This window comes from Vibrio vulnificus CMCP6 (assembly GCF_000039765.1).
Lineage (GTDB): Bacteria > Pseudomonadota > Gammaproteobacteria > Enterobacterales > Vibrionaceae > Vibrio > Vibrio vulnificus_B.
Window position 1 is genome coordinate 2,190,559 of sequence record NC_004459.3, and the last position, 57,671, is coordinate 2,248,229.

The 57,671-nt window shown below is 46.9% G+C and carries 46 protein-coding genes (2 of these 46 only partly in view); 29 read left to right on the plus strand and 17 right to left on the minus strand.

All coding sequences use genetic code 11. The features are described from left to right. The 3 genes in view from VV1_RS10295 to VV1_RS10305 are tightly spaced (at most 42 nt apart) and all read left to right on the plus strand, a layout consistent with a single transcriptional unit that may run on beyond the window. On the plus strand, positions 1-67 hold the end of the coding sequence (locus VV1_RS10295; protein WP_011080061.1) for a hypothetical protein. Its footprint begins 572 nt before the window's first position; the window shows 67 of its 639 coding nt (coding positions 573-639); the start codon falls outside the window, past its left edge; its stop codon occupies positions 65-67. 42 nt (positions 68-109) lie between these two features. Then, positions 110-1,366: a hypothetical protein gene (locus tag VV1_RS10300; protein WP_250698499.1), complete on the plus strand. Its 1,257-nt coding sequence runs from the start codon at positions 110-112 to the stop codon at positions 1,364-1,366. Next, a complete protein-coding gene (locus VV1_RS10305) occupies positions 1,363-2,256 on the plus strand; it encodes a DUF7281 domain-containing protein (RefSeq protein ID WP_011080063.1) in 894 nt (297 codons plus the stop codon). The genes VV1_RS10300 and VV1_RS10305 overlap by 4 nt, the downstream gene beginning before the upstream one ends. A gap of 228 nt (positions 2,257-2,484) precedes the next feature. Here the strand turns inward: VV1_RS10305 and VV1_RS10310 are convergent, their stop codons facing one another. From VV1_RS10310 to VV1_RS10325, 4 genes are all read right to left on the minus strand, one after another. Continuing rightward, on the minus strand, positions 2,485-5,391 hold the full coding sequence (locus tag VV1_RS10310) for a DEAD/DEAH box helicase family protein (RefSeq protein ID WP_011080064.1): 2,907 nt from the start codon (positions 5,389-5,391) through the stop codon (positions 2,485-2,487). A 14-nt stretch (positions 5,392-5,405) separates the two neighbouring features. Then, positions 5,406-5,987: a class I SAM-dependent methyltransferase gene (locus VV1_RS10315; RefSeq protein ID WP_175546401.1), complete on the minus strand. Its 582-nt coding sequence runs from the start codon at positions 5,985-5,987 to the stop codon at positions 5,406-5,408. Between the two features lie 375 nt (positions 5,988-6,362). Then, on the minus strand, positions 6,363-7,694 hold the full coding sequence (locus VV1_RS10320) for a type II toxin-antitoxin system HipA family toxin (RefSeq protein WP_011080066.1): 1,332 nt from the start codon (positions 7,692-7,694) through the stop codon (positions 6,363-6,365). Then, positions 7,688-8,011, minus strand: a complete 324-nt coding sequence (locus VV1_RS10325) for a helix-turn-helix transcriptional regulator (RefSeq protein WP_011080067.1) — start codon at positions 8,009-8,011, stop codon at positions 7,688-7,690. The genes VV1_RS10320 and VV1_RS10325 overlap by 7 nt, the downstream gene beginning before the upstream one ends. Before the next feature lie 637 nt (positions 8,012-8,648). Here VV1_RS10325 and VV1_RS10330 point away from each other — a divergent pair. From VV1_RS10330 to VV1_RS10360, 7 genes are all read left to right on the plus strand, one after another. Continuing rightward, positions 8,649-9,020 carry a zf-TFIIB domain-containing protein gene (locus VV1_RS10330; RefSeq protein ID WP_011080068.1) on the plus strand — a complete coding sequence of 124 codons (372 nt, stop codon included), beginning with the start codon at positions 8,649-8,651 and terminating at the stop codon, positions 9,018-9,020. A gap of 148 nt (positions 9,021-9,168) precedes the next feature. Then, complete coding sequence (locus VV1_RS10335; RefSeq protein WP_013571435.1) at positions 9,169-9,687, plus strand: GNAT family N-acetyltransferase; 519 nt, start codon at positions 9,169-9,171, stop codon at positions 9,685-9,687. Positions 9,688-9,735: 48 nt separating this feature from the next. Continuing rightward, positions 9,736-10,275, plus strand: a complete 540-nt coding sequence (locus VV1_RS10340; RefSeq protein WP_011080070.1) for an AAA family ATPase — start codon at positions 9,736-9,738, stop codon at positions 10,273-10,275. A 27-nt stretch (positions 10,276-10,302) separates the two neighbouring features. Next, the gene (locus VV1_RS10345) at positions 10,303-10,773 is read left to right on the plus strand and encodes a GrpB family protein (protein ID WP_011080071.1); all 471 of its coding nucleotides are present in this window, start codon (positions 10,303-10,305) and stop codon (positions 10,771-10,773) included. A gap of 17 nt (positions 10,774-10,790) precedes the next feature. Further along, positions 10,791-11,321 carry a nucleotidyltransferase family protein gene (locus tag VV1_RS10350; RefSeq protein WP_043920965.1) on the plus strand — a complete coding sequence of 177 codons (531 nt, stop codon included), beginning with the start codon at positions 10,791-10,793 and terminating at the stop codon, positions 11,319-11,321. Positions 11,322-11,418: 97 nt separating this feature from the next. Then, positions 11,419-11,808 carry a nuclear transport factor 2 family protein gene (locus VV1_RS10355; RefSeq protein ID WP_011080073.1) on the plus strand — a complete coding sequence of 130 codons (390 nt, stop codon included), beginning with the start codon at positions 11,419-11,421 and terminating at the stop codon, positions 11,806-11,808. Between the two features lie 58 nt (positions 11,809-11,866). Beyond that, positions 11,867-12,502, plus strand: coding sequence for an HAD family hydrolase (locus tag VV1_RS10360; protein WP_043920966.1), 636 nt, complete (start codon positions 11,867-11,869; stop codon positions 12,500-12,502). Positions 12,503-12,633: 131 nt separating this feature from the next. Here the strand turns inward: VV1_RS10360 and VV1_RS10365 are convergent, their stop codons facing one another. After that, positions 12,634-14,274 carry a methyl-accepting chemotaxis protein gene (locus VV1_RS10365; protein ID WP_011080075.1) on the minus strand — a complete coding sequence of 547 codons (1,641 nt, stop codon included), beginning with the start codon at positions 14,272-14,274 and terminating at the stop codon, positions 12,634-12,636. 648 nt (positions 14,275-14,922) lie between these two features. On the opposite strand from VV1_RS10365, the gene VV1_RS10370 reads away from it, so the two are divergent. Both VV1_RS10370 and VV1_RS10375 read left to right on the plus strand, forming a co-directional pair. Beyond that, a complete protein-coding gene (locus VV1_RS10370; protein ID WP_011080076.1) occupies positions 14,923-15,918 on the plus strand; it encodes a 2-hydroxyacid dehydrogenase in 996 nt (331 codons plus the stop codon). A 221-nt stretch (positions 15,919-16,139) separates the two neighbouring features. Further along, positions 16,140-16,910 carry a TerC family protein gene (locus VV1_RS10375; RefSeq protein WP_011080077.1) on the plus strand — a complete coding sequence of 257 codons (771 nt, stop codon included), beginning with the start codon at positions 16,140-16,142 and terminating at the stop codon, positions 16,908-16,910. A 1,163-nt stretch (positions 16,911-18,073) separates the two neighbouring features. Here the strand turns inward: VV1_RS10375 and VV1_RS10380 are convergent. Beyond that, a complete protein-coding gene (locus tag VV1_RS10380; RefSeq protein WP_193387262.1) occupies positions 18,074-19,843 on the minus strand; it encodes an SgrR family transcriptional regulator in 1,770 nt (589 codons plus the stop codon). 232 nt (positions 19,844-20,075) lie between these two features. On the opposite strand from VV1_RS10380, the gene VV1_RS24910 reads away from it, so the two are divergent. Then, positions 20,076-20,237, plus strand: coding sequence for a hypothetical protein (locus VV1_RS24910; protein WP_011150681.1), 162 nt, complete (start codon positions 20,076-20,078; stop codon positions 20,235-20,237). Positions 20,238-20,380: 143 nt separating this feature from the next. On the opposite strand, the gene VV1_RS10385 is transcribed toward VV1_RS24910, so the two are convergent. Continuing rightward, positions 20,381-20,914, minus strand: coding sequence for a carboxymuconolactone decarboxylase family protein (locus VV1_RS10385; protein WP_011080081.1), 534 nt, complete (start codon positions 20,912-20,914; stop codon positions 20,381-20,383). 104 nt (positions 20,915-21,018) lie between these two features. Between VV1_RS10385 and VV1_RS10390 the strand changes: the two genes are divergently transcribed. After that, positions 21,019-21,858 (plus strand): cupin domain-containing protein, encoded by an 840-nt coding sequence (locus VV1_RS10390; protein WP_011080082.1) that lies wholly within the window; start codon positions 21,019-21,021, stop codon positions 21,856-21,858. Positions 21,859-21,896: 38 nt separating this feature from the next. Here VV1_RS10390 and VV1_RS10395 read toward each other — a convergent pair whose 3' ends face one another. Together VV1_RS10395 and VV1_RS10400 are read right to left on the minus strand one after the other, a co-directional pair. Next, the gene (locus VV1_RS10395; RefSeq protein ID WP_011080083.1) at positions 21,897-23,660 is read right to left on the minus strand and encodes a SulP family inorganic anion transporter; all 1,764 of its coding nucleotides are present in this window, start codon (positions 23,658-23,660) and stop codon (positions 21,897-21,899) included. A gap of 67 nt (positions 23,661-23,727) precedes the next feature. Next, positions 23,728-24,657: a pyridoxal-phosphate dependent enzyme gene (locus tag VV1_RS10400; protein WP_011080084.1), complete on the minus strand. Its 930-nt coding sequence runs from the start codon at positions 24,655-24,657 to the stop codon at positions 23,728-23,730. A 169-nt stretch (positions 24,658-24,826) separates the two neighbouring features. On the opposite strand from VV1_RS10400, the gene VV1_RS10405 reads away from it, so the two are divergent. Continuing rightward, positions 24,827-27,322, plus strand: coding sequence for a bifunctional diguanylate cyclase/phosphodiesterase (locus tag VV1_RS10405; RefSeq protein WP_133295516.1), 2,496 nt, complete (start codon positions 24,827-24,829; stop codon positions 27,320-27,322). A gap of 98 nt (positions 27,323-27,420) precedes the next feature. Here VV1_RS10405 and VV1_RS10410 read toward each other — a convergent pair whose 3' ends face one another. Further along, entirely contained in the window at positions 27,421-29,727 is a 2,307-nt protein-coding gene (locus VV1_RS10410) for a YgiQ family radical SAM protein (RefSeq protein ID WP_011080086.1), read from the minus strand. A gap of 209 nt (positions 29,728-29,936) precedes the next feature. Between VV1_RS10410 and VV1_RS10415 the strand changes: the two genes are divergently transcribed. The 4 genes from VV1_RS10415 (at position 29,937) to VV1_RS10430 (ending at position 36,067) form a co-directional block, all read left to right on the plus strand. Beyond that, a complete protein-coding gene (locus tag VV1_RS10415) occupies positions 29,937-32,399 on the plus strand; it encodes an EAL domain-containing protein (protein ID WP_043920967.1) in 2,463 nt (820 codons plus the stop codon). 101 nt (positions 32,400-32,500) lie between these two features. Next, positions 32,501-34,969: an EAL domain-containing protein gene (locus VV1_RS10420; RefSeq protein ID WP_011080088.1), complete on the plus strand. Its 2,469-nt coding sequence runs from the start codon at positions 32,501-32,503 to the stop codon at positions 34,967-34,969. Positions 34,970-35,064: 95 nt separating this feature from the next. After that, positions 35,065-35,763: an HI_1241 family integral membrane domain gene (locus VV1_RS10425; RefSeq protein WP_011080089.1), complete on the plus strand. Its 699-nt coding sequence runs from the start codon at positions 35,065-35,067 to the stop codon at positions 35,761-35,763. A 103-nt stretch (positions 35,764-35,866) separates the two neighbouring features. After that, the gene (locus VV1_RS10430; RefSeq protein ID WP_013571464.1) at positions 35,867-36,067 is read left to right on the plus strand and encodes a DUF4250 domain-containing protein; all 201 of its coding nucleotides are present in this window, start codon (positions 35,867-35,869) and stop codon (positions 36,065-36,067) included. Positions 36,068-36,078: 11 nt separating this feature from the next. Here VV1_RS10430 and metR read toward each other — a convergent pair whose 3' ends face one another. Beyond that, positions 36,079-36,990 (minus strand): HTH-type transcriptional regulator MetR, encoded by a 912-nt coding sequence (gene metR / locus VV1_RS10435; protein WP_011080091.1) that lies wholly within the window; start codon positions 36,988-36,990, stop codon positions 36,079-36,081. 321 nt (positions 36,991-37,311) lie between these two features. On the opposite strand from metR, the gene metE reads away from it, so the two are divergent. Next, a complete protein-coding gene (gene metE, locus VV1_RS10440) occupies positions 37,312-39,648 on the plus strand; it encodes a 5-methyltetrahydropteroyltriglutamate--homocysteine S-methyltransferase (RefSeq protein WP_011080092.1) in 2,337 nt (778 codons plus the stop codon). Positions 39,649-39,766: 118 nt separating this feature from the next. On the opposite strand, the gene pta is transcribed toward metE, so the two are convergent. After that, positions 39,767-41,911 carry a phosphate acetyltransferase gene (pta, locus tag VV1_RS10445; RefSeq protein ID WP_011080093.1) on the minus strand — a complete coding sequence of 715 codons (2,145 nt, stop codon included), beginning with the start codon at positions 41,909-41,911 and terminating at the stop codon, positions 39,767-39,769. 138 nt (positions 41,912-42,049) lie between these two features. Further along, on the minus strand, positions 42,050-43,246 hold the full coding sequence (locus tag VV1_RS10450; protein WP_011080094.1) for an acetate kinase: 1,197 nt from the start codon (positions 43,244-43,246) through the stop codon (positions 42,050-42,052). A 341-nt stretch (positions 43,247-43,587) separates the two neighbouring features. Between VV1_RS10450 and yfbV the strand changes: the two genes are divergently transcribed. From yfbV to VV1_RS10480, 6 genes are all read left to right on the plus strand, one after another. After that, positions 43,588-44,040, plus strand: coding sequence for a terminus macrodomain insulation protein YfbV (yfbV, locus tag VV1_RS10455; RefSeq protein ID WP_011080095.1), 453 nt, complete (start codon positions 43,588-43,590; stop codon positions 44,038-44,040). Between the two features lie 264 nt (positions 44,041-44,304). Further along, on the plus strand, positions 44,305-45,270 hold the full coding sequence (locus tag VV1_RS10460) for an ABC transporter substrate-binding protein (protein ID WP_011080096.1): 966 nt from the start codon (positions 44,305-44,307) through the stop codon (positions 45,268-45,270). Positions 45,271-45,330: 60 nt separating this feature from the next. Further along, positions 45,331-46,263: an ABC transporter permease gene (locus VV1_RS10465; protein WP_011080097.1), complete on the plus strand. Its 933-nt coding sequence runs from the start codon at positions 45,331-45,333 to the stop codon at positions 46,261-46,263. Then, the gene (locus VV1_RS10470; protein ID WP_011080098.1) at positions 46,260-47,054 is read left to right on the plus strand and encodes an ABC transporter ATP-binding protein; all 795 of its coding nucleotides are present in this window, start codon (positions 46,260-46,262) and stop codon (positions 47,052-47,054) included. Before VV1_RS10465 ends, VV1_RS10470 begins: the two co-directional genes overlap by 4 nt. A gap of 143 nt (positions 47,055-47,197) precedes the next feature. Further along, a complete protein-coding gene (malZ, locus tag VV1_RS10475; protein ID WP_011080099.1) occupies positions 47,198-49,036 on the plus strand; it encodes a maltodextrin glucosidase in 1,839 nt (612 codons plus the stop codon). A gap of 113 nt (positions 49,037-49,149) precedes the next feature. Next, on the plus strand, positions 49,150-50,643 hold the full coding sequence (locus tag VV1_RS10480; RefSeq protein WP_043920968.1) for a sensor domain-containing diguanylate cyclase: 1,494 nt from the start codon (positions 49,150-49,152) through the stop codon (positions 50,641-50,643). Here the strand turns inward: VV1_RS10480 and dusC are convergent. Continuing rightward, positions 50,613-51,569 (minus strand): tRNA dihydrouridine(16) synthase DusC, encoded by a 957-nt coding sequence (dusC, locus tag VV1_RS10485; RefSeq protein ID WP_011080101.1) that lies wholly within the window; start codon positions 51,567-51,569, stop codon positions 50,613-50,615. The two genes, VV1_RS10480 and dusC, sit on opposite strands and share 31 nt — an antisense overlap. A 159-nt stretch (positions 51,570-51,728) precedes the next feature. Between dusC and VV1_RS10490 the strand changes: the two genes are divergently transcribed. Further along, a complete protein-coding gene (locus VV1_RS10490) occupies positions 51,729-52,337 on the plus strand; it encodes an SEC-C metal-binding domain-containing protein (RefSeq protein WP_011080102.1) in 609 nt (202 codons plus the stop codon). A 77-nt stretch (positions 52,338-52,414) separates the two neighbouring features. Here the strand turns inward: VV1_RS10490 and dsbB are convergent, their stop codons facing one another. Then, entirely contained in the window at positions 52,415-52,933 is a 519-nt protein-coding gene (gene dsbB, locus VV1_RS10495; protein WP_011080103.1) for a disulfide bond formation protein DsbB, read from the minus strand. 87 nt (positions 52,934-53,020) lie between these two features. Beyond that, a complete protein-coding gene (gene nhaB, locus VV1_RS10500; RefSeq protein WP_011080104.1) occupies positions 53,021-54,610 on the minus strand; it encodes a Na(+)/H(+) antiporter NhaB in 1,590 nt (529 codons plus the stop codon). 640 nt (positions 54,611-55,250) lie between these two features. Here nhaB and fadR point away from each other — a divergent pair. Together fadR and ribA are read left to right on the plus strand one after the other, a co-directional pair. Further along, positions 55,251-56,090, plus strand: a complete 840-nt coding sequence (gene fadR, locus VV1_RS10505; protein ID WP_011080105.1) for a fatty acid metabolism transcriptional regulator FadR — start codon at positions 55,251-55,253, stop codon at positions 56,088-56,090. A gap of 220 nt (positions 56,091-56,310) precedes the next feature. Continuing rightward, positions 56,311-56,907, plus strand: coding sequence for a GTP cyclohydrolase II (ribA, locus tag VV1_RS10510; protein ID WP_011080106.1), 597 nt, complete (start codon positions 56,311-56,313; stop codon positions 56,905-56,907). A gap of 55 nt (positions 56,908-56,962) precedes the next feature. Here ribA and VV1_RS10515 read toward each other — a convergent pair whose 3' ends face one another. Further along, positions 56,963-57,671 carry the 3' portion of an IS4-like element ISVvu3 family transposase gene (locus VV1_RS10515; protein WP_011080107.1) on the minus strand. 629 nt of this gene lie beyond the right edge of the window, so only the last 709 of its 1,338 coding nucleotides appear in the window; its start codon lies off the right edge, out of view; its stop codon occupies positions 56,963-56,965.

Below are 57,671 nucleotides of genomic sequence, written 5' to 3' on the forward strand. Positions count from 1 at the left end.
TACGCATGAAAAGATCGTTGAGACAGTTAACAAAGCAAACGAGAGTCAAGGGGAGTTCGACTTTTGATGAGCCCTCAAAACAATGGGAAACATGGGTGGTGTTAACCACATGCTTCGTTTAATCAGCCAAGCAAAGGACACATTAACGCATGTTTTTGAAAATGGCACGATACGTGAAACTCATGAAAACGCTAATGACCTACGTAAATTAAAAGAAGCCCGTGTCGTTATCGTGACAAGCCGCGGCTACCGTGTGCACCCTAAGATGGAAGCGCTGATGAACTATTTCCTTGAAACGGAAGCGAGTTCATTTCTTGGGACACAACATGCTGAGCGCATTCCAGAAATTCAGAGCTTAACGCAAGAATACCTGGAAGCTAAATTAAATGGCAAAAGAGAACAAGAGGCGGATAGGTTTAATAGCCTTGAAGGTGTCGTTTATGAAATCACAATGGACTTGCAAGAGTCTTGTCGTCGTTTAAGAAATCGTATCAGTTATGACTTTGGTTATGGCCATACGCTCACTCAGAAACAAAAAGAGAACCAAGTTGCTATAGAGCAAGCTGAAAAGCTTGTTACTGGCATGAAAGCTTTCTCTTTTAAGTTGTTGAGTGAAATGGCTGGAGATAACTCAGAGCTCAACACCTTGTTTTGTGCTGAAATGCACAGTGCGATTCGTAGTTGCCAACAAGAGCTCGGGTCTATCCTAATTCAACTTCGAGCTTTGATGCTGAAATATCGTAACCGCGAGCGAGATAAGGATCTGATCAATGCCTTTGATCGGTTTATTGATCAAGAGCCACACTGGACCCCAAGTGACGATTTGATTTTGCCTGATGAGGTAGCAAAGCACGATGGTATACCGATGTTTTGGCTTTCAGAGCCTATACAATTTGCGCATCACCCAAATCCTGATGATTTGGACCAAGAGCCGGAATTGGCCGATATTGTTGAAAAAATTACGACACAGCCTTCCGAACAAGAAGATCTTCCTGTTGTTGAAGAAGCTGAGCGCCGAAAATTGACACTTGATGTTGAAATACAAGAGTTGATTGAAGCGGACATTGATTCTCATTGCGATAGCTTTTTTGCTGAAGCCTTTATTGGCAAGGGAAAAACCAGTATTTCCGCTTTGGAATATTACGAGAAAATCAATAATGATTTGCCGGAAGATCTTGACCCGCTCACTTGTGCTAAAGACGTGTGGCTATTTAGCGTGCTTAATTTCCATAGTTCAATGCTTCCCGAAGATAGCAAAGGCTTTACCGTTGAGCCTATCGGGTCTTATACCTATTTAGCAAAAGGTAGCAATATAGGTTACGGAAACCTTCACTTAGAAGATGTGTCTATAGCGAGGAAACTGTGAGTAGAATTATTGATGATCTAACTGGTAGTGATTTAAATCGGCTAAAACAACTTTTCTCTCCAGCAAAGGTTAATAAAGGTGCCAATGTAGCGCTAAGTGGCGTGTTTGATACTTTTCACCGTGATTTTAGCGTTGGGATCGCCAGAGGTGAAAATTTGCAACTGACGCCTAGAGATATGCGTCAAATTAGGAAGGTGATTAAAGAACAATCAGGCTTTGATCTTTTAACTGACCCTATCCCGAACTCTCGAACGGAGATGGCTCAGTTCTTTCCAAACGAGAAGCTAAGCTTAAGGCCTGTCAAAGACAAGATCATTAAAATTTATGGGATTTTGTCCACGAACATAAATGGCAAATCATATGACTTAGAAAAAGGCATGAACATTGAAATAGCTCTAAGTCATTTGAAGAGCATTGAGCACAGCCAAGTTGTGATTGTTGAAAACTATGAGGCGTTTTCTAAGTTTAGACTGGTACCAGCCGACTTGGGGCCTAACCCACTTATCGTTTACCGGGGAGATAAGGACACTGGAGTAATATCAAAAGAAATTGCATTGGCTTTTCCAGACATAGAGCTTATAGCTTGGTTTGACACCGATCCTCAAGGTATTGCTTTAGCTTTATCATCGGGAGCGGTTTATATGCTGCTTCCACATTTATCAATAGATACTCTTAAAGAACTTGGGCGCTCAGAGTTATTTACGGATCAATACCAAAACTGGAATCGAGTCTCAAAGCTTATCCCTCCTGAGTTAGAGTTCATAATGTCTAAGTTGGAGAAAGGGATCACCCAAGAATCAATTGTGGCAAACAGAATAGTCCTGAAACTGCATCAATTTCAGTTATGTGGAGAGTCTGGAGGCCAAATCGAGGAATGCCTAAAGCCGTGACACTGGAGTTTAGATTTAAATGATGTTTGCGTCAGATTAGGCTTGTCTGATGCATGCGAGTCTCTCTCCCCACATTCTTGAAGAAAGACATCCTAGGATGTCTTTTTTATATAAGATTACTAAAAATCAATAAGTTACTTTGGTAATCCCTCCGAATTTGTCCAACCAAATCCACTGTTTCAAGTAATACCCACGCTGTTTTTCTGATGCATACGATAATGAATGATGTTACTGCGTAATAACCTTTTTCAGCCTCGCAAATGTCTTCATCGAGTCATTGGCAGGCATTAGCTCGTAATCTGGGTTGTTCGCTTTTAGCCAGTAGCGCCCTTGTGCATCCTTCTGCACGACACGTAGTAGGTACTGATTCTCGCCCGAGCTATCTTGGATTTCGATAGCCATGGTGTTGCCTGTGATGGAGCCAGCGGATATTGGCGTCACAAACTCGAGTAACAGCAAATCGCCATCTAAAATGGGTGTCTTGCCACCGTTCATCGAATTGCCAGAGGCGCTGGCCAAGAAATGTTTTTGAGGATTGAGGTTAGCCATATCAACGGGGATGTGTTCAACCTCTTCGTGAGATCCAGTCTTAAAATGACCACAAGCGATCTTAAGGTTTGGGTAGTAGGGCAACAAGGTTCCTTCATTGGCTGCCTCTGCTGGAGTGGTCGGTTGTGCCACTGTTTGATGAGTCTGTTTAGGTTGCCTGTCTGAATACTGAGCAAGTTGTAGGTCCACGAGCTCTTTGACAAAGTCATGGAATGCTTGCTGCTGGAGTGGGGCGACATCAAAGTCAGCTTTGAGCTTTCCGTCGGCAAGCTTAAACCAAACTCGACTCTTGGTTTTGTTTCCACCTACAAATGCGTTGATAGGGTTACTAAGCCAATATTTCAACCATGCCTGAGAGTCTGCGGTTAAGCGTTGGTTGATCTCTGACAGGTCGGATGCCTTTAGCTTGGGATAACGAGACAGCACATGCCAACTTTTACTCGCGAGCACTTCGATACTCGGGGCATCTCTGAACCCATCCAGCTCGAGGTAGGCTTCAAGCAATATCGCTTTAAAACTCTTGGTCATGCTTGCTTTTTGGATGGCATTGGCAAAGAAGTCACGATGTTCGCGAACGAGGTAATCTAACTCCGGATCCTTGTCCATACTTGCGACCAGCTCTAGCCAACTACCGTGCTGCTTGTTCACTTTGGCCAGGTCGTAACCTGCTCGGTAATACTCGACTGCACGAGGTCGATGGCCCAAATGGTTGGTCAAATGTTCAAATTCTTCTTGAGCAGAATAGCGAAGCTGCTTTGTCAGCGTTTGCCAAAAATCGATGATTTTCGGATCGATGTTGGTAAAGCAACCTTTGCCTAATTCGGGCCGTGTTTGTGACTTATCACTCAACTGTTCGAGTGAGCTTGATGTGCTGATCCCTAAAATTTCTTTCTTGTTCAAAAACGAGCGATGGTTCCCAATGAAATCCAATACCACCAAGTGTGATTTGTCCGTGTGACGACGAAGTCCTCGGCCCAATTGTTGAATGAAAACGATGTTGGATTCAGTCGGGCGCAGCATTAGCACGGTATCGATTGAGGGTAAATCAGTCCCTTCGTTGAACAGATCAACCGAGAAGAGAATTTGAATTTCTCCTTTATCCAGCATGCTTAACGCTTCATTACGACGAATGGAGGAATCACTGTGTACAGAAAGCGCCCTCAAGCCTTTATCTGCAAAAGTTTGATTGAAGTGCTGCGCCATAAAATCAGCGTGCTTTTTGGATACACAAAACGCCAAGGTGCGAGTTTGTTGCCTGTTTTGCCAATGTTTAAAAATATGTTTGGCACGTCGTGTGGTTGCAAACTGGGCGTCAAGGGCGGTGGGGTCAAATTTACCATTTCGCCATGGGATCTCTTGATAATCGACCGAGTCATCCCAGATGCCGTAGTAGTGAAAAGGCACAAGAATTTCATCATTGATACCATGCACTAAGTTACGTTCAAACACTAAGTTGTCGTGGCAAAGCGAGAGGATGTTCGCTTGGTCTGTCCGTTCTGGAGTTGCTGTTAGCCCAAGTAAAAATTTAGGCTCGAAGTAACTGAGAATATTGAGATAGGTTTTGGTGCTGGCATGATGAAACTCATCTACCACGATGTAATCAAAATGGTCGGAAGCAAAGTGTTTGAGGTGTGCTGCTTTACCCAAAGTTTGCACTGAGGCAAACAGCATCTCTTTGTTTCTTTCTTTGCTCTTACCGTGATAGTAGCCTGCGGATTTTTGCGGCCAAAGTTTCGCGAAAGTCATCAGTGCTTGAGTCAGAATTTCTTCGCGGTGAGCAACGAACAGAACTCGCTTTGCTTCCAGTTGTTTGGCATCAAACGCAGATAACCAAGTTTTCCCCATGCCAGTGCCCATCACAACCAATCCACGCACATTTCCTTTTTGACGAGTCTCGCTGAGTCGCTGCAATGCGTCTAACTGTGCCGAGTTGGGTGAATATTCTTCGTTATCCAATAGCGTCGTATCACCGACTGCTGAAAGCTTGGGTGGTGTTCTTCTTTTGATGTAGCTGTCAATCCATTCATCCGTCAGCAATATGGCAGATGGATGATGAAACAGTTTGTCAAACTGGGTTCGGATATTGTGAAACTGCGCCGCTTGAAGGGAGTTGTCTGGTTGCTGGTAATCTAAACGTAGGCACCATTCATGGGCATCGGTGAGTGCGGTTTTACTGATGTTGTTAGAGCCAACAAAAGCAGCTCCTTGGTAAATGGAACGAGCTTCATCGCTGCGAACAAATATGTACGATTTGAGGTGAAAACTGCGGTTATTGGTTTCAAAAATCTTAATTTCTATCTCATCTCCTTCTAGTTCGATCAGAGAACGCAACGCAATAGGATGAGTGATGTGCAGGTAATCTGACGTTAGGATGCGCAGCTTTAAGGCCTGTTGGCGTGACTTTTTACGTTCAATCGCCTCGTGAATGCTTGGTAGAAGCAAGTCTAGACCAGAGGGTTGAATAAAGGACACTGCAATCTCTATCTCGGTAGCATGGTTGATCGCGTGGATCAGCTGCGGCAGCAGAGGGTCTTCACCACCAGTGGTTAATAAGCTGTCTTTGATAGTAAGCGACTGATTTGGCATCGACTCTTTCCTAACTATCGTCTAATAAGGATGGCGTTGAGCCATTGTTCCGATTCTCGACCCGGTCTTACGTCTGACGTTACCCAAGTTTGCTTGATCGTTAAAGGTGATGTCGCGAGTGTTGTGTGTAGCTTATGCTCATCCATATCGGTAAAAAAACGTCCGTGACGTACTTGAGCCGCTTGACCATATTTGAATGAGCAGTAAAAGAGACCCTGCGGTTTTAACAATTGGCTTAGTGTGAAAAAGGTTGCTGCTAACTCTTCGTTTGGTACATGCAGCAAAGAGGCACAAGCCCAAATGCCATCAAAGCTGTTGGGCTCGGCACGGAAGGTGTCAAACTTGGCATGGGTGACGTGTTGTTCTAAATGGCGAGAAGCCAGTTCAACCAAGGCTTGATTGGCATCGAACGCCGTCACTTTAAAGCCTAGCGCTTTGAAATGTTTGGCATCACGGCCAGAGCCACACCCCGCATCGAGAATGGCACCGTTTGGATTGAGGTGCGGCAGAAACTGGTCATACAGTTTCTGAACATCGACGCTTACGGTCGACTCGAAGAAAGATTGAGCATTCTTGGTGTAATATTGGTCGGTGATGTTCATGGAGCGGACGGCCGGTGCATTGAAAGAGACTATTTTGCACTATCTGTTCTTTTTCTTCCACGTGGTACTGCCGTTTGCGTGATATTAACCTATTGATTCTGTTTAAGAGAAGAGGTTTTGTCGCTTACATCTATGACACTAAATTAAGAAAGATGTTCATCAAAGAATATTCCTTGAACGCTACAGGTTACAGTGATTTGAAGATGCTCGTTCATTGTCAGGCTGTAGTGGTCTACTAAAATTGGCCGCGTTTTTAGAGTTTTCCCAAAACAGGCCTTTTTTCATATCTGCACAAAAGCAATGCATCTCTGGATTTGATTCGGGATGGCCTTAAATAACAGACCATCCTTTTTGCATACAGCCACTTCACTAAATATCGAGCCGCAAGTTTTCTTGTATTTCATCTATCAGTGTTTTTGGTACATCCCATTCCTCAGCAAGCTGACGCCAAGTTGATACGTGCTCAATTGTTGTATCAATAATATCGTCGATCTTTCTCTTGTTAAAAATAGGGCTTAGTTTCTCTAAGCTATAGAAATCACTTCGTGTAAAGTTATCTCTTTTACCATTCAAGCTCATCCAATGGCTGTTCACCCATTTACTACCTGGTTTATAGCTATAGGCTAAATCATAAGCTGGTGCGAGAGACCATTTGTCTTTTTTTAGCCTGTCTTGTTTCAACATAAAGGCAAAGTTCTTTGAGTGGTCGTCATGATTTCGAGCAATGATATTGAACGTCATGCGCTTGAATAGCTGCTCAGCGTCAACAGCGGAAAGCTTCAACTGTCTGGCAATGCCAAATAACTCTGCGTATGAGAATGACCCAGGCTTTTTATAATCAATGTGGGCAAGGCCGTTTAGCGTTTGTACGTGTACCTTGCTATTTTTAATTCGATCAAACCGCTGTGTAATAAAGTGTCGTCGATTGCCTTCATGGAGTAAGCGGCATGGCATCATATCGACACCGCATTTGTTAGCCATTAAATGATAAACAAACTCCATCGCGCCATAGCCTAATGGGTCACCGAAGGTTTCTTGATTTTTGTTATGCTCACTAACACCATCAAACTTCATCAAATAATGAGTAAACCCACTTGGCACGTTGGTTTGGCCGGAGCGGACTTGAGTAAAATCTTCATTAAATGCTAATACGGCTTTCGGTCTTGCGCCGCCCGCACTCATACCAACAGATAATAAAGACATCATTGCCTCCCTATCGTCTTGGCCATTTTGTTTGAGCTCTACTTCAAAATTACCTCGTGAATCTAAGATTTCTTGTGCAATTGAAACGAGCGATTGGATTTCTACCTGTTGTGAAGCATTTAAACTTCGTAACTTTGTCGCTGGCGCATATTCAAGAGCGCCCATGCCTCGCTTTCCCGTATATTGGAGGCGTTGCAGTGGTGTAATGTCACTCGGTGAACGGCCCTGACTTGCAACCCATGCGTTGAGAACCGCGTTACCAAAATCATCAGGTAACGAGTCAGCAATTAAACCTGGAAGTCCTTTAAAGGTATTGAAATCCAGTTCGGGAAAGCGATAGATACGATTCGATAATGGCATTTTGATTGGAGACAGCTCGACCCCCTTTTTTACAAAGCTGGGATCATATTCAAATGACCCAAGTCCCTTTTCAGTGTCAAAACTCACAGCGCCAACGAGATCGTCTTGGTAAGTTATTGTAATGACTTCCATTACCATTCTGGTGTTTCCTCATCTTTATTACTGCGCTGGCCAGAGGCTCTCTGCCTTTTCTTTCCTTGCAGTTTTGCCAGCTGTAAGGGAGAAATTTCTTGTTTAGGGATAAAGAGATCAATTTGTTCTGTAAGGTCTAATGCCATTAATATCGCGATCATGATATCGAGCTGCACTTTTCCTTTTTCTGCATTCAAAACTGTTTTGCGGGCAATGCCAGCAATTTCTGCAACTTCAGATTGTGTTAGGTCTCGATTGAGTCGAGCTTGCTTCAACCTATCGCCGATCTCTTCTGCTAATGCTGCGGCTGTTACATGTTTCACTCTAAAGTCCTATTTCGGTTTCATTGTTTGTGTTTTGTCTGTGTAATGTCCTTAATTTAGGACCTTATGTTGGCACTGTCAATGATCGCATTTAGTGTTCCATTTTGGTGACATTAAGTGTTTTTAAGTCTAATAAAGTAACTATTTTTGGACATTGTGATGTTTGTAGAAAATCTCTTTTAGAGGGGAGTGATGGAAGGCTCTTTGGAGGGATTACCAGAAGCTCAACGGCTCCAACAAGAATTGAAAAGGCGGTATGGCTATCATGCGCTCTCTATCAGAGGCAGCACTGAACAAGTTTACAGGGCTTGATATGACTGAAACGAAGTTGAATGTCTAATTATCGCAAGGGTGCCGATTTGAATTGTGGGTACACGTTAAAAGTGACTGGTGATTGTTAAGGTAGTGCTAGTCAATCTTTCTATCGGCTTTCAAGTCTTCATTATCATTCGATATAAACTTACGACAATAAATTACTCTTGGTTATGAAAAGGATTCATAACACATGGTATAATCTGCGGCTATAACATGCTGTGGTAAAAGAGATTTGTAGAATGTTCCGCTGTGGTGCCTTTCCCCTCTTAACCCATTGTCAGAAAAATAGTGAACAAACAAAGAATAGAAGGAACGAACAAACATGAAATGTCCAAAATGCAGTTCTGATTTTGAACAGCTTCAAACACCGCTAGGTGATGTAGAAAGATGCACGGAGTGTAAAGGGCTGTGGATTGACGCTTATGAAGTTGAAGCGATGAAACCTCTTGCAGATGTCATCGATTCAGGTGATGAAGAGATCGGTAAAGCATTTAACGTGATAGACCGCATCAATTGCCCGGTTTGCCCCAACAACCAGTTACTGCGCTTAGTTGATCCAAAACAGCCTCACATTTGGTTTGAAAGCTGCCCAACGTGTAAAGGCCGTTTCTATGATGCAGGTGAATTCAAAGATTTAGCTACTCTCGACCTTTCTGACTTTTTCAAAAAGTTTGGCCTAGTTGAACGCTTGTAGATTCTACATCACATAATGAGGCGGGTTTCCATCGCTTGGTATAGTTAGCTAAGGGGTCGGAACTCGCTGATGTTGATGCATGGAAGTTAGAAGATATGGCGACCAAGACCAGGTCGCGTTCTTATTATCTCATCACGGAGCAAACAACATGGAATTAGTTGTCCCTTCACCAGAGCTTGAGCTTGCCTTTGCGCATTTTTACGACGATTTTGCTCAGAATGATCGTGAAAATGCGGACTATTATTTTGAGGGCAAAACAGATTTTTCAACGTATGTTCAGCGTTTGCACGATGAAGCAATGGGGGTAAATCTACGCGAAGGCTATGTACCATGCAGCCACTTTTGGCTGGTGGATGCTCAAAAAACGGTTCTTGGTGCTATTCGAGTTCGTCACAACATCAATAACGAATTTCTCGCCATAGAAGCAGGCCACATTGGCTACGATATCGCGCCTTCACATCGAGGAAAAGGGAACGGTAAAGTGATGCTTAAGTTGGCATTGCCGAAAGCGGCAGAGCTTGGCATTGAGCGGGCGTTAATCACCGCTGATGAAGATAACCTTGCATCGCGAGGTGTGATAGAAGCCAACGGTGGCGAGTTTGAGAGCATTGTTATGGGTAAGGTGTTTCCCAATGCTTTGGCTCGGTATTGGGTTGATTGTAAGTAAATCGCCCACTTTCATTCCAACAAAGAGATGACCACCTAGGAGGTTCATTTGAATCATCGTGTTGTGTTTACCGGTGGGCCGGGGGCGGGCAAAACCTCCGTTATCGAATATCTCAATAACTTAGGTTACCCAAGTGCGCCCGAAGTGGGGCGAAAAGTCATCCAAGCACAAATGCAAGCTCAAGGTAGCGCGTTACCTTGGTTGGACAAATTGGCCTTTCGCGATCAAATGGTGGCTGAAGAAATCAAAAACTATGACGACTTTGGGCATGCGGTAACCACTTTTTATGATAGAAGCATTATTGACTGCTATGGCTACAGTAAGCTTGAAAACTTACCCATTTCGACGCTTTTATCCACGAAATGTTGCGAGTTAAGGTATGAGCGTAAGGTGTTTATTTTCCCGCCGTGGGAATCGATCTATAAAAATGATCGAGAGCGAAAGCAAGATTTTAAAGAAGCTGTTGCTACGTATCGCGAGATGGTGAGTGCCTACACGCAGTTTGGTTACGATTTGCTTGAAGTGCCGATGGTTTCCGTTCGAGAGCGAGCGGAATTTATTTTAAACAACCTTAGGTCAAATCTTTAGTATGGCGTTATGCCTTTGGGAGAAAAGATGAAGTTTTATCGCGCAGAGGAGTATCAGGCTTCTTGTGAACAACGCTATCAAAAATACAAAAGTGAGATTGAAGCGCTACTCCCTGATGCCGTTGTCGAGCATGTGGGAGCATCTTCCATTCCTTTGGCGGTCTCTAAAGGTGACTTGGATATCTATGTGGGTGTGGATAGCGAAGATTTAGAGAGCGCGGTAAAAATACTCAAAGGTTTGGGCTTTGAGGAAAAGCAAGATACGTTAAGAACGCCTGAGCTATGCATGTTGGAAAGCACCGCCAATGACGATGTAGCATTCCAAGTGGTTGCCAATGGTTCTGAGTTTGAGTGCTTTTTGGCGTTTCGAGATAAGCTTCGTGCAAACCCTGAGTTGGTTCAACAATACAATACACTGAAAATGGCTTGTACTGGTTGGTCTCAAGACGAATATCGTCTGAAAAAGTCAGCGTTTGTTGAACATGTTTTGGCGCAGTAAATAACGTGTGTAAGAAGATGGATAAGCTCATTGCCCTCATCAAAGAAGACCGAATGAGAACAGAGGCGTTAGGCCATGTGGCCGAGTTGTCATTGCCTCAGTGCTATATTGCCGCAGGCTTTGTGCGAAATTTGGTGTGGGATTCATTACACGGTTTCGTCACTCCCTTGAATGATGTTGATGTGATCTACTTTGATCCCACAGAGTCAAACCCCGATGCTTATCTGCAATATGAAGCGCATTTAAAGGCGCGTATGCCGCAGTTCAATTGGCAGATTCGCAATCAAGCAAAAATGCATATTCGTAACGGGGATGAGCCGTATCAAAGCGCGGTAGATGCCATGCGTTATTGGCCAGAGAAAGAAACGGCGGTGGCCGTTCGGCAAGTGGCGGCAGATCGCTATGAATGTGTTTCGGCTTTTGGGCTTGAATCTCTATTTCGTGGGCATATCACGCACAATCCAAAGCGTTGTTTGGCAACGTTTGAACACCGCGTTATTTCAAAAGGATGGGTGTCCCGCTGGCCCAAATTAGTGGTGATGTCGTAACAACACGGTGCTGCTTGGGCTTGCCTTTACCGTGATGCTGCTGGTGGCTCTGAATCTGCATCACTCATTTCTATCAATTCACGGAGTGGAGAGAATAATGGAAGCAAAAGAGGTCGTTTTAGCCTATTGGCAGGCGATGAAAAGCAATGATTTTGCCAAAGCCAGTGAATGGTTAAGTTTGGATTTTGAGGGTTTTTGGCCGCAATCTGGCGAACTTATTGTTGGCAGAGAGAATTTTATCGCGATTAACACCGATTACCCGGCCAATGGTGTTTGGACATTCGACATTCATTCCGTTGTTTGTGAAGGGGCTACGGTTGTGACAGACGTTGTGATCACCGATGGCGTTCAAAAAGCGCGAGCCATTACCTTTCATACGGTTGAAAATGGGCTTATCTGCAAGCAAAAGGAATTTTGGCCCGACCCAATGCCAGCGCAAACCTGGCGTTCAAAATGGGTCAAGATCGTTCAAGAGTCGTTTGATTAAGTGATTTTTGGGCTATCGCGAGCCACAAAAGAATAAACGAAACAATAGGGAGAAAGTTTTGCAAGAGTTTCAAGTTTACCTGTTTGATATGGATGGCACCTTAGTGAACTCGGAGCCGTTGAAGGGGCAAGCATTAGCCCTGGCTTGTCAAGATTACGGCTCAGTGGTGGATTTTAATATCTATAAAGAGGTGATGGGGGAGAGCTGGCCTGTGGTCACTGGCCACTTTTTCAAACACGCGAATATTTCCCCTGAGCTCGCCGAGTTCAATACACACTTTCGGGCTCACTACGAGAGATTGTTGTCGGAAAACCTCGAATTGAATCGCGGTGCGAAAGCGTACATTGAACATTTGAATGCGAGCGGAAAGCAGTGTGCCGTGGTGAGTTCGGCAGCAACGTGGATGGTGGAAAACATACTGAATGCGCTGGATCTGAAGGAGGCGTTTAAGGTTGTGATCACACAAGAACACGTCACAAAACACAAACCCGACCCAGAAGCCTTTAATCTGGCGTTGTCAAAACTGGGTGTGACGCCAGAGCAGGCAATTATATTTGAAGATTCTCATGCTGGCGTCTTGGCTGGTCGAGCGAGCGGTTGTAACGTGGTGGCCATCAGGCATGAGTTTAATGGCAAAAATGATTTGAGTGGCGCGGTTGCTTGTATCGAGAGTTTTGAAGCGCTTTTGGTGTAATGCAAAACGCAAACAAATTCAGGCCAAGGTCGGGCAATACGGTGCATTTGAAACAACGCCTAATGCTTTAAAAACTCAACCTGGTGACAGATTGAGTTTTTACTTTTTGTCGGCCAAGTATTCGTTGACCGTTACACTTTAAAGAAGGCAACTTCTTGTTTGAGATGATCAGAAAGCGCGTTCAAGTTCTGGCTGGCCACCTGGTTATTCTCCATTGATCGAATGGACTCCTTCGACATGCAGGATATCTGTTCCATGGCCACGACGAGCTCACGGACCACTTCCACTTGTTCATCCGTTGCGATCACAACGTCACGCACTCGGTTGAGAGAATCTTGAGACTGCTGCTCAATGCTCACCAGCAGTTGGCTCGCTTGTGCGGTGTTTTTCTGACAACTCTCTACTTTAGGCTGTGTGTTTTCCATTGCGCTCACGCTGGCAACGGTTTGAGCTTGCACTTCTTTGAGCATCGCCTCGATCTGCGTTGTCGCTTCGCCTGTACGTTTGGCTAGGCTCCGTACCTCATCGGCCACAACGGCAAAGCCACGCCCAGATTCACCCGCTCGCGCCGCTTCTATCGCGGCATTCAGCGCGAGCAAGTTGGTTTGCTCTGAGATACTGCTGATCATATTGACGATTCCGCCAATATCGCGCGTTTTGGCTTCTAGCTGTTTGACCTGAGCAACCGTTTCATTGACGGCGACTGTCACAGACAGCATTTGCTCCGCTACTGCCGCCACAAGCACGCGGCCATCACGGGCATTATCCGAGGTATTGACTGAGTTTTGTTCAGTAAGGCTCACCACTTTAGCAATCTCATCAATGCTGGCGTGCATGCTTTCTAATTTTGTGGCCATGTTTTGTGTCAGCGATGCTTGTTGCTGAGCGGAGTCAAAGACCGAACTGGAACCGCTTGAAACGGCTTCCACTTGGGTGGCCAGTTGCTCTGATGCGTTTCGGATATTGTGCACGATAGAGCTGAGTTTATCGGACATCAACGAAAGTGAGTGCAGAATACTGCCTTGGTCACTGCTCTGATATTGTTGAGTTAACTCGCCATTGGCCATCAACTGAATCGCATGTTGAGCCACATAAGGTTCACCCCCCAAGGAGAGGCGAAAACTGCGCTCAATAATGAAACCAACCATCGCCGAAATCAGCACGGCGATACCACTTAGCACCAGCATTAAGCTCTGAAATCCGTTGGCCTCCGCACGAGCGATGGGCGTCAGTTGTTGGTTGAGCGACTCTTGATAATCAATAAACTCATTGATCACTTTTAACCAGTTGGCGAAGCTTGGACGAACTTGCTCAAGCAGCATAGGGGTAACGTCTTCGCCACTCTTTTTCTTCGCAATCACTTCTCTCACAAGAGGCAGCGTTTTTGTTTGTATATCACCAATGCGCTGCAAAATGGCTCGCTCTTGCGCTGAAAAGGGAATGCCATCAGCCATCATGCTTTGCATGTTTTGTTCCGATTGTTGATAGAATTTTTCTAATCGACGGATTTCATCTTCAAAACGAGCAAGCTCTTGTGGGGTTCGAGCCATTGCAACATCGCGAATGGCGATAGCTCGATCATGAACACTGCCGCGAAAGTTGATCGCGTATCGTTGTTTTACCGAGTTAATGTCCGTCACCTCAGCAAGGCTCATGTCGATAAAGTTAACTTTTTGAATTCCGACGATGGTCAGTAATGCCATAAGTGCCACTAACGTACCAAAACCGAGCGCCAAACGCGTCCTTACTTTTAACTTTGCAAGGTATTGCATTCCATACTCCTGATAGCAAACGTAACCGTTGAGGCAATGTCGCCAGCAACGCCTATTTTTTAGTTTTTGTGGAAAGAGTGAGACCGCTTTATTCGAGCAAAAATGACAAGCAACCAAAGAAAGGGTGAAGTATCACCAACATTGATGAAATCAGCGCCTGGATATTGTGGTCTCGCGCGACATTCTCGCAGAGGGAGAAGGGGGGAATCCAATTGCTTGCTGTGATTAGGTTAATCGGTAAAAACTATTGAAGTAGTAAGCTTAGCGATGCAAAAGTATGCCCTATATACAATTGCGGAGTTTCACTAACGTTTCGGGTTTCTGACTGTCGTTGAGTGATGTTGGCTATCACATACATATCTTGTACTTGATATGTCAATCGTTGCCATGACTGGTCAATCAATTCTCCTTCCTCTTTAAGCACAATTTTTACAGTGTTTTTTTTGCCGATTAAAGGAGTATAGTTGGCGTTAACCCAATGTTTTATCGAACTATATTATTCATTTTTTGCTCAGTTATTAGTCAGAAATGGCTCAAAAATCAATAGGTAAAACAGGGTTGGTAATAACAAAGCAAATAGCTCAATGTTTGCTGTAAGCAGTAATAAAAAGGCAAGTGCGAGAGAACTGGCCGACGAAGGAGAACACCATGATCAAGATCGCTTTTTTTAGCGCGAAATCTTATGACGAAGCCTCGTTTAATAAAGTGAATGGCAACAAAGAGTATGAGTTTCACTACCATGATTTTCGCTTGCGGCTAAAAACCAGCAAAATGGCTCAAGGTTGTGATGTGGTCTGTGCTTTCGTCAATGACGATCTCTCTTCCCCTGTCCTTGAGCAGTTAGCGCTTGGTGGCACAAAGCTGATTGCGATGCGCTGTGCTGGGTTTGATAAAGTCGATCTGCAGGCGGCCAAAGAACTGGGTTTGCAAGTGGTGCGAGTGCCAGCGTACTCTCCAGAGGCGGTAGCGGAACACGCGGTTGGCATGATGATGTGTCTGAATCGTCGCTTGCATAAAGCCTATCAGCGAACTCGCGATGCCAACTTCTCGCTTGAGGGGTTAGTTGGCTTTAATTTCTACGGCAAGACCGTTGGGGTCATTGGTACGGGGAAAATCGGCCTTGCGACGATGCGGATTCTAAAAGGATTGGGGATGGAAATTCTTTGCTACGATCCTTATGAAAATCCACTGGCCATCGAAATGGGCGCGCGCTACACCACTCTCCAGGAGATTTACCAAAGTGCCGATGTGATTTCGCTGCATTGTCCGATGAGCAAAGAAAACTTCCATTTGCTCAATGAACATTCGTTTGAACAGATGAAAGATGGTGTGATGATCATCAACACGAGCCGCGGTGAATTACTTGATTCAGCAGCGGCGATTGAAGCGCTGAAAAAAGGCAAAATAGGCGCATTGGGCCTCGATGTTTATGACAACGAGAAAGATCTGTTCTTCCAAGACAAATCGAATGATGTGATTGTCGATGACGTGTTCCGCCGTTTGTCTGCGTGCCACAACGTTTTGTTTACTGGCCATCAGGCCTTTTTAACGCATGAAGCGTTGAACAATATTGCCTCGGTAACGCTTAACAATGTCGAGGCTTTCTTTGCTGGCAACACCTCTGGCAATGAGCTGGTGGAATAACGGCCGCAGATGGGTTGTGTGAAGCAGTGTCACTCTTATTGAGTGGCACTGCTTTGATTGTTTTTTGGCGTGTTACGCTTTGTTACAACTGGCCCCATTGCCAAGGTAGGTGGTTGCTGATTTACTAAATGTCCCTAAGCAATAGAGGTATATTTTTTAATGGACGACCCCCTTAGTCGACAAAACACTTCCCTTACTTCCACTGATGTGGAGCTCTCCTTATGTTAGAACTGTTCATGCAACCCGAAACGTGGGTTATTTTTGCCACATTGTTTGCCTTGGAGATTGTACTTGGCGTAGATAACGTCGTATTTATCTCTGTTTTGTGTGAACGATTACCAGTAGAACAACGAAAATTCGCCCGCAATATGGGTATTAGCCTTGCGGTTTCTGCGCGTATCGTGTTGGTCTTTTCCATCTCGTGGGTGATGTCTCTAACGCAACCGATCTTGTCATTTCAAGATGTTGAATTCACTGGCCGTGATGTGATCATGATTGCTGGTGGCGCATTCTTACTGGCTAAAAGTGCCAAAGAGTTGTGGTCTTGGTTAACGCAGCATGAGCATGCACATTCCACCCACGTCAGAACGGGTTTGGCTGTGGTATTGCTACAGATTGTCGCGGTGGATGCCGTTTTCTCTATGGACTCAGTTATCACGGCGGTTGGCCTGACCAATGAAGTGCCTATCATGGTAGCCGCCATTTTAGCCTCGGCAGTGGTGATGGTGCTAACGGCTGAAAAGATCAACCATGTGGTGACTAAGTACCCAGGTTTTAAAACCTTGGCGTTACTTTTCCTGATCCTATTGGGAGGGTTACTCATGGCCGAAGGTTTCGCAGTTCACGTGAATAAAGGCTATGTCTACTTCGCGATGGCTTTTGGTTTGATATTAGAGCTTTGCCATATTCAGTTGAAGAAAAAGCAAAAGGTGAATATTCGTCGTATTCGTCCGTTAAACGTGTCTATTCAAGGCGATCTTATCCGAGGGTAAAACGCTAAAACTAGGCTATGAAGTAAGGCTCCGAAAGGGGCCTTATTACGCTGAGGAAGCCCTAAAAAAATCGATAAAACGGCTTAAGCCAATGCCACTCCGTCATTCTCACGCACGCTTTAGGATGGGTCCCCGCCTGCGCGAGGATGACAAGAAAAAGACGAAAGAGACAAGCAGACAAGAGACGGTTCGGGAGAGAGTTGAGTGCTTTGTTGTCTCCAGAAAGCCTGCCACATGACAGACACGAATAGCGCTAAAATTGGTTACCATTACAGAGTCACACTCACCATCACCGTCATTCTCGCGAACGCGGGAACCCATTCATCCGCGTCCGCCGAGTGCTTCGTTAGCAAAAGTCCTTACAGCGGCAAGCATCTACAAACGAAGAGACAGCGTCCCCCAATGCCGTCATTCTCGCGAACGCGGGAACCCATTCATCCGCGTCCGCCGAGTGCTTCGTTAGCAAAAGTCCTCACAACGACAAACATCTACAAACGAAGAGACAACGTCACCCATCACCGTCATTCTCGCGAACGCGGGAACCCATTCATCCGCGTACGCCGAGAGTTTTGTTAGCAAAAGTCCTCACAACGACAAACATCCCAAATGCCGAGAGAGCAAGGTGAACTCAGTCGTACCATCAACCCACAACGCACGCTTTAGGATGGGTCCCCGCCTGCGCGAGGATGACAAGAAAAAGACGAAAGAGACAAGAGACGGTTCGGGAGAGAGTTGAGAGCTTTGTTGTCTCCAGAAAGTTTGTCACACGACAGACACGAACAGCGCTCAAATTGGTTACCATTACAGAGCCATACTCACCATCGCCGTCATTCTCGCGAACGCGGGAACCCATTCATCCGCGTACGCCGAGTGCTTCGTTAGCAGAAGTCCTTACAACGACAAACATCTACAAACGAAGAGACAACACCCTCATCACCGTCATTCTCGCGAACGCGGGAACCCATTCGTCCGCGTCCGCCGAGAGTTTCGTTAGCAAAAGTCCTCACAGCGGCCAGCATCCCAAATGCCGAGAGAGCAAGGTGAATTCAGTCGTACCATCAACCTACAGCGCACGCTTTAGCATGGGTCCCCGCCTGCGCGAGGATGACAAGAAATAGCTGAAAGAGATAGGCAGACAAAAGCCTTTAGAACACGGGAAATCTCTAATCCGCTGACCACACATTACGAATATCTGGCCAGCCCCAGTTGGTGAGCGCAACGTCATGAAGCACCCCGTGAAAGCGCAAAGTCTGACGATGATGAAACAGAGGAGTAAGCCAACACTCACTAATGAGCAGTGATGCAATCGGCTCTAACTGTTGCAGATACTCGTGCAGGGGTACCTGCTCTCTCAGCAGAGTTAACTGATTGAGCAACCAAGCTTTGTCGCTTTCAGTCATGCAAGCATGAAGAATCGGATTACTAAACAGCATGGCAAAGGCCGAGGGATGTCGATTGTCATCCAGATTAAGGCTGGTGAGCACTAAATCTTCATCCCATTGCTGATCTAAACTGCGCTGATGTAATTCTTGATAGGTATAGCAACGAATCACCACTTCAATGCCAATCTTGGCTAGCAGCCTAGCAATGGCATTCGCACAAATATTCAACGCAGTGTAATTGTAAACCGCGAGGGTGATTCGTCGAGGCAGCGAAACGACGTTCGCTGGCGTTTTGAGTACAGCACGCCAATGTGGCAGCAAATTGGCGGCGTGGACAACGCCAAACATATTGCCGTGACGACGGATCTCCTCCTCAATGGCGGATGGGCTGAGCATCTGCATCAAGTAGTGGCGCTGAGCATAATCAAGAGGCAGGGGAGCGCGCTGATTAAAAAGCAGCATCAAACATCCATCTTCTACTCGGCTATGTTGTTGCTCGGAATCATTAGGTTGTCGTTGTTTGGCATTCTTTGTGACGTTGAAACTGCAAGGCGTTGGTGGCGATTCTGGATGGTTGGTTTCAATCAACGTCGCGCTTAAGCGCTCTTCATCTACCCGCCAGATGGTTACTTTTTCTGTCAATGCTCGGCACGCATAAAACTGATTAAACGCTTTTAAGCAGAGCTTATTCTCATTGTGTTCCGTCACTTCAAAGGCGCCACTGCCCACAACGGGTATGCGACGCTCGCGAAGGCCAGCAACGTTGTTGAGCTGGCTAACTGGCTGTATCGCGTATTTCACGCCTGTAATCAGCCCTGCAAAACCAAGATCGGGTCGATCGAGGGAGAACACCACCTTAAAAGGCGTTGGCGCTTTGATGTCGACAACGTGAGCCAGCTCTTGTTGATGACTTGGCAAGCGGGACAGTTTGGCAAATAGACTCACAATGCTCGCTGCATCAATGGCGGCGCCGTTGTGAAACGTCAACCCCGGCCGCAGATGGAAAGTCCATTGCAACAACTGAGTATCATAGTGCCAATGGTGTGCCAGCTCTGGTTGAATCTGGCCATGGGTATCAACGGACACCAAACAACAATAGATCTGGCGAATTAAGAAACGTTCGCTACTGCGTTGTGGAAGATGGGGCAATAATGGCTCAAACATGCGCTTGTAAGTCAGCTGAATATGCAGCCGGCCTTCTTGCAGTGTCGCGCCCGATGTACGTTTCAATAACTTGGCGAAGGCAATGTCATCGTTATCAAGAATAGCGAGGGCTTTTTCGTATTTGCCGATGCGAACCCGTTTGGCCGCCAGCTCTTCTTTCAACGCAATGAGCTCAAAATTCAATACCAGTGATGAACGATGATGGCGTCCTGGCTTGGGCGTCCAGCTCAGCCAGCCCACTTGATGCAGCTTCACCAAAAGATTACGCGCATGACGAGTGCTGGTAAAAAGACGATCAGCCAGCTCAGATAGGGTGGTTTTTATTTCATCTCCCACACCTAATGGGGTCAGTCGCGCGTAATAGCGCAGTAAGTTCAGATCGGACACACATACCTCGGTGAGCATCATGGAGAGTGACCATTGTAATGAAAATTGGTGTGGCTAATGGTGAAAACCTTCCGCTTGGTTTGTTCCTCTTTTGCGGGTTTTGAGACAGTTGAGTGCGTAGTGGGGCAAGAAAAAACGATAAAGCGGAGCGAACGGCAACGCATTGCTCAGTTTTTCTCATCATCTTTGCAAGGCAGAATGAAAGGGTAGAGACAACGCAGGAGGGCGATGTATGTACCTAACTCAGAAAACGGAAAAGCACCCCATGGCGGAGTATTACCAGCACAGGTTACAACAGAGTCATAGTCGTATTGAGCGTTTGGCTCTGCTGGCCTTAATGGAGTTGATGTTTGCCCGCTCAGAGCCAGCGCAATCAAGTAAGAATAAACACTAACTCCGCAAGAATAAACGCAGCACTCTTCACTGCTCCTGATGGTTCAAATAGCTTTCCCCCAAAGTCTATGGTTGAGTGCTGCTTTTGCCCAATAAACAACTCCCCCAACCGAGGTTGAGGGAGCGTGTCTGAGGCTTACCAGATTAAACGTCCAACGAGACCACCGGGAAATCGATGTCTGTCTCCGCAATGTGGTTTGCGTAGTTGGTAAAGGTGTTAAGTGCGACTTGCGCTAATACTTCAAACAACAATTCGTTATCGAGCCCCTTCGCTTGTAAATCGGCTAACAGCTCGTTTGAGATCACGCCGCGTTGTGTCACCACCAGTGCTGCAAATTCAACAATCGCTTGATCAACGCTGTTATCGGCTTCGACTTTACGTGCTGCCACGATTTCTTCTTTGGTTAAACCCGTGCTTGATGCAATCAGCGTGTGAGCGGATAGGCAGTATTGACAAGCATTGGCTTGACCTACCGCTAAAGCCACCAATTCACGTTGGCGAGCGGTCAGTTTGCCTTTGCCCAGCGAATCACCAAACGCCAGAATTGAGTTCAATACCGTTGGCGAGTGAGCGATGGTGGCGTAGAGGTTTGGCACCATACCGAGTTTCTTTTCGATCGCTGATAGTGTGATTTCCGCTGCGCCTTGTGGGTTAACCAGTTTTTGGATACGAGACATAATGTTTTCCTTTTTGTGTGTGCTGATTTGTTGAAGAGATATTGACACAAGAAGTAAGACGATTTATCACTAAAAGTCTTATTGGATATACCAAGGGTCTTTTTATGGATGCACTATCGGCACTCGTTCAACACGCCGCCCCCAAAGCGAACTTGTTTTTTAGTGGCAATCTTTGTGGCAGCTCGGAGAGCACAAGCCACGGGCAAGGTGGCCAATTGCACTTACTGAAAAGTGGAGAGCTGAATGTGTATGAGTCGCACGGGCGCAAACATGTGTTAACTGAACCGACACTCATTTTCTACCCAAAGGGGCGCAAGCATTCTATTCAGTCACGCACGTTACAAGGCTGCGATCTGGTGTGTGCAACGGTAAGCTTTCAAGATTCCCCTTTATTGAGAGCAATGCCCGAAGTGGTGGTGATTCCGTTAAGTCAATTGACGCATCTTGATTCCGTGCTGAGCTTGCTGTTTGATGAGGCGTTTTCACAGCGCTACGGTTACGTCGCCAGCATCGCGCATTTGTTGGATCTGCTGTTGATTTTGCTGATCCGCCATTTGGTGGCAGAAAACATTTGTCAGGCAGGAGTATTGGCGGCGTTGGCTCATCCGAGATTGGCATCGTCACTTGAGGTGATGCATAACCAAATGGATCATCCTTGGACAATAGAGAGCCTTGCGCGAGAGGCAGGCATGTCGCGTGCCCGTTTTGCGGCCGTTTTCCAGCAGACGTTAGGACAGCCCCCGCTGACTTACCTGACAGAAGTTCGTTTACTTAAAGCGCAACAGTTATTGCTTTCAGGACAAGCGATAAAGTCGGTCGCGCTGGAGGTGGGCTACAGTGGCAGTGTTGCTTTTACTCGCGCATTTAGCCGATGTTTTGATACCACACCGGCTCAATGGTTAGCGCTTCAGCAAGCACAAGCTCACACGAGTCCTGCTGAATAAGCGGCATTCGGGAAGTAGAGAAGAGACGAAAAGGCCCCTCATGCCACTTCGGGAATCGCTTTTGGCGGCTCTTCCAAATCGGGCTCTTTTTGCACAGTAGGGACTTGACCTTCACCCACGGCGCTGAGGTAACAGCCACTGAGTTTGATGGCGAGATACATATCCGCGCGCAGCAAAATGCCACCTTCACTGGTGCTGATGCCCGTCAATTCACACCACTGACGAAGGCGTCGTTTACGGCCGGCTAGAATCAAGCGAATTCCTCGTTTTTTCAGCGTTTCATGCACATCCGCGAGCGTTGCCATTACACTCAAATCTAGGTGAGTGAAGCTAGAAACCGCATCCACCACCACGCAACCCACGTCTTTGGTGTGTTCCGCGTGTTCCAGTAAACGGCGCTTAAAATACGGTGCGTTGAAGTAGGTGAGTGGCGAGTTAAAACGGTAGATCACCATACCTGGGATCGGAGTCGCTTTGCCTGTGCCGTCGACGGTGCGAATGGTGCCTTCTTCATCCAACCCAAGCAATTGATCGCTTGGGCGCATAACGATGCGCAAGAACTGGAACAGACCCAACAACACCGCCAAGGTGATGCCCGGTATTACGCCAATCACCAGCACAGAAACAAAAGTGATGGAGGCGAGATAGAAGGCGTCTTTGTCACGTTTTCGTAAGATCCAAATGCCTTTAAGATCAAGCAGCGACAGCGAGGCGATAATCAAGACCACTCCCAATGAGGCGATAGGAATAAACTGCAATGGCTGGTAGATAAACACGGCGATCACCGCAATGGTGATGGCAGCAATAATGGACACCAGTTGGGATTTTCCTCCATTGGCATCGTTGACTGCTGTGCGGGAATCGGCACCACTGATGGCAAATCCCTGTGAAAAGGCTGAAGCAATATTGGCAAAGCCTAAGGCGCGGAATTCTTTGTCGGCATCAATATCGTAGCCGTTTTTGGCCGCGAAGCTGCGGGCGGTCAGCATCATGCTGACAAAGCTCACCATCGCCAAGTTGAGCGCTGGTACCACCAATTCACGAGTGACGCCCAGTTCAAACTCTGGCGTTTGGAAGTTAGGAAACCCGCCTTGTGTCAGCCCAACCACCGACACCCCAACTTCTTGCAAACGCAAAAGCCAAACGGAGGCGGTGGTGATGAGGATCGCCAACATCGCTGCAGGCCAGCTAGGACGAAATCGCTTGGTGATCAGATAGACGGCCACAGTGGCCACGCTGAGCGCCAATGTCGGCCAGTGCAAATCTGCCAATCGTTGTGGGGCTTCCCATAAACGTTCGAGTAGGTAGCGCTGCTCATATTTCCAGCCTACCACCTTGGCAAACTGGCCAACGATGATGGTGAGTGCCACACCATTGAGTAACCCCAAGAGGATCGGACGTGAAAGAAAGTCAGCCAAAATGCCCAATTTCAGGCGGCTTGCCAGTACGCACCACATTCCGGTCATCGCGGTCATGGTCATCACCAGTTGCCAGTGTTTGGTTGCATCACCAGCGGCAAGCGGGGTTACCACAGCGGCAATCACTGCACACGTTGCGGCATCAGGTCCGACGATCAATTGCCTTGATGTGCCCATTAAGGCGTAAACCAACATTGGCAATACGCACGAATAGAGACCGACAATCGCAGAAACCCCCGTTAATTGGGCGTAGGCGATAGCAACAGGCAGCGCGACGGCCACCACAGAAAAGGCGGCGCGAACGTCATCGGCGAGCCACTCTTTTTGATAGTGTTTTAATTGGACGAGTCCGGGGAACCACTGCGATAGGATTATTTTGGCCAACAGATCTACCCATAAATGCGGTTAAGTTACTGTAAAGTATACAGCGTTATTTTGTAACATTCGTGAGTTATTTATCGATAGCGGAGGGTAAATTCTCTTCTAGTGGGAATTTTCGCTGATATCTTGGCAGCATTGACTCATTTCCTAACAAGCCTCCTTGGTGAATATAAAGCAGCGTTTTATCTTTATTCTCCTCTAACCAAGGGAGCAAGCAGCGCCACATGAGCGGGTCGTAAAGGAGGTCAAACTCAATATCGGTGTGATTGAGTAGAGACAACCAGGTTTGGTAGTCCTCTTTGTACAGCTTGCCGAAATGGTGCTTGTTGGCTGAGGTAAGGATCTGGGGATGGTCTGTTTCGCCTAGTTGCTCAAATTGGCTGGTGAGGTAGCTGTCGCCTCCGACACACGCACAGGTCAAAACATCGATGCCATGAGGTTTAAGGTATTTGTGCAGATAAAGTGCGGTGGTGCCGGTTCCTGACGGGAGCGCGATGACAAATTGTTTCGACGGTTCAAAGCGTGACCAAGCCAACAGTTCCAAAGCCAACTGTTTGATGCCTTCTTCTGCCAGTTCAAAGCGCCCACCTTCTGGAACGACATAGCAGGCATCTGATGGTTGTCTTACTTGTTCGATGTATTGCTGAGGATGCATGCCGGGGGTGTGTTGAGAAACCTCGATGATCTCCGCGCCGAGCTCTAACGCGCCACGATAGTTACCTTGTGGGCGTAAGCGTAGCCATTCCGGTAAGTGGTCGACATAAAACTCGAGTTTCCAACCTTTTATGCGTGCCAGCGCGGCCAAAGAAAAGAGAGAGTTTGCTTGCGCGGAGCCATAACTGATCAGAGTGGTGATATTGGGCAAATTGGCGTTCAATAAGCTCATGAATTTTCTTGCCTTATTCCCGGTAAAGTGGGAATGCAACAAGTCGTCACGTTTTAGGTAAAAGGTATGACCGGCGTAACAATGTTGAGTAATGGGGCTGTTATCGAGTTTCATAACGTGTGATGTTATTGACTTAAAAGAAAATAAACATAAATGATAAATTGGAAGGTCGTGTCGCTGCGATTTTAAGCGTTGAGAGAAAAAGTCTCAACACTAAGACGCAACAGCTAGCGATACTTCAGTTCTTATAAAATACTACGTCAAGGCTGGAGCTTCAGAAAACGTGCATTCGAGTTCAGATCAAAACATTCTACGGCTAATTCGTATTATTCCGTTGTGTATCATTACAGGCTTTATGTTGATCTTGGTTGCAGTGATCGTCAATGGCAATAAAAGCCGAACTACGCAATTGATTGAAACACTGCGCAGCGATTTCACCGACAATCAAAAAGCCAACGTTGCACGACAAGTTGAAAGTGTTTATCAGCAGTTAGAGTATGAGCGCGGCCAAACGATTCATGTTCTTAAAGCCTCAGTAAAAGCCCGCACCTTAGAAGCTTATCAAATCATCGAAAGTATTTACAAAGCCAACCAACATCTTTCTGAGAAGGAAGTGACTCAACTGGTGATGGAAGCGCTGCGTGATGTCCGATTCAACGATGGACGCGGCTACTATTTTATCTACAAGATGGATGGCACAACGGTCATGCATCCTCTTCGTCCAGATCTAGAACAAACCTCCACATGGGAATTGCAAGACACACATGGCGGCTATATTGCCCGAGATATTGTGCGCAATATTCGCAGTTCCACTGATGGGGGCGCGTTTTCTCGCTGGTGGTTTCAAAAACCGGGTTTTGGCACGCAAGAGTTTGAGAAAATTGGCTATGCCAAACACTTTGCCCCTTACGATTGGTTTATTGGTACCGGCGAATACACGGTTGATGTGGAAGCGTATATCCAAAAACGGATGCTGAAATGGCTCTCAGAGTTTCGCTTTGATAGCAACGGCTACATTTTTGTGTTGAATATGGAAGGCGAAACCATCGCTCATATTGACCGTAGCAAGCTGAGCGTGAATCAACCGCACTTATTGCAGCTTTTCCTTGATGCGCTAGAGAAGACCGGAGATGACAACGCCGCGTTTGTTCGCTATGAAAGTGCCTATGTTCCGAAAGCCGTGACCAGCGGAGAGAAAATCAGTTACGTCAAAAAGCTGCCGGAATGGGGGTGGGTGATCGGTGGTGGGGTTTATCTGTCGGAGATCGAAAAATTCATTGATAAGCAAGGGCGTGATTTACGTGACCGTTACCGCTCTGAGCTGTTTAAAATTCTTACGCTTTGTCTGTTATTGGCGTTTGTTTTGGCGTCGTTATCACTGGCAGTCAGCCAGTACATTGGCCGTCGTTTTAATCAATATCAAAAACGCATTCGCACCGATTTCAAAAAACTGGAACAGAGCCAAGAGCAGTTGGCTTACCAAGCGAAGCACGATTCTCTCACCAAACTGCCAAACCGCTCTTTGCTGGAAGTTCAAATAGTGTCGGGCATTCAACGTTGCCGAGCGAGTGGTAAGCAACTGGCGGTGATGTTTGTTGATTTGGATAACTTTAAGAAGGTGAATGATCAGCATGGTCACAAAGTGGGTGACGAGCTGCTGCTCAGAGTGGGCGAGAAGTTCAGCCAACTGTTGCGAGCGGGTGACAGCGTAGCCCGTTTTGGCGGAGATGAGTTTGTCTTCTGTTTTGCTGAGCTAAGCAGCAAGGACGAGGCCGAAATGCTGGCAGAAAGCGTACGACGTTCATTGACCGATCATTTCATTTTGCATGGCGCTTTGGTGTCGACGTCGTGCAGTGTTGGTGTGGCGATGTATCCTCAAGATGGTGACAGTGCCGATCAGTTAATTGCCAATGCAGACATTGTGTTGTTCCGCTCGAAAGCTCAGCACAAAGGGCAAGTGATGTTCTATGATCAGAGCATTAACGAGCAGGTCCAATACGATTTCCTTTTGGAAGATGAGCTGAAATACGCTATCGAGCGCGATGAGCTAGAGGTGTATTACCAACCGCAAGTGAACCCAAGAACGGGTCAGATTGAAGGTGTTGAAGCGCTATGTCGCTGGACCAATGGCTACCTTGGGGCGGTGTCACCGATGAAATTCATACAGATTGCCGAAATCTCTGGGCAGATCTTCGCGATTGGCGATTTTGTGCTGCGCAAAGCGTGTTTAGACATGAAATGGTTAGCGCAAACCACGGGGCGAACCATGCCCGTTTCGATCAATATCTCCCCGAAACAATTACTGCAAAAAGGTTTTGTTAATGGTGTGTATTGCGTCACTCGCGAGTTGGATATCGATTGCCGCTTGATCACCTTAGAGATTACCGAAAACGTATTTATCGAAGAGTTGGAAGAGGTTAAACCTATCATGGAAGAGTTGCGCCAACTTGGCTTCCATATCTCGTTGGATGATTTTGGTACCGGTTTCTCGTCGCTCAGCTATTTGAATGCGCTACCCATCAGCGAAATTAAGATTGATCGCTCGTTTGTCAGCAATATGCTCAGCCGATCGCAGAGTGAAAGTTTGGTCAAGACCATCGTGGCGATTGGCCATTCCAACCGAATTATTGTGGTGGCGGAAGGGGTCGAAACGGTTGACCAGCAAATCCGCTTGCACCAACTGGGCTGTGACCGTCTTCAAGGCTACTTGTTCTCTAAACCCGTGTCACTCAAAGATCTGGTGAACGTCATTGAAGCCAGCAGAACCGCACGCGTTTAAGGCGTGACATCCACATAAAAAAGCCAAGGTCGAGACCTTGGCTTTTGAACAACTTAGAGGCGCTTTGTGATGATCAGAGACGTCTCTTTTTATTGCTGTTAGCGAGCTCGTGACGGTTGGTTTCTGCCACCTGCACGTGGTGAGTTTTTCCCACCCGAGCTTTTCCCACCGGTGTTTGCACCAGAGCGTTGTGGATGTTTGCCACCAGTTGCTGAGCCTGAACGTGATGGAGCCGAGTTTGACTGGCCGCCACGTGTTGGTTTTTTGCCTGAACCAGCGTTAGCTTTATCACCCGGGAAACCCGGTTGGGTGCTGGTGTGTTTGGTAGCAAAACGGTTGGCACCATGGCGGCCTGATTTACGACGCTGCGCTGGCGTGCGAGCATCCATATCTTCCGCTGGCACCAAACAGCCCGGTTTATCGCCGATCAAATACTTCTTACCCATAGTGATCAGTGCTTCACGGATCAACGGCCAGTTGGCTGGATCGTGGTAACGCAACAGCGCTTTGTGCAGTCGACGCTGGCGATCCCCTTTGGCTACCGGCACATCTTCACGCTGTTTGTACTTCACGCGTTTAAGTGGGTTAGTCTCAGAGTAGTACATCGAGGTGGCATTACACATTGGCGATGGGTAGAAGTTCTGTACCTGATCGCACTCGTAATTGTTCTTCTTCAGCCACAATGCCAAGTTCAGCATGTCTTCATCGGTCGTGCCCGGGTGCGCAGAGATGAAGTACGGGATCAGATACTGCTTCTTGCCCGCTTCTTGGCTGTACTTATCGAACATCTCTTTGAAGCGATCGTAAGTACCCATACCCGGCTTCATCATCAGGTCGAGAGGGCCCTTTTCGGTGTGCTCAGGGGCAATCTTCAAATAACCACCAACGTGGTGCGTAACCAGCTCTTTCACGTATTCAGGAGATTCAATCGCGAGATCATAACGAACGCCCGAGGCGATCATCACTTTCTTCACCCCTTTAACCTGACGCGCTGCGCGGTAAAGGTCGATGGTGTGTTTATGATCGGTATTGAGCTTATTACAGATACCCGGGAAGACACACGAAGGGCGACGACAGTTGGCTTCGGCTTTTGGATCGCTACAACCAAGGCGATACATATTGGCTGTTGGCCCGCCTAAGTCAGAAATGGTGCCCGTAAAGCCGGGTACTTTATCGCGGATCTCTTCCAGCTCGGTCAAAATCGACTCTTGTGAGCGGTTTTGAATGATGCGTCCTTCGTGCTCGGTGATTGAGCAGAATGAACAGCCACCAAAACAGCCACGCATGATGTTGACGGAGGTTTTGATCATGTCATAGGCAGGAATCTTCGCTTTACCATATTTAGGATGCGGAACTCGCGCATATGGCAAACCGAACACATAATCCATCTCTTCTGTGGTCAGTGGGATCGGCGCTTGGTTTACCCACAGCTCGCGGTTACCGTGACGCTGGATCAGTGCGCGGCCAGAATAAGGGTTGGTTTCCAAGTGGAGAATACGGCTGGCGTGCGCATAAAGAATGCGGTCGTTTTGCAGCTTCTCGAAACTTGGCAAACGCACCGCAGTGGTCGCGGCGTCGTGACGCGAAGGACGAATAGTAATCGGCTGCGCTTTGGGCTCTTCCGATTTGGTTTCACACTGCGTTTCCACTTCGTATGGATTTGGCGGAATAAAGGCTTCTTTACGTGGCTTCTCGATGCGCGAGGAATCGATGATGGTGTAGCCTTCTGGCTCTGCCGCAAGGTTAACCGCGGTGCCACGAATGTTGGTCATTTGAGCGATCTCTTCGCCCTCAGCCAAACGATGCGCCACTTCCACCAGTGCACGTTCTGCGTTGCCAAACAACAAAATGTCCGCTTTGGCATCAAGCAAAACAGAGCGACGCACTTTGTCGGACCAGTAATCGTAGTGAGCAACACGGCGTAGGCTTGCTTCAATGCCGCCTAAAACGATAGGCACGTCTTTATAGGCTTCACGACAACGCTGCGAGTAAACAAGAGTGGCGCGATCTGGGCGCTTGCCACCTTCATTATTTGGCGTGTAGGCGTCATCGTGACGTAATTTGCGATCTGAAGTGTAGCGGTTGATCATCGAGTCCATATTGCCTGAGGTGACACCAAAAAACAGATTTGGTTTACCAAGCGACATGAAGTCGGTTTTGTCTTGCCACTGTGGTTGAGCAATGATGCCCACGCGAAAGCCTTGTGCTTCCAGTAAGCGACCGATGATCGCCATACCAAAACTCGGATGGTCGACATAAGCATCGCCAGTGACTAGGACAATGTCACAGCTATCCCAACCCAATGCGTCCATCTCTTTTCTGCTGGTTGGCAGAAAAGGGGCGGTGCCAAAACATTCGGCCCAATATTTTTTGTGGGTATGGATAGGGGTAATGTCGCTGTGCATAAAATAACCTCAGATTTTGCGAGCGCGAATTATAGCGGCTTGTGAGACCACTATCCACCACTACATAACCCTAGTTTTATCACGTATTTTCGCTAACCAAAGTCCACTGGTAAGAAGCAAGCTAAAAACTGTAGGGGCAGTCAAGGTTAGCGTTGGGCAACGATTCTATAATTATGAAACAAGAGTCGTATTTGGCATGGAGTTGGCCCATGGATGAGAAGTTAGTTGGTTCGTCGAGTGAAGTTCAGGCTCATGAAAATGTCATTGGTGTCGCGTTTGACTGGCGGCTCAACTTTGTTACTCAACGGTTTGAATGCGAAGAGAGTGCCGCCTATGCCTTATTTGGTGTGGAGATCTTTCCCATTACCACCAAGCAGCTCATTCAGTGGTTGCCGATTTCTCAACGGAAAAAAGCGATCGATGCTTTTCGCCAAGTGTTAACGACAGGTGTTAGTCAACGTTATCAATGTGCGCTCGTGACGCCGTTAAACATTGTCACTTTTGTTGAGTTTGATATTGAAAGGCAAGGAGAGAATCAGCTTGCCGGAACCGTCACACCATTATTGCTCCTGCGTGATGCCGATGAAGTGGCCGAGCTGTTTTACCGTTTGTTTGAAAACGATCACCACGGCATTTTAGTGACCGATGAAGAGACTCGCATCCTTGCGTGTAATGCCTATTTTGAACGCCTCACTGGGTATCATCGCCGCGATCTTATCGGTCTTAAATCTCGTATTTTTAACGCAGATAAACACTCTGAGCATTTCTATCAGTCGATGTGGCACGCCCTTGCGACGGAAGGCAGTTGGTCCGGGGCGATTTTGACCCGAACCTCAGGGGGAGAGAATACCCCACAAGATCTCACTATCCAAAAAGTGACTTTAGCGGGTCGAGACTATTTTATTGGGTTTAGTGCCGATCTCTCGACGCATCTCAATCGCCTTAATGATCGGGAAAAAGGAGGCATTGATCTGCTCACTCAGTTGCCCTCTAAAGAGAAGTTCCTGCGCTTATTGGAGGTTTGGCACCAAAGTGAGAGTGACAAGTCAACGCTCCTGCTGCTGGCGATACAGCCGAATTTCTCTTACAGCACGGAGCTGAATGCGAAAAGAGAATTTGCTCAGTTTCTGTTTGAGCACAGCCATAACCACTTAGTGGGCTATCTTGGCAATGATCGCTTTGTTGTTGGGCTGGAGATTGAACATCATTCTCATATTTCTCTCATTCGTCAGGTTCGCCAACGTATGAAGCGATTTTTTCACGGTTTCAAGCAAGCCAAAGGCGAAGTTTCGCAAGCGCTAACCCAAGGGAAAACCGGTGTTTCGGTACTCGGTGTTGATGCAAAAACGCCGGCGGCACTGTTCACGCATGCTAATCAGGCTCTGTTGGAAATGCATTCAGGGCAGCAACGGCACATCAGTTTTTATGATCATGCTATGCACTTACAAATCGAAAAGAAAAAGCGCTTAGAAACCTTATTGCTTGAGTGTATCGAGCAGAAAACCATTGAAGTCCATTACCAGCCGATTATCGATCTACAACAGTGGCGAGTGGATAAGTTCGAAGCTTTGTGCCGTTTCCCCCCCGCATTGAGTCAAGAAGCCTCGGTTCAGGAGTTGATCAATATCGCCGAGGACTTGGACATGATTGAAATTCTCGACCAGCAGGTGGCAAGGCAAGCATTAAGCGATCTTGAGTATTTACAGTGTTGTTTTGGGCCACAAGTGGGTATTTCGTTTAATCGTTCCATCAGTTCGTCAACGGGCGTCAGTCAGCTGTTGATGCAAACGGCGTTGCTGATTGATGAAAGTGGTGTACAACCTGATCAAGTGACGGTGGAAATCACGGAAAATGCCTATTTTGAAAGTGAAGAACACAAAGCAGATGGCCTGAAGCTGCTACGTAAAGCGGGCGTTTCTGTTGCCGTTGACGATTTTGGTACCGGCTACTCTTCGTTTCAATACCTCACCCAATGCCATTTTGATGTGCTCAAAATCGATCGCGCGTTTGTGCAAAATATTCGTGTGAACTCCAATCAATATCGTATTGTGCGCTCGCTGACAGAGCTTTCGCATCAACTGGGCTTGCGGGTGGTGGCTGAAGGGGTAGAAAGCGAAACCGAGCTGCAAATTTTGGCACAAATCGGTGTGGACAGCGTTCAGGGGTACTTTTTTGCTAAGCCTTTTGCCCTCAAAAGTGATGCCCAGCAGCAATTCGAAGCGCTCTCTTTGGCATCCTACCAGAAGAAGTACGGCTCGAAAGGGTGCGTCTGCGATCTTGCCACGCCCGCGACGCCTCATCTTGACCCGGGGGACCCAATCTCATTAGCGTTCGAATATTTGCAGCGAGATGAGCTCAACATTATCCCTGTGGTGGACGGGCGGAAATGTGTAGGGTTTGTCGATAGAGAAGCGATGAACTTGCATTTAACGCCAGGAATGGGCACCGAGCTGGAAACCATGAAAGAAGCCGGTTTGTGGAACAAGCGCGTCAATCAAGTGATGGTGTTGAATTTTTCAACGCTGCATTGGCACACACAAATGAGCGCATTGGCGGTGGTCATTAACCAATTGGAATTGTTTCCTTGGATCATGGTGGATGACGATGGGGACTATAAAGGGGTAATTGAAATGCACTCGGTCCTTAAATATTTGCGCAAGAATCTTAGTTAGTTCGGCTGGTGTAACTGCGCCTCATCACCTAATTTTAAAGAGGCTAGGGTTTTTATTAACGTCAACGCAGTGGCTAGCGTGAGGTTCGTTAAGGAAAAACTATGTTACAACCTTCCAGAGGAGAGTGGCGCTCTGGCGAACATTCCACCAAGTCATCATCGTATGGCTGGCAATGGAAACACGGTGATGCGTGCTTACATGTTGATGAAGCGCTATTTCGTCATTTTTGGCGTATCGGACTGAGTGAGGATGTCAGCGCGTTATTTTGGTCTTCGTTTGCCACCATCGACAAACTGCAATTACTCAACTTGCTCGACAGAGCGTGTCAATCCAAAAAATCAGGCAGCTACCGTTGTTGGATTAGCCTTAACTCGGTCAGTCACTATGTGCTGTTTCGATTTGTTCCCCAAGCGGAGAATGCCGTAGAGGGGGAAATCCGCAAGCTGTTTAGTGTCGATACCAAAGGAAATGAGTTTTCGACGCTGTTTCGCCAAGCGTTCGACAATGATCATCATGGCATTTTGCTCACGGATGCCGCGACACAGATCTTGCTGTGCAATCGCTACTTCGAAAATCACACAGGTTACAAACTCAATCAAATTGTTGGGCAGTGCGCATCGATTTTGGATTCAGGCAAACACAGCGATGAGTTTTACCAAAGCATCACTGAAGAGGTAAACAGCAAAGGGCTGTGGCAAGGCGTGGTGCTTATTCGTACCTTTGGTGGTGCGATTGTGCCGCAGGAACTGACGCTGCAAAAACTCACTTGTGACGACAAAGTCTATTACCTTGGTTTGTATGTGGACTTCTCTGATCGCCTCTATCGTCTGGCCGATATGGAGCATGGTGGCGTGGAGTTGTTGACACAACTGCCCACAGAAAAGCAGTTTACCCAGCAACTGACAGTGCGCTGGATGGACTCGAATAATGATGATTTGTTAATGGTGCTGGCGTTTTTGCCCAACTTCGCGGCAGGTGATGAATATGAACTGAAACAACGTCTGTCAGAAAGCTTAGAAAAAAACCGCGTCAGTAGCGCCGTGGGTTATTTAGGCGGCAACCACTTTGTTGCGGCGATTGAATGCAACAAAAGCCAAGGACCGAATCAGGTTCAGATCATTCATCAAACCATCCGTAAGTTTTTCGCTCAGCTGACCCATTTGAGTGGAGAGGAAGTGCAAAATGCGCTGTTGCGCGGGAAAGTGGGTGTTTCGATACTTGGGCATGACACGCAAAACCCTAAAGTGATGGTGTCACACGCGGTACAAGCCATGCTTGAGCACGATGGTCAACATAAAGGCATGATCACCTTCTATCACGGTTCTATTCACCGAGAAGTGTTGCGCCGACGAGAGTTGGAAGAGCTGGTGGTGCGCTCGATCAAAGAGGAATCGGTAGAAGTGTTTTACCAGCCGATCATCGATACTGCGACGTGGGATATCGCCAAGTTTGAAGCGCTGTGCCGTTTTAAAGACAAACATGGTCAATGGCAAAACACGCAAGAGCTGGTCGGCATTGCTGAAGAGCTAGAGATGGTGGCGGATCTCGATTGGACGGTCGGTAAGAAGTCGCTGCAAGGACTGAAATCCATTCATGAACGTTTCGGTACCCGTATTGGCATAACGATTAACCGTTCGCTCAACACCAAACTTGGGGCGGAAGAGGTGCTGCAAAATGCCGAGCAGATGATCTGCCTGTATTCCGATACCCCAGAGCTGGTGACGGTAGAGCTAACAGAAAGTGCCTATTTTGACAGTGAATCGAGCCAATCAGAGTTGATCAAGCGCATTCGCAACATGGGGGTCAGCGTTGCTATTGATGATTTTGGAACGGGGTACTCCTCCTTTACCTATCTCAGCGACTGTAATTTTGATCTGTTGAAAATTGATAAAGAGTTTGTGACCGATATTCATGTTGGTACACACAAGTACCACATTGTGCGAATGATTACGGAGTTGTCCCACACCCTCAACGTGAAAGTGGTGGCGGAAGGGGTAGAAACCAAACAAGAATTGGAAGTGCTGTGCGGGCTTGGGGTCGATTACATTCAGGGGTATTTCTTCTCGAAACCTTTGCCTCTTGATCAGCTTCACCTTGCTTGGAATTATCAAAATCAGTTGAGTGATTTTCTTGAAAGTAATGAAAGCGTTAGGAGTATGGGAGTGCTGCGCATTGCGCAATCTTGTGTGCCGCAACTCGATCCGCAGGAAACGATCAAACAGGCTAAGTTATTGCTTGATGAAGGAAAGTACACGGTGTTGCCCATTGTGGATGAAGGCGTTTGCCTTGGCATCGTCGACAGAGAAACCCTCAACTTGCATCTTTCCCCCACGCTGGGGACCAAGCTAGAAACCACCAAAGATCTTGCTATCTGTAAGCGAACCTTGAACCAAGTAATGAAAACGCAATTCTCAACCGTTGATGTGGCGACCAAGGCCGTCGAGATAAATGAACTGCTGAAACAATCGTTGCCATTGCCTTGGGTGATTTTGGACGAATCGGGGCAATATATGGGCATCGTGACTCACCAAGATGTGCTGCACTATGTGTCTGGTGAAGGGCTTTTTTGACGCCGCATCAATGAGAGTGGCTTGGCAAACTTTTGTGCGCTCATTGCTGTTCTCAAGTGCTTTGGGTATCATGCCTGCCCAGTTTTAGTCGCATTATGTTGTTCATCATGATCCAGTTTTTACTCTCTTCTTTTGCTCCAATGTTGCTAGGAGCACAACTTGTTTTAACCCTCATTTTAGTGAAAGGCGATATTTGCCCGGGCCAACGTGGTCGTATCCATAAACTCTTGCCCGCGATTGGTTTGATGTGGATGGCGGTCTCTTCAATTGAGATTGCGGCTTTTCTGGTGGTGTTTGCCATTTTCTATTTCTATTCCAAAGTACAAACCGGCAAAACGCGTGATGCAGGACCACTTTGGGTTCTCTACTTAGCCGATGGCTTAGCGGTGTCGTTTGTTGCGATTCAGGCGATGAAGCAACCCATGTGGGGGGCGTCTGTGGCGACGGTGATGATGGTGGTACTGCTTGGTGCGGCGTTTGCGCACTTGTTGTTAGTGATTGCTCGCTCACGTTTGCAAGCCTTCCACCGCATTTTGCCGTTTAGTGGTATTGTGGCGGCGATGGGCCTAGCGCTTTCGTTGCTGGCTGTTGCGTCCGGTTTTGATAAGCAAGCACAGACTCAAGCCACAACCTTGATTCTCACCAGCCTTGCGCTGGTCATTGGCGGTATTGTCGTGTGGTGTTGGCACATTTTCAGCGGAAAAACCGCCAGCAAGATCCAGCTTTCAACCGCGTGGGTGATGGTCGTGGCGGCGACCGTCTCTATGCAGATTTTGTTTGTGGTGAATGGATAAGTCTCATCTCTGACGAACATTCAAACATTTAGACCCGCTTCACTTTATCCAGTTGAAATAGTGACTACGCTTAATGGAGATGTACCAACAAAGGAGCGTAGTCATGGATCTGAGTAACGTCGCCCGTTTAGACAGCATTATTCTACTGGGCATCGTCAACGAGAAGTTACGACTGGAATGCGACAGCTTTGAAGAGCTGGTCAGCATGTACGAAATGGACGTTGAGCAAGTGGTCGGCAAACTGGATGTATTGGGTTATCAATACGATCCGCTCACCAACCAATTCAAATCATACTCTCGCTAGTGACCATTCCCTTAAGCCATCTTGATGCCATCAAGATGGCTTTTGCATTGCTGTCTCGCCGTCGCAAAGAAGGCTTGAAGATAGCGTTTGTCTTTATCGGCATTGCGTGTGGCGGCAAACAGTCGTCGCCACAATCCTTTACCTAATGGAATACTGGTGATCAGCCCTTGGCGAGAAAATTCACTGATCGCCCAGTTGGGCAAAGCCGCAACCCCCAAACCAGCCGAAACCATCTGCACTAGCATCAGTGTGTTGTCTGCTTGTTTCCAGCGAGCGGGCTCGACACCAGCGGGCGCCAAAAAGTGTTTCACCACATCTAAGCGTTGTTTTTGTACCGGATAAGTCAACATGGTTTGATCGGCGAGATCGTCAGGTTGTAAGCGCTCTTTGTTCGCTAGAGGATGGTTGGTGGCGGTAATCAGGCGCATTTCAAAATCAAACAGTGGCTCGTAATGCACTTCAGAGCGAGGCTGGATATCGGACGTGATCACCAAATCCAGTTCGCCAGCCATCAAAGCGGGTAGGGGCTCAAAGCCAAAACCGGAGGAAAAATCGAGCGTCACACTCGGCCAGGTCAACTGATATTCCTTCAGAGCAGGCATGAGCCACTGAAAGCAGGAGTGGCATTCAATCGCCATGTGTAAGCGGCCATTCACGTCTTCTTTTAAGCTCGCCAGTTCATTTTCTGCTCTGGCTAACTTCGGCAAAATCTCGTCGGCTAAGCGCAGCAAAATCTCCCCTTCTGAAGTGAATTTGACGGGGCGAGTTTTGCGTAAAAAGAGCTGACCACCAATGCGCGCTTCCAAATCTTTAATTTGATGGGAGAGCGCCGATTGAGTGAGATGCAGTGAGGTTGCCGTAGCGGTCAATGAGCCAGTGTCTCGCAATGACGTTAGTGTTTTTAAGTGTTTTAGCTCAATCATGAATCCCTCTCAACCAATCGCTCGTTACATGAGCCTTTTTAACTTACTCAGTTTTTTTGGAGCTGTAAACATCTAGACGTCTATTTATTTTGGTTGATGTTTCTTTTCTTATGATGAATTTTTCTAATAAACAAGTTGAATAAATGGAGATTGTCGAAACGCGAGGTTAGCGAGATAGTTTAGCCATCCAGACATCTTGTTGAATAAAGCGAACGAGATGCAACGAACGAGATGTCATGCATCCGCTCAGCAGCAGTTTGTGAGCAGCATAACCATCCCAGCATAGAAAAAATCACGCATAGAAAGAATAAGGAATTTGACATGACAACGACCACGCATATCCTCGGCTATCCCCGTATCGGCGAAAAACGCGAACTCAAATTTGCCCAAGAAAAATATTGGCGCGGAGAAATCGACCAAGCTGAATTGAAAAAAGTCGGTGCGGAGCTGCGCCACAAAAACTGGCAAACTCAAGCCTCAGCAGGGCTTAGCTTTGCCGTTGCAGGGGACTTCGCATGGTATGACCATGTTCTAACCACCACCTTGTTGCTTGGCCATGTGCCAAAACGCCATCGTCATGGCTTCCCTGATTTGGATACCTTGTTCCGAGTGGGCCGTGGTCAGTCGCAATCGAGCTGTGCGTGTCATGGTGCGGCGGCGTCAGACATGACGAAATGGTTCAACACCAACTATCACTACATCGTGCCAGAATTCAGTAAAGAGGACACCTTTGAAGTCAGCTGGCCGCAACTGTTTGAAGAAGTGAACGAAGCCGTACAAGCTGGCCATAACGTAAAACCGGTGCTGCTTGGCCCACTGAGTTACCTCTACCTTGGGAAGGAAATTGAAGACGGATTTGACCGCTTAACACTGTTACCTCGTTTGCTCACCGCTTACCAAGCGATTTTGGCCAAGTTGGCCAAGCAAGGTGTTGAATGGGTGCAAATTGATGAACCTATTCTTGCACTTGAGTTGGAAAAGCCTTGGCTTGATGCATTTAAGCTTGCTTACCAAGTGATCCGCAGCGATGTAAAAGTGCTGCTGACCACCTATTTTGACTCTGTTGTAGATTCGCTTGATCGCATTGTCGAGCTCTCAGTGGACGGCCTTCATGTCGACCTTTCTGCCGCACCTGAGCAGTTGGATGCGGTGCTGGCTAAGTTGCCGCAAAATTGGGTGCTGTCGCTTGGGGTTGTCAACGGTCGTAACGTGTGGCGCTCGGATGTCAAAGCGCAGCTAGAGCGCCTTCAGCCCGTGAAAGCAGCATTAGGCGAGCGCCTTTGGGTCGCCAGTTCATGTTCGCTGCTGCATTCTCCGGTGGATTTAGAGCTAGAAGCGGGTTTGTCTGCAGAAGTGCGTAGCTGGTTTGCTTTTGCTAAACAGAAAGTGTCGGAAGTGGTGCTCCTGGGTAAAGCGCTGGATGGAGATGCGGCGGCGATTGCACAGTGTGAGGCGTACAGCCAGCCAATCCAAGCACGCAAATCGGCTGCTCATGTACACAAAGCAACGGTACAGTCACGAGTCAATGCTATTACCGCAGAGCTTGCTCAGCGCAGTGTGCCTTATGCTGAGCGTGCGCGACACCAAGCTGAGGTGCTGCAGTTGCCACTATTACCAACCACCACCATTGGCTCTTTCCCGCAAACCAGCGAGATCCGTGTTCAGCGCAGTGCCTATCGCAGCGGTCAGCTTTCCTCGGCAGAGTATGAACAAGCGCTAAAAGGCCACATAGCGGATGCGGTCAAACGCCAAGAGGCGCTCGATCTCGATGTGCTTGTTCACGGCGAAGCGGAGCGCAACGACATGGTTGAGTATTTTGCTGAAAACCTGGCGGGCTTCCAAACCACGCAATTTGGTTGGGTGCAAAGCTACGGCTCGCGCTGCGTGAAACCGGCCATTGTGGTCGCGGATATTGAGCGCGAGCAGCCTATTACGGTGGGTTGGTCTACCTACGCCCAGTCGCTCACTTCAAAACAGATGAAAGGCATGCTGACGGGCCCAGTCACAATTCTATGCTGGACATTCCCACGTGAAGACATCAGCCGTAAAGCGATTGCCCAGCAACTGGCTTTGGCGCTTCGTGATGAAGTCTCGGATCTGCAAGATGCAGGCATCAACATCATTCAAATTGATGAACCTGCAATTCGTGAAGGTCTGCCACTGAAAAAACGTGATCATCAAAACTACCTAGATTGGGCAGTCGAAGCGTTTCGCATTTCAGCGGCGAGTGCGAGGCCAGAAACGCAGATCCACACTCACATGTGTTACAGCGAGTTCAATGAAATCATTGAGTCGGTGGCGGCATTGGATGCGGATGTGATTACCATTGAAACGTCACGCTCGAATATGGAACTGCTTAAAGCATTTGAAGAGTTCAACTACCCGAATGAAATTGGCCCAGGTGTGTATGATATCCATTCGCCAAACATTCCAAGCGAAGAGTGGATTGTCGATCTCGTGAAGAAAGCGGCGCAGAAGATCCCAGTAGAGCGTTTGTGGGTAAACCCAGACTGCGGATTGAAAACACGCAACTGGCCAGAAACCGAAGCCGCGTTGGCAAACTTGGTGTCTGCAGCAAAACGTTTGAGAAAAGAGTTCGCCAAGGAGACTACCGCTGTGAATAGCGAGGCAGTGGCAGACGTAGAAACGGAAGCCTAAAGCGAGCGCGTAAAGAGACCGAATGAGTCATAAAACAAAAGGGGTTGGCATAGTGCCAACCCCTTTTTCGTTCTATCGCTGCTCAGTCTTACTGACAAGAGACAAAAGATTCAGTGGATTATTTCTGATCTTGAGTCGCTTGGATTGCAGTTAGAGCGATGGTGTAGACGATATCGTCGACTAGCGCGCCACGAGACAGGTCGTTTACCGGCTTGCGCATACCTTGCAGCATTGGACCGATAGAAACAAGGTCGGCTGAACGTTGTACCGCTTTGTAAGTCGTGTTACCCGTGTTGAGGTCTGGGAATACGAATACGGTCGCTTTACCTGCTACTGGAGAGTTAGGCGCTTTAGACGCTGCCACGTTTTCCATGATCGCTGCGTCGTACTGCAGAGGACCGTCGATGATCAGATCAGGACGTTTCTCTTGAGCCAGTTTGGTCGCTTCACGTACTTTATCAACGTCTGCACCCTTACCAGACTCACCAGTAGAGTAAGAGATCATTGCTACGCGTGGGTCGATACCAAAGGCTGCAGCAGAATCCGCAGATTGAATCGCGATTTCTGCAAGCTGTTCTGCCGTTGGATCCGGGTTGATCGCACAGTCACCGTAAACCAGTACTTGATCAGGCAGAAGCATGAAGAATACAGAAGATACGATAGACGCATTTGGTGCTGTCTTGATGATTTGGAACGGAGGAACGATGGTGTTTGCCGTCGTGTGAACCGCACCAGATACTAGACCGTCAACTTCATCGTTCTCAAGCATCATAGTGCCTAGGAACACAGAATCTTGAAGCTTCTCACGAGCGACAACTTCCGTCATGCCTTTCGAGCCACGTAGCTCAACAAGACGAGCAACGTAGTTTTCGCGAATCGCGTCTGCATCGATGATCTTAACGCCAGCACCTAGTTCAACACCTTGCTGTGCGGCCACGCGCTTGATCTCTTCAGGGTTACCTAGCAGCACACATTCTGCGATACCGCGTTCAGCACAGATCGCTGCCGCTTTCACAGTACGTGGCTCGTCACCTTCAGGAAGAACGATGCGTTTACCCGCTTTACGAGCAAGCTCAGTCAACTGGTAACGGAATGCTGGAGGACTTAGACGACGAGAACGCTCAGTACCTTCTGTCATTGACTCAATCCAGTTGCCATCGATGTGACCTGCAACGTGGTCATTGATGAACTCGATACGCTCTTTATCGTCTGCAGGTACTTCTAGGCTGAAGCTCTGTAGATTGAGCGAAGTCTGCCAAGTGTTACCTTGTGCTTTGAAAATTGGAAGGCCACTTTCAAACGCTGGCTTACATAGGTTTTCGATTTCTGTAGGAATATCGTAACCGCCAGTCAGAAGTACTGCGCCAATTTCAACACCATTCATTGCTGCTAGAGAGGCCGCAACGATAACATCTGGACGGTCTGCAGAAGTCACAAGCAGTGAGCCTGGTTTGAAGTGCTCAATCATGTGTGGCAGAGAACGTGCACAGAAGGTGATGCTCTTAATACGACGAGTGTTGATGTCGCCTTCGTTGATCACTTCTGCTTTCAGGTGTTTCGCCATATCGATTGCGCGAGTTGCAATCAGGTTGATGCTCCATGGCACACAACCTAGAACGCGAATTGGGCTAGAGTTGAAGATTTGCATCACTTCTAGCTGGTTTTGTTTCGCGCTGTCTGCGTCATCGAAGATCTCTGATAGATCAGGACGCGTACGGCCTGCTTCATCAACTGGCGCGTTTAGCTTGTTGATGATAACACCAGAGATGTTTTTGTTTTTCGTGCCACCGAAGTTTGAACAAGCCACTTCGATACGCTCTTTTAGCTGTGCTGGGTTGTCAGTGCCTGGGGTCGCCACAAGAACAATTTCAGCACCAAGTGTTGCTGCGATTTCCGCGTTCACTTGGTTAGCAAATGGGTGCTTACGAGTAGGAACAAGACCTTCGATTAGCGTAACGTCTGCATCTTTATTAATTTGGTTGTAACGTTCTACAACCGTTTCTAGCAGTTCGTCCATGTTGTCGTTACCGATTAGGTTCTCAGCAACAGACATCAATAGGGGTTCGCCAATCTTCATATCGCTGTTTGCGCCAACGATAGTGGTAGTAAGATCAGGAAGATCACCGCCGCTACGTGGTTGTGCGATAGGCTTGTAGAAAGAAACTTTAACGCCTTTGCGCTCCATAGCGCGAAGAACACCCATGCTTACGCTAGTAAGACCAACACCAGCACTCGCAGGGATAAGCATAATAGTACGGGACATCAGAGAAAGTACCTTTAACTATTGGGGGATTTAAAGCTTTACTGCTTATGGTTTGGCGAACCAAACAATAGAAGTGAAGCCCAAGATTCTTTATCAAAAAGAAATCTGGCTAGCCCGAAGGCTAGCCAGAGAAGTCAATTAAAGACCTGCTAGGCGAGCAGTGTCTTCTGCAATAACAAGCTCTTCGTTAGTCGAGATAACCATTGCTGGGATACGGCTGTTTGCTGTTGTGATAACGCCTTCACCGCCGAAACGTGCTTTTAGGTTTGCTTCGCTGTCAACTTCGATACCGAAGATGCCTAGGCGGTTAAGAACCATTTCACGGATAGGCGCAGAGTTTTCACCGATACCACCAGTGAAAGTGATTGCGTCTAGACGGCCTTCTAGAGTTGCCGTGTAACCAGCAACGTATTTCGCTAGGCGGTGGCAGAATACGTCCATCGCACGAGTTGCTTCTTCTTTTTGACCGTAGTTGTCTTCAACGAAACGACAGTCAGAAGTCACTTCAGTTAGACCAGCAAGGCCAGACTCTTTGGTTAGCATCGTGTTGATTTTCTCAACAGAGTAGCCAAGAGTGTCGTGTAGGTGGAAGATGATCGCAGGATCGATGTCACCACAACGAGTACCCATTACTAGACCTTCAAGTGGCGTTAGACCCATTGAAGTATCAACAGATTGGCCGTTCTTCACTGCACAAACAGACGCACCGTTACCTAGGTGACAGTTGATGATGTTTACTTCTTCAACTGGCTTGTTTAGTAGGCTTGCAACTTCACGAGTGATGAATAGGTGTGAAGTACCGTGCATGCCGTAACGACGGATACCGTGCTCTTTGTAAAGGTTGTATGGAAGTGCGTATAGGTACGCTTCTTCTGGCATAGTTTGGTGGAAAGCGGTGTCAAACACAGCAACGTTTTTCAGTGCTGGGAAAGATTTTTGAGCGGCTTTGATACCAATGATGTGCGCAGGGTTGTGAAGAGGCGCAAGTGTTGCACAATCTTCAATACCTTTAAGAACTTCGTCAGTGATTAGAGCTGATTGAGTGAACTGCTCACCACCGTGTACTACGCGGTGACCGATTGCAGCTAGGTTTTCAGAAAGCTCTGGCTTAGAAGCAAGAATAGTTTCTACCATGAACGCTAGTGCTTCTTCGTGTGCTGCACCGTTACCTAGTTGAGCTTCGTGCTTACCATCAAGTTTCCACTTGATGCGAGCTTCAGGAAGGTGAAGACATTCAGCAAGACCTGAAAGATGCTCTGCACCATTCTCAGCATCAACAACAGCAAATTTAAGAGAAGAACTACCGCAGTTTAAAACTAAAACTAGCTTAGACATGTGTGACTACCTGTTATTCGTCTGATTAAAATCAGTAAGGATGAAAAATCATTCACAAGAATAGACGATGCAACCAAAGCTGCGCACTAATCTTGGTCAAAAAACTTTCAATTTCCGTATTTCTAAGAGAGAGGTGAACCCGTATCACCCCTTTGCGATCCATTGCAGAAGGTCTTCAGAGTTGCTTAAATTGTAAATAACAGCAACAATGAGATTGAGGGTCTGCAAAGGATAGCGATAATAAGCAATGATAACAAAAAAAATTTGAAAGAATATTAACTTTCATCAATTTTTTGCGTTTTCAGTTGAAATCTTCAACTAATTTTTAGTGAGAGAGCAGTATGAACAATAAAGTCGGACTTGCCCACAGTCTGCGAGACGGGCAAAAGTACATGGATACTTGGCCGATGCGCAAAGAGCTGAGTGCCATTTTTCCTGAACAACGGATTATCAAAGCAACGCGTTTTGGCATTAAAGTGATGCCAGCGATAGCAGCCATCAGCGTCCTGACTCAAATGGCGTTCAACAATTATCAAGCTCTGCCTCAAGCGATTGTCATGGCTTTATTTGCACTGAGTTTGCCTTTGCAAGGAATGTGGTGGTTAGGCCATCGTTCCAATACTCAACTGCCACCAGCACTGGCTACGTGGTATCGAGAATTGCATCAGAAAATTGTCGAAAGTGGTTCGGCACTAGAACCGCTTAAATCCCGACCTCGCTACAAAGAGTTGGCGCATACCTTAAACCGCGCTTTCCGTCACTTAGATAAATCCGCGCTCGAGCGTTGGTTCTAAGTTTCCACTTGTTCAAAAAAGATCGTTAACGGGCAGCCAATCGGGTTGCCCGTTTTGTTTTTGCCCGCTGAGTGACCGTCATTTATCTCTCGTTTTGTTGTATTTCTGTTAAATCCTGCTTTCCTAATAGAGAAGTTGCTGGTAATAATGTCATTCAGATGTACAAAAAGTGCACAAAAATAATTGCTTAACCTTACTCATCCAGAGTGGAGGTTTCGTGATACCACACAACATCTCAACCTATGCTGAATTCAAGGAGTCAAGATGAAAGCAGGAAAACTGATCGCCACGGCTGTTCTTGCCGGTGCTGCTTTAATTTCTTCCCATTCTGTGATGGCAAAAACTGCCAAAGTTGCCGTTTCACAAATCGTTGAACACCCCGCACTTGATGCCACCCGACAAGGCCTTTTAGATGGACTAAAAGCAAAAGGGTATGTCGAAGGAGAAAACCTCGAGTTTGATTACAAAACGGCGCAAGGTAACCCAGCGATTGCGGTACAAATTGCTCGTCAGTTTGTCGGGGAAAGCCCGGATGTCTTAGTTGGTATCGCAACCCCAACGGCTCAAGCATTGGTCTCGGCCACGCGCTCTATTCCAGTTGTATTTACTGCTGTTACTGATCCTGTAGGCGCTAAACTGGTGAAATCCATGGAGCAACCGGGGAAAAACGTCACTGGTCTTTCCGATCTTTCACCAGTATCTCAGCACGTTGACCTTATTAAAGAGCTGTTGCCTAATGCCAAAGCGATTGGCGTGGTGTACAACCCAGGCGAAGCAAACGCGGTTACTTTGGTTGAGCTATTGAAGAAAAGCGCGGCAGAAAAAGGTTTAAAGGTGGTGGAGTCGACCGCATTAAAAAGTGCGGATGTGCAATCTGCGACTCAAGCGATTGCTGCGAAATCTGACGTGATTTACGCTCCGACGGATAACACAGTGGCCAGTGCGATTGAAGGGATGATTGTCGCGGCCAATCAAGCGAAAAAACCAGTATTTGGTGGTGCAACTTCCTATGTTGAGAAAGGGGCAATCGCAGGCTTAGGCTTCGATTACTACCAAGTTGGCGTGCAAACGGCGGATTACGTTGCTGCGATCTTGGAAGGTCAAGAGCCAGGTAAGCTCGACGTAAAAGTGGCTACTGGATCAGATCTTGTTGTGAATCAAGGCACTGCAGAGAAATTAGGTATTACTATTCCAGCCTCTGTGCTTTCTCGAGCCACAGACATCAAATAAAATCCTATCTAGGGCCGACGGAGATTCGGCCCTTTGTTAGAGCAGAATAAAGGAGTTGCTATGTCTGCTTTTGCGTTTTTCGGTGCGCTAGAAATTGGCTTACTTTACGGCTTAGTTGCCTTAGGTGTTTACTTAACCTTTAGGGTTCTCGATTTTCCGGATTTGAGTGTGGATGGCAGTTTTCCTATGGGTGCTGCGGTTGCGGCAACCGCTATCGTTGCGGGTGTGAATCCATGGCTAGCCACTGGGATGGCCATTCTTGCTGGTGCGATGACGGGTTGGGTGACCGCTTTTTTGGCGGTGCGCTGCGGTATTCTTCATCTTTTGGCTTCCATCCTAACCATGATTGCGGCGTTCTCAATCAACATTCGTATTATGGGGCGACCAAACTTGGCGTTATTGGGGGAAGAGACCATTTTGACCCCATTTGAAAGCTTGGGTGATCCCATGTTCATCCGTCCACTGGTGGTCGGTATTCTCGTTTTGATCTCCTCTTGGTTGGTGGTGCGACTGCTCAACAGTGATTTTGGCTTAGGCTTACGCGCCACGGGCGTTAACGCACGTATGGTGCGCGCTCAAGGTGGTAGCACCTCTTTTTACACCTATTTTGGTCTTGCGCTGTCGAATGGCTTCGTCGGTTTCGCTGGTGCGTTATTTGCGCAAACCAACAGTTTTGCCGATGTGACGTCGGGTGTCGGGACTATCGTGGTGGGTTTGGCAGCGGTGATTCTGGGGCAAACGTTGATTCCGGGACGAAAAATTTGGGTTGCCGTTGTTGCGGTCATCGTCGGCTCAGTGCTTTACCGTTTGGCGGTGGCTTTTGCGCTAAGTTCTGGCATGTTTGGTCTGCAAGCGTCGGATCTCAATTTAGTCACGGCAGTGCTGGTTGCCATCGCGTTGATTGCGCCAAAACTAAAAGGAAACATGGCGATAAAAAAGCCCGTTAACTCAGGGGCGAGTAGTGGTAAACAGAAGTCAGGAGGTGCACTATGATTCGTTTGGAAGATATTCAGGTCACCTTTAATCGAGGCACCATTCTAGAAAATCGTGCGCTACGTGGTGTCACGCTCGAAGTACCAGAGCATCAGTTTTTGACGGTGATAGGTTCTAACGGGGCGGGTAAATCGACCTTACTTGGCGCGGTGACAGGTGAAACCCCCATGGTGGGCGGCAAAGTATTGATCGATGACGTCGATGTGACATCACAAACGGTTGACCAACGCGCTTCTCTTTGTGCAAGGGTGTTCCAAGACCCGCTTGCAGGCACTTGTGGCGCGTTAACCATTGAAGAAAACATGGCGCTCGCGTACATGCGTGGAAAAAAGCGAGGTTGGCACTTATCGCTCTCAGCAAAGCGTCGCAAACTGTTCCAAGAGCGGATCAGCATTTTGGGGCTAGGGTTAGAAGATCGTTTGGGTGACAGTATTGGTCTTCTTTCTGGTGGACAACGTCAGGCAGTAAGCCTTGTGATGGCTACGTTGTCAGACAGCAAACTATTACTGCTTGATGAGCATACTGCAGCACTTGATCCACGCATGGCGGCGTTCATCATTGATCTCACCAAACGTATCGTCAAAGAGTTTAACTTGACCGTTATGATGGTGACGCACTCGATGAAAGATGCGTTGGCGTGTGGCGATCGCACGGTCATGCTGCACCAAGGTGAAATTGTGCTGGATGTCGCTGGTGAGCAGCGAGAGGGGATGCAGGTGAAAGATCTCCTCGAGATGTTCTCTAAAGTGCGTGGCGAAGAGTTGGCCGACGACAGCTTACTGCTCAATTAGTTTTTTCTCTACGCCCTCGCTATCCTCCTACCGATTGTGATCTCCCCTTGAAAAATAACGTGATTTTTATTTCTCAAGGGGGGATGTCGCTCAGCGCTGTGCTTTTAGAATGGTATGAAATACCGATTAAAAGAGTACTCGCAATGACCCTACCTTTTCTTTTTCATGCGCAAACGCCGGATTATTTCCGCGTTGAGAATCAAATCGCTCACGTTACCTTAAGAACTCAGCCTGAAGGAATTCAAGCCGTCTACCTGCGGCACGAGCCTGACAATGAAGAGTACTTAGTAGAAATGCAGCGAGTCTCTAAGTTAGGGGAACTCGATGGCTGGCAAGCGTCATTCCCTTTGAATAAAGACCGAGAGATCACCCAGTACGTTTTCAAAGTGATCACAGAAGGTGCCACTGTCTGGTTAGACGCTCGTGGCGTACAGAAACGGATGCCAGGCAGCGAGTACCATTTCAAATACAACCAATCTCATCAGCCGCCAGAGTGGGTGAGTGAGCAGATTTTCTACCAAATTTTCCCTGATCGATTCTGTAATGGTAACCCAGAGATCAGCGTTAAAAGTGGCGAATACTCGGTAAAAAATGGCACACGCCCTGTGGTCGCAAAAGAGTGGGGAGCGGCCGTTGACAAACACAATGGCTATGGGGGTTGTGAGTTTTATGGCGGGGACTTGGCTGGCATTCGCAGCAAATTGGATTACCTGCAAACCTTGGGCGTGACAGCGCTCTATCTCAATCCGATTTTTTCGGCGCCGAGCAATCACAAGTACGACACCACTGATTACTTAACCATTGATCCGCATTTGGGAAGCAATCAAGAGTTTGCAGAGTTGAGCGAAGCGCTTCATCAACGCGGTATGAAAATTGTGCTTGATGCCGTTTTCAATCACACCTCATGTGAGCACCCTTGGTTTGACAAAAATGGGGTAGGTGAGATAGGGGCCTATCACCACATCGAATCGCCTTATCGCCACTATTATTTTTTCGAAGACGGTAGCCAAAATTATATTGGCTGGAAGGGCGTTGACAGTTTACCAGTACTGAATTTTGAAAATGCGGAGGTACGTAATTACATTTATGCCAGCGAACACGCGGCCATTCGCCACTGGTTGAAAGCACCCTATCGAATCGATGGTTGGCGTTTTGACGTGATCCACATGCTTGGAGAAGGTGAAGGGGCGCGCAACAATGCCTACTATGTTAAGCAGTTCCGCAATGCGACTAAACAAGAAAACCCTCAAGCTTATGTATTAGGGGAGCATTTCTTCGAGGCGAGCAAGTGGCTCCAAGGCGATCAAGAAGACGGCTCGATGAATTACTACGGCTTTGCCCATCCAGTGAGAGCATTATTGGCCCAAAAAGACATTGCCTACCATCCTATTGAGATCGACTGCATCGATTTTGTTGATTGGCTAAATGAATCACGCGCTAAAGTACCTTGGCTTAACCAGCTCAGCCAGTTCAATCAACTTGACAGCCACGATACCGCACGTTTTATTACCTTGTTGGAAAATGACCAAGCGCGCATGAACATTGCTCTCGGCTTGCTGTTCACTTATGTCGGAACCCCTTGTATCTATTATGGTAGTGAAGTTGGACTGGAAGGTGAGAATGACCCAGATAACCGCCGCTGTTTCCCGTGGGAGCGTGTTGGTCATGTGGAGACGTTCCAATATCACCAACGTCTCATTGAACTTCGCAAAACGTCTAAGGCGCTGCAGCAAGGGTCGATCCAATTTTTGCATGTTGAGCCAACGTCGTTCAGTTTTGCTCGTCAGTATGGTGAAGACACTCTGCTTGTGATGGTCAACTTAGATTCGAAGGCATGCTCTATGACGCTGCCAATTTGGCAACTTGGAAAGCCGCAAGGACGTCTGGTTTCCCTATTGGGTAATGAAAGTGCTTTGCAAGTAAATAGTAAAGTTGTGGTTAATATCTCTTCTGAATCCATTCAAATTTGGAAACTTGAGTGACAGTTCTGGCACAATCTATTAATATTTGAGCTGTTCTCAAACAAAAGACATTAGACCCTTTGACACGCTTTGGCGGTCAAAGGGTTTTGTTTCTCAGCATTCTTGGTTATCGAATGAGTAAAAAAAGACAATTTAGCCGACGCTTTGTGGTGTTATTCCCCGCGTTGATTTTTTTGGCTGTGATCTCTATGACGGTCAAGAATTACTACGATTCGATCAATCGACACATCGATGAGGAGTACGAACGCATTGATCGGATGCTGACGAGAAGCATAAAAATTCTAACCGCCTTGGAATACAGCTTTAGTAGTTACACCGACGACGGTTATTCGATTTTGAGTAATCACAACAACAAACAAGAAAATGGTTTGTGCTTTATTTGGCCGATTGATCCGCTCTTAATGGCCGACGGCATGGTCCCCGATCAGCCTGAAGTGGACATCGACTACATGCTGGCAGGGTTACCGGAGTTGTGCGCGCCTGGAAGTTATTTAAATCAACGAGTCAGTGAGAAATCAGGGTTTGCTCCGTCGCTTTCCTTTTTACATGATCTCGAGCCGTTTATGGTCAGTATTCTTTACATCGACAAGCACGGTTACGTGATTTCATCACCAGAAACGTATGCGGCATCGTTCAGTGTTGAGTTGCTCGATACTTTAAAAGCCCGTCCTTTTTGGCAGAAAACCGCCAGTAATCCCGGTCGAGTGACGTTTTCTGGCCCAGGCTATGAATTTGATATCAAAACCGCGACGCAAGAGTCTCGGTATTCACTCAGTATCCCGGTATATGAGAAAGGTGAGCATCAAGGAATGCTGCTCATCAGTATTGAAGCGAAGACACTGCTCACCACCAATAAACAGTTGGCAGGTGAATTTCATTTGTGGAATACCGAGTCACCCATACCGCCAAATGCTTTGCGCGTGCGCGACATTGACTTCCCAACACTCAATGACTCTCACGTTATTTTCTACACTTTCGATTGGACTCGAGAGCTAAAGAACTTTGTTTCTTACGAGAAATACAGCTTAGCGGCGGCGATTTTTATCTACCTGCTTTCGACCTTTACACTCTTTTTGGTCAACACTCGTCACGAACGTCAGTATTTTAAAGATCTCGCCACCAAAGATCCGATGACAGGACTACTCAATCGACGTGGTATGCAGTCGGTTTGGCGAAACAAGATCACCAAAAAGAAAATTGCTTTAGCCGTGTTTGATATTGATAACTTTAAATCGATCAATGATAGCCATGGCCATGATGTGGGTGATGAAGCGATCAAATTAGTGGCCAGTTGTATTCGCGACAATATTCGCCAATGCGATGTTGCGTCTCGATTTGGCGGTGAAGAGTTTGTCATTACCCTTTATGGCGATGAGTGCGATGGCATGGAGAAAGTGCTCGCGAGAGTTCGTGAAGCCGTTAATGAACGGTCACCTCAAGTGGTGAGACATGGTTTTACCATTTCGGCAGGCGTGGTGATACGTGAAATGGGCGCAGGTGACAGCTTTGACGCTTTATTCAAAGCTGCCGATGACAGTCTTTACCAAGCGAAAAACAGTGGTAAAGACAAAATTGTTTACTGTGCCACCTCGAGCTGTTCGCGATAGTGATGCAGATGCTCAACGATGCTTTCCACTTGCGTCAAGGTGCGAATATCGCGGAATAGGTCAGCCGCTTGTGGGTATGCTTGGCGCAAATAAGCAAACCACTGCTTGATACGATTTGGGTAATATTTCCCTTTGTCGCCACGCACTTCGTATTGGGTGTATTTGAGCAATAAATCCACCACTTCGTGCCACGGCATCGCACGGTGATTGTGCTTAACGATGTTGCCCAAGTTAGGCACGTTTAATGCGCCACGGCACACCATCAAAGAATCGATGCCAGTGGTTTCAATACAGGCTTGACCATCGGCATAGTTCCAGATTTCGCCATTAGCAATCAAAGGAATCGTGGAACGTTGGCGGATTTGGTCAATGTAATCCCATTTGATTTCACTCGCTTTATAGCCGCCAGCTTTGGTTCTTGCATGGACGGTTAATTCATCCGCTTTGCCTTGCTCTACCGCGTCCACAATCTCGAAACAATCTTCCGGGTTTTCCCAGCCCAAACGAATTTTGGCGGAAACTGGAATGTGCGAGGGCACTGCATCACGACACGCTTTGACCACTTGATAGATTAGTTCCGGGTGTTGCAGCAGCGCTGCGCCCCCTTTGCTTTGATTAACCATCTTTGCCGGACAACCAAAGTTTAGATCGATACCATGCGCACCGAGCTGCGCGGCGCGGATAGCATTTTCGGCCATCCAGTGGGGATCTTGGCCTAACAGCTGCACTTTGACAGGAACACCATTTTTTGTTTTTGACCCTTGTTTCAGTTCAGGGCAGAGGCGATAAAACACATGGTCTGGGAGTGGTTGGCTGACAACGCGAACAAACTCAGTGACACAAAAATCGTAGTCATTGATTTCGGTAAGCATCTCTCGCATCAGGTGGTCGAGCACACCTTCCATCGGTCCCAATATCACTCGCATCTTTATTCTGGCCTCTCAAAAAATGAGGCGCGATTGTAGCGATTCACTGAGAGCTTGTCACGAGAAGAGGCAAGGAGAGAGGCTTTTCATGATTTAATCCCCCCATTTACTTTGCTTAGGTATATAATCCGGCCAAATTGAACAACAAGTGTTTCAACGATGCAATATCAATTAATTGAATTCAATGACGCTTCCAGCCAAGCTTCTGCTTGGTTTATTGAAGGCGCAGTTTTAGCGGCGAACTTAACGATTCAACCGACCGATCCTGATACCTGGTTAACCGAGTTGCTGGGGGATGTGTCTGCCGAGCTTCGCGCGGCTGTGACGGAGCAAATTCATAAGCAGCATAATCGGATTTTACGCAATGAATATTCATTGCTCGAGCTCGTAGGCGATGAAAGAGATAACTTGGCCGACTTTGCTGAAGGTTTTATGTCTTTGTGGCCAAGAGTTGAAGAGCAATGGCAATCCGCCATCGTCAATGACGGCACTCAACGCATGATGCAGGCGCTCTTTACCAGCTTTATGTTGGCCATTGATGAAGAGAGTACTCAACAGCAAATGCTCGCTGCGGGAATTGAAGCGCCTCCCGCTTTGAGCGATTTCATTGACCAAATGGATTTGATGATCAACGAAGTGGCGCTTGCCGCCGATGAACTGATGGTTGGCAACAAATCACAAAGTTTGAATCCTTTCAAAGGAGTAGGGCGAAACGACCCTTGTCCTTGTCAAAGTGGCAAAAAATTCAAACAGTGTTGTGGCCAATAATCAACACGCGACAAAAAACAGCCGACTCTGAATGAGTCGGCTGTTTTTTTTAACTGCAATCCGAGTCAGCGTCGGAACTATTTTGATTTGAAAAACTGAGCAATAACGATAAATGCGAGCGCCACTAGGTTGCCAGCAAAAATAATCACCAACCATTGTGGCATCGAAAGTGTCATGAACTGCCATACGATTTTGCTACAGTCACCATAGGCTTCAAACATCCAAGGCGCCCATTGATTCAATGGAGCCCAATCTGGGAAGGTGACGAACAGATCACAAGTAGCAAAAGGCGATGGATTAAACTGGTAATCAACGTGTTGTAATGACAACGCCAACCCTTTGTAAGCACTGGCTCCCCAAGCCGCCAAACCTAACCAACGAACAAGTGGGTTATTGGGTGCAATCAGGCCAAAGAGTGCCGCGCCACCCACGCCAAGCATCGCCACGCGCTCATAAATACACATCACACAGGGTGACAGCATCATCACATGCTGAAAGAACAGCGCCGCTCCCTCAAAAAAGACCACGAAGAGTAGCAATAGCAGCCATGAGATTCTGTTTTTTGAAAACTGATTGAGTGATGCAAATAAATTCACTTCTAAAATCCTTTGTATGTTCAATAAAAAAGCTCTGAATACTCAGAGCTTTTTATCTCGGATAAGTTTCTTTAGCAAACTAAAAATTTAATGTCCGCCGGAAACTGCGTGAGTTGCCTCACCCACATGGTGAGCAATCCAACCTGCGTCGTAAAACCAAGCTGTCATAGGCTCAAGTAAGAAGACGATGCCAAACAAGCCAACCAGAGCCAGTACAATCGTGTATGGCAGAGCCATGATCACCATCTTGCCGTAAGACAGACGAATCAATGGTGCGAGTGCTGAAGTCAACAAAAATAGGAACGCCGCTTGGCCGTTTGGTGTTGCCACTGATGGCAAGTTAGTTCCTGTGTTGATCGCCACGGCCAGCAAGTCAAACTGGTCACGTGTAATAATGCCTTCTACTAGCGCAGTTTTGACTTCGTTGATGTAAACCGTACCGACGAACACGTTGTCAGACACCATCGAAAGCAAACCGTTTGCCACGTAGAACATCGCCAACTGCGTGCCTTTGTCTTCCACCGCGAGAACTGCATCGATAACAGGCTTAAACAACTCTTGGTCGATGATTACCGCCACGATAGAGAAGAAAACCGCAAGAAGTGCCGTAAATGGCAGTGCTTCTTCAAACGCTTTACCGAGTGAGTGTTCTTCAATCACACCAGTGAAGGCTGTGGCTAGGATGATGACGGACAAACCGATCAAACCTACCGCGGCCAAGTGCAGTGCGAGGCCGACAATCAGCCATACGGCGATAAGACCTTGAATCCAAAGTTTGGCCACATCTTGGTTGGTACGAGCCTTGCGTTCTTCTTTGTCGAATTCGACAAGAATATGACGAACGTTATCAGGTAGTTCAGCGCCGTAGCCAAACACCTTAAGTTTTTCGACCGCAAAACAGGTGAGCAAACCACAAACGAAAACAGGAAGCGTAACTGGAGCCATGCGAATCAAGAACTCACCAAACAACCAACTTGCTTGGTCTGCAATGATCAAGTTTTGAGGTTCACCTACCATGGTCGTCACGCCACCGAGCGCAGTACCAACACCCGCATGCATGAGCAGTGAGCGTAAAAATGCGCGGTAGTTTTCTAAGTCTTCACGAGTCAGCTCGGCAAGATGATCGTCTTGTGTATGGTCATGATCGGAACTGACGCCCTTACCCGATGCCACTTTGTGGTAGATCGAATAGAAACCCACGGCAACGCTGATAACAACGGCGATAACGGTCAGTGCGTCTAAGAAAGCGGAAAGAAAGGCCGCGGCAAAACAAAACGCTAAAGACAAAATCGCTTTAGAGCGAATGCCAAGCAATATCTTGGTGAAAATGAAGAGTAGCAACTGCTTCATGAAGTAGATGCCAGCGACCATGAAGACCAGTAACAACAACACTTCGATATTGGCGACGAGCTCATGCTTAACCTGTTCAGGGCTAGTCATGCCAATCGCGATGGCTTCAATGGCTAATAAACCACCAGGTTGAAGAGGATAACATTTGAGCGCCATTGCCAACGTGAAAATAAATTCCACGACGAGTAGCCAGCCTGCTACAAATGGGTCAACGAAGAAGAAAACAATCGGGTTAATGATTAAAAAAGAAATGATGGCAACTTTATACCAATCAGGCGCTTTACCAAGAAAATTCTTAATAAAAGCGTTTCCGAGCGACATCGGCATGATAATTCTCTTATTAACTTATATATGAATAGACACTACAACATAGTGCTTAAGCCTATGCTTTAAAGAAGAAATATCTATCTTTATAAACAATAACTTAGAAAAACAACAATCCTTGTTTAAAATGTAGTCTTGCCAAGTTACTTCCCTTGAACTTAAGCACCGCTCTTATTTTCGCCCGCAACTCTACTCTCAAGTAACATTTAGTCAACAGGAAATCCCAATCCTGTCTTCATTTGCTGACTTAATTTCGCAAAACGCGATCGAAGTAGCACAAGTATATCATGTAAACTATGCAAAAGTTCGCTTATCATCATAATTTACGTTGAAAGCATAAAAAAGTTAAATTAAGAAAGAGTATTAACCGATTAACTCAATTTTAATTTGCAATTTATGAATTTAAAAATGTGACCTATCACCCTTTATTTATTCTGGCTTTGTGCATGGTCTTGCGACCATAAAATGTATTTTTTGACGACTTCCAGATTCCGCAAAGGCATTTTTTATCCAATTTAACTTAGAGTGTTTACTCTATATTGCAATTTGGTTGCATTTCGTGATAGTAAATTTTCGCAAATGAAGAAGTAGTGGTATGATGAGTGCCATTCGACCCAAAACAAATATTGGAATAACAAATATAATGGTCATTAAGGCAAAGAGCCCTGCGGGATTTGCAGAGAAATACATTATCGAAAGCATCTGGAATGGGCGTTTCCCTCCAGGTTCCATTTTACCTGCTGAGCGTGAGCTGTCTGAACTGATTGGTGTTACGCGCACCACACTACGTGAGGTTTTACAAAGACTTGCTCGTGATGGTTGGTTGACGATCCAACATGGTAAGCCAACCAAAGTGAACCAGTTTATGGAAACCTCGGGGCTGCATATCCTCGATACACTCATGACGCTAGACGTTGATAACGCAACAAATATTGTTGAAGATTTGCTTGCAGCACGTACAAATATCAGTCCGATATTCATGCGTTATGCCTTTAAAGTGAATAAAGAAAACTCTGAGCGTACGATCAAAACCGTTATTGATTCATGTGAGCAATTGGTTGCGGCTGAATCTTGGGATGCATTTTTGTCATCGTCTCCTTATGCCGACAAAATTCAGCAAAATGTAAAAGAAGACAATGAGAAAGATGAAGCGAAACGCCAAGAAATCTTGATTGCGAAGACCTTCAACTTCTACGATTACATGCTGTTCCAGCGTTTAGCTTTCCACTCAGGAAATCAAATTTATGGTTTGATTTTCAATGGTTTGAAGAAGCTATATGATCGTGTCGGTAGTTTTTACTTCTCTAATCCAGCGTCTCGTGAATTGGCCCTTAAGTTCTATCGCCAACTGCTGTTGACGTGTGAGTCAGGACAGCGTGAACAGTTACCAGCGTTGATTCGTCAATACGGTATTGAGAGTGCGATGATTTGGAACGAGATGAAAAAGCAGCTTCCAACGAATTTCACAGAAGACGACTGCTAATAGCTAATAATTGACGCTGTTAATGGAAAACCGCCAGCCTGGCGGTTTTTTTATACCTGACTGTTGCACTCAAGCATTATTGTTATAATATAACAAAACTCATTTGTGATCCGATGATTGAAAATTGGAGTATCAACCCCCATAGTTGCAATACAGATGAGAAAACATCATGTACAAAAGAGTCGTTAGATTAGACGTAACCAATCAAGTGAGTAGAGATATGGCGGAAGTTCGAGCCAGAGTCGATTTTAAAGTCGGTGCAAAAAGTAATATTGATGCGGAAATTCTTTCATTTCGTGGTTTGAAGACCGACAAAGAGCATGTGGCAGTCATCTTTAAATCGGCAGATGTGACTCAAGAAGTCCCCCTAGTTCGAATGCATTCTGAATGCCTCACTGGGGATGTGTTCCATTCATCTCGCTGTGACTGTGGCGAGCAGTTGGAAGAGACGATCAATCGTATGGGTGAGTCTGGCGGCATCATTCTTTATCTTCGCCAAGAAGGTCGCGGGATCGGCCTTTACAACAAAATCGATGCTTACCGTTTGCAAAGCGAAGGGATGAATACTTACGAGGCCAATAACCATCTTGGCTTTGATGACGATCTTCGTGACTTTACGGAAGCGGCACAAATGCTTGAAGCGCTAGGGATCAAACAGATTCGATTAGTGACCAACAACCCTAAGAAGATTCGTGAATTAAGTGAGTACGGGATAGAGATTGTTGAAGTGGTCAACACTTCTGCTCACATCAAAGAAGGCAATGAAAGCTACTTAAAGGCGAAAGTATCTCATGGTAAGCACCATTTAAAAGTGTAATGCGAAGTTGCTTAGCAATAATTGATAAAAAGCTCCACAGTTGTGGCAATGTAGTTCACTTAAGAGGAGCTGCCTTGCGATTAACAGGATATCGGGTCTTTGATATTTTTACCGCCCTAGGCCGATTTGGCTTAGGGCGTTTGTCTATAAAAAGGATGGATAAGTCTCCGCGCAGACTTTTTAGACGCTTCGGTGTATTACCTGGAGATACCGCTTTGCTCATTACTTTCAGTTGACTAGCGATGAACTGACAAGCGTATTTAAAACTGATTTCATTGGCCATTCGACCATGTGCTACGGCCGCTTGACTGGCTTCTCGTCTTACCAAGTTATAACCAAGCAACAGCCCCCATAACTCTTGATAGACAAGCTCGACCGTCTTACTCCTCAGCACTAACGCGTTGTGCTGCATCGAACTTTTTATGTCTCTGTACCCTAACTCAATTTCCCATCTCTCATGGTAAAGCTCGGCTACTGATTCCGCATCGTACTCTTCCCTAGGCAAAGACGTAAACACTGTTTTGTGCTTACCTTGTACTTGATAAGTAACGGCTCTGACTTGCCATTTTTCAGGTAGGTTAGGATTTTTCTTGCGAGCCTGTGGAGAGACTTTCATTTCTACCAACATGTCGTCGCTCTCTTCATCGTCCAGAAGTCTGAATTTCACCCCTTTCTTCGCTGGTAACAACCAATGCCTGTTGGAGCCACTATTTTGGAGAGAAAGAAGTAAGTCTGCGCCATAAAACCTCTTATCTAGTAAAGTC

Coding starts and splice junctions, on each gene's coding strand:
- VV1_RS10300 (WP_250698499.1), top strand. CDS start 110: ATGCTTCGTTTAATCAGCCAAGCAAAGGACACATTAACGCATGTTTTT.
- VV1_RS10310 (WP_011080064.1), bottom strand. CDS start 5,391: ATGCCAAATCAGTCGCTTACTATCAAAGACAGCTTATTAACCACTGGT.
- VV1_RS10320 (WP_011080066.1), bottom strand. CDS start 7,694: ATGGTAATGGAAGTCATTACAATAACTTACCAAGACGATCTCGTTGGC.
- VV1_RS10330 (WP_011080068.1), top strand. CDS start 8,649: ATGAAATGTCCAAAATGCAGTTCTGATTTTGAACAGCTTCAAACACCG.
- VV1_RS10335 (WP_013571435.1), top strand. CDS start 9,169: ATGGAATTAGTTGTCCCTTCACCAGAGCTTGAGCTTGCCTTTGCGCAT.
- VV1_RS10345 (WP_011080071.1), top strand. CDS start 10,303: ATGAAGTTTTATCGCGCAGAGGAGTATCAGGCTTCTTGTGAACAACGC.
- VV1_RS10350 (WP_043920965.1), top strand. CDS start 10,791: ATGGATAAGCTCATTGCCCTCATCAAAGAAGACCGAATGAGAACAGAG.
- VV1_RS10355 (WP_011080073.1), top strand. CDS start 11,419: ATGGAAGCAAAAGAGGTCGTTTTAGCCTATTGGCAGGCGATGAAAAGC.
- VV1_RS10365 (WP_011080075.1), bottom strand. CDS start 14,274: ATGCAATACCTTGCAAAGTTAAAAGTAAGGACGCGTTTGGCGCTCGGT.
- VV1_RS10370 (WP_011080076.1), top strand. CDS start 14,923: ATGATCAAGATCGCTTTTTTTAGCGCGAAATCTTATGACGAAGCCTCG.
- VV1_RS10375 (WP_011080077.1), top strand. CDS start 16,140: ATGTTAGAACTGTTCATGCAACCCGAAACGTGGGTTATTTTTGCCACA.
- VV1_RS24910 (WP_011150681.1), top strand. CDS start 20,076: ATGTACCTAACTCAGAAAACGGAAAAGCACCCCATGGCGGAGTATTAC.
- VV1_RS10385 (WP_011080081.1), bottom strand. CDS start 20,914: ATGTCTCGTATCCAAAAACTGGTTAACCCACAAGGCGCAGCGGAAATC.
- VV1_RS10390 (WP_011080082.1), top strand. CDS start 21,019: ATGGATGCACTATCGGCACTCGTTCAACACGCCGCCCCCAAAGCGAAC.
- VV1_RS10400 (WP_011080084.1), bottom strand. CDS start 24,657: ATGAAACTCGATAACAGCCCCATTACTCAACATTGTTACGCCGGTCAT.
- VV1_RS10410 (WP_011080086.1), bottom strand. CDS start 29,727: ATGCACAGCGACATTACCCCTATCCATACCCACAAAAAATATTGGGCC.
- VV1_RS10415 (WP_043920967.1), top strand. CDS start 29,937: ATGGATGAGAAGTTAGTTGGTTCGTCGAGTGAAGTTCAGGCTCATGAA.
- VV1_RS10420 (WP_011080088.1), top strand. CDS start 32,501: ATGTTACAACCTTCCAGAGGAGAGTGGCGCTCTGGCGAACATTCCACC.
- VV1_RS10425 (WP_011080089.1), top strand. CDS start 35,065: ATGTTGTTCATCATGATCCAGTTTTTACTCTCTTCTTTTGCTCCAATG.
- VV1_RS10430 (WP_013571464.1), top strand. CDS start 35,867: ATGGATCTGAGTAACGTCGCCCGTTTAGACAGCATTATTCTACTGGGC.
- metR (WP_011080091.1), bottom strand. CDS start 36,990: ATGATTGAGCTAAAACACTTAAAAACACTAACGTCATTGCGAGACACT.
- metE (WP_011080092.1), top strand. CDS start 37,312: ATGACAACGACCACGCATATCCTCGGCTATCCCCGTATCGGCGAAAAA.
- pta (WP_011080093.1), bottom strand. CDS start 41,911: ATGTCCCGTACTATTATGCTTATCCCTGCGAGTGCTGGTGTTGGTCTT.
- VV1_RS10450 (WP_011080094.1), bottom strand. CDS start 43,246: ATGTCTAAGCTAGTTTTAGTTTTAAACTGCGGTAGTTCTTCTCTTAAA.
- yfbV (WP_011080095.1), top strand. CDS start 43,588: ATGAACAATAAAGTCGGACTTGCCCACAGTCTGCGAGACGGGCAAAAG.
- VV1_RS10460 (WP_011080096.1), top strand. CDS start 44,305: ATGAAAGCAGGAAAACTGATCGCCACGGCTGTTCTTGCCGGTGCTGCT.
- VV1_RS10465 (WP_011080097.1), top strand. CDS start 45,331: ATGTCTGCTTTTGCGTTTTTCGGTGCGCTAGAAATTGGCTTACTTTAC.
- VV1_RS10470 (WP_011080098.1), top strand. CDS start 46,260: ATGATTCGTTTGGAAGATATTCAGGTCACCTTTAATCGAGGCACCATT.
- malZ (WP_011080099.1), top strand. CDS start 47,198: ATGACCCTACCTTTTCTTTTTCATGCGCAAACGCCGGATTATTTCCGC.
- VV1_RS10480 (WP_043920968.1), top strand. CDS start 49,150: ATGAGTAAAAAAAGACAATTTAGCCGACGCTTTGTGGTGTTATTCCCC.
- dusC (WP_011080101.1), bottom strand. CDS start 51,569: ATGCGAGTGATATTGGGACCGATGGAAGGTGTGCTCGACCACCTGATG.
- VV1_RS10490 (WP_011080102.1), top strand. CDS start 51,729: ATGCAATATCAATTAATTGAATTCAATGACGCTTCCAGCCAAGCTTCT.
- nhaB (WP_011080104.1), bottom strand. CDS start 54,610: ATGCCGATGTCGCTCGGAAACGCTTTTATTAAGAATTTTCTTGGTAAA.
- fadR (WP_011080105.1), top strand. CDS start 55,251: ATGGTCATTAAGGCAAAGAGCCCTGCGGGATTTGCAGAGAAATACATT.
- ribA (WP_011080106.1), top strand. CDS start 56,311: ATGGCGGAAGTTCGAGCCAGAGTCGATTTTAAAGTCGGTGCAAAAAGT.